53 protein-coding genes and 2 tRNA genes (1 of these 55 cut by a window edge) are annotated in these 56413 nt (G+C 61.6%); 21 read left to right on the forward strand and 34 right to left on the reverse strand.

Features of this window, described 5'->3' with window-relative positions; translation table 11 throughout:
• Window positions 1–177: 177 nt before the first annotated feature.
• The 3 genes from N8H74_RS27580 to N8H74_RS27590 are packed head-to-tail and all read left to right on the forward strand — an operon-like array spanning window position 178 to window position 3743.
• Window positions 178–837, forward strand: coding sequence for a paraquat-inducible protein A (locus N8H74_RS27580; RefSeq protein ID WP_217833905.1), 660 nt, complete (start codon window positions 178–180; stop codon window positions 835–837).
• Window positions 824–1447, forward strand: coding sequence for a paraquat-inducible protein A (locus N8H74_RS27585; protein WP_217833804.1), 624 nt, complete (start codon window positions 824–826; stop codon window positions 1445–1447). The genes N8H74_RS27580 and N8H74_RS27585 overlap by 14 nt, the downstream gene beginning before the upstream one ends.
• On the forward strand, window positions 1440–3743 hold the full coding sequence (locus tag N8H74_RS27590; RefSeq protein ID WP_262151799.1) for an MlaD family protein: 2304 nt from the start codon (window positions 1440–1442) through the stop codon (window positions 3741–3743). Before N8H74_RS27585 ends, N8H74_RS27590 begins: the two co-directional genes overlap by 8 nt.
• Window positions 3744–3930: 187 nt before the next feature.
• On the opposite strand, the gene mksF is transcribed toward N8H74_RS27590, so the two are convergent.
• Genes mksF through mksB form a run of 3 tightly spaced genes read right to left on the reverse strand, consistent with a single transcriptional unit; the run spans window position 3931 to window position 8739 of the window.
• Complete coding sequence (gene mksF / locus N8H74_RS27595; RefSeq protein ID WP_217833806.1) at window positions 3931–6771, reverse strand: Mks condensin complex protein MksF; 2841 nt, start codon at window positions 6769–6771, stop codon at window positions 3931–3933.
• Window positions 6768–7469: an Mks condensin complex protein MksE gene (mksE, locus tag N8H74_RS27600; protein WP_262151802.1), complete on the reverse strand. Its 702-nt coding sequence runs from the start codon at window positions 7467–7469 to the stop codon at window positions 6768–6770. Before mksE ends, mksF begins: the two co-directional genes overlap by 4 nt.
• A complete protein-coding gene (gene mksB / locus N8H74_RS27605; protein WP_217833808.1) occupies window positions 7459–8739 on the reverse strand; it encodes an Mks condensin complex protein MksB in 1281 nt (426 codons plus the stop codon). The genes mksE and mksB overlap by 11 nt, the downstream gene beginning before the upstream one ends.
• A gap of 219 nt (window positions 8740–8958) precedes the next feature.
• Between mksB and N8H74_RS27610 the strand changes: the two genes are divergently transcribed.
• Together N8H74_RS27610 and rimI are read left to right on the forward strand one after the other, a co-directional pair.
• Window positions 8959–9705: an energy transducer TonB gene (locus N8H74_RS27610; RefSeq protein WP_262151875.1), complete on the forward strand. Its 747-nt coding sequence runs from the start codon at window positions 8959–8961 to the stop codon at window positions 9703–9705.
• Window positions 9698–10150, forward strand: a complete 453-nt coding sequence (gene rimI / locus N8H74_RS27615; RefSeq protein WP_217833809.1) for a ribosomal protein S18-alanine N-acetyltransferase — start codon at window positions 9698–9700, stop codon at window positions 10148–10150. Before N8H74_RS27610 ends, rimI begins: the two co-directional genes overlap by 8 nt.
• A gap of 103 nt (window positions 10151–10253) precedes the next feature.
• On the opposite strand, the gene N8H74_RS27620 is transcribed toward rimI, so the two are convergent.
• On the reverse strand, window positions 10254–10658 hold the full coding sequence (locus N8H74_RS27620; protein WP_217833810.1) for a serine kinase/phosphatase: 405 nt from the start codon (window positions 10656–10658) through the stop codon (window positions 10254–10256).
• 141 nt (window positions 10659–10799) lie between these two features.
• Here N8H74_RS27620 and can point away from each other — a divergent pair, with 141 nt between their 5' ends.
• Window positions 10800–11444, forward strand: coding sequence for a carbonate dehydratase (gene can, locus N8H74_RS27625; protein WP_217833811.1), 645 nt, complete (start codon window positions 10800–10802; stop codon window positions 11442–11444).
• An 8-nt stretch (window positions 11445–11452) separates the two neighbouring features.
• Here can and N8H74_RS27630 read toward each other — a convergent pair whose 3' ends face one another.
• The 4 genes from N8H74_RS27630 to N8H74_RS27645 all read right to left on the reverse strand — a co-directional run bounded on the left by N8H74_RS27630 (window position 11453) and on the right by N8H74_RS27645 (window position 16782).
• Window positions 11453–11977 (reverse strand): lysine methyltransferase, encoded by a 525-nt coding sequence (locus N8H74_RS27630; protein ID WP_217833812.1) that lies wholly within the window; start codon window positions 11975–11977, stop codon window positions 11453–11455.
• A 179-nt stretch (window positions 11978–12156) separates the two neighbouring features.
• Window positions 12157–13329 (reverse strand): hypothetical protein, encoded by a 1173-nt coding sequence (locus N8H74_RS27635; protein WP_217833813.1) that lies wholly within the window; start codon window positions 13327–13329, stop codon window positions 12157–12159.
• A 117-nt stretch (window positions 13330–13446) separates the two neighbouring features.
• A complete protein-coding gene (gene acpA, locus N8H74_RS27640; RefSeq protein WP_262151806.1) occupies window positions 13447–15147 on the reverse strand; it encodes an acid phosphatase in 1701 nt (566 codons plus the stop codon).
• Window positions 15148–15363: 216 nt separating this feature from the next.
• A complete protein-coding gene (locus tag N8H74_RS27645) occupies window positions 15364–16782 on the reverse strand; it encodes a TIGR00366 family protein (protein WP_262151808.1) in 1419 nt (472 codons plus the stop codon).
• 229 nt (window positions 16783–17011) lie between these two features.
• Here N8H74_RS27645 and N8H74_RS27650 point away from each other — a divergent pair, with 229 nt between their 5' ends.
• The 3 genes from N8H74_RS27650 (at window position 17012) to N8H74_RS27665 (ending at window position 20456) form a co-directional block, all read left to right on the forward strand.
• Window positions 17012–18325, forward strand: coding sequence for an MFS transporter (locus tag N8H74_RS27650; RefSeq protein WP_262151810.1), 1314 nt, complete (start codon window positions 17012–17014; stop codon window positions 18323–18325).
• Between the two features lie 116 nt (window positions 18326–18441).
• Entirely contained in the window at window positions 18442–19758 is a 1317-nt protein-coding gene (locus N8H74_RS29300; RefSeq protein WP_217833817.1) for a PAS domain-containing methyl-accepting chemotaxis protein, read from the forward strand.
• 104 nt (window positions 19759–19862) lie between these two features.
• Complete coding sequence (locus N8H74_RS27665) at window positions 19863–20456, forward strand: flavin reductase family protein (RefSeq protein WP_262151811.1); 594 nt, start codon at window positions 19863–19865, stop codon at window positions 20454–20456.
• Between the two features lie 197 nt (window positions 20457–20653).
• Here the strand turns inward: N8H74_RS27665 and N8H74_RS27670 are convergent, their stop codons facing one another.
• The 3 genes from N8H74_RS27670 to ggt all read right to left on the reverse strand — a co-directional run bounded on the left by N8H74_RS27670 (window position 20654) and on the right by ggt (window position 23429).
• Window positions 20654–21025 carry a transcriptional regulator gene (locus tag N8H74_RS27670; RefSeq protein ID WP_217833819.1) on the reverse strand — a complete coding sequence of 124 codons (372 nt, stop codon included), beginning with the start codon at window positions 21023–21025 and terminating at the stop codon, window positions 20654–20656.
• A 3-nt stretch (window positions 21026–21028) separates the two neighbouring features.
• A complete protein-coding gene (locus N8H74_RS27675; protein ID WP_217833820.1) occupies window positions 21029–21331 on the reverse strand; it encodes a type II toxin-antitoxin system HigB family toxin in 303 nt (100 codons plus the stop codon).
• Window positions 21332–21596: 265 nt separating this feature from the next.
• Entirely contained in the window at window positions 21597–23429 is a 1833-nt protein-coding gene (gene ggt, locus N8H74_RS27680; protein WP_262151813.1) for a gamma-glutamyltransferase, read from the reverse strand.
• Between the two features lie 155 nt (window positions 23430–23584).
• On the opposite strand from ggt, the gene N8H74_RS27685 reads away from it, so the two are divergent.
• On the forward strand, window positions 23585–24685 hold the full coding sequence (locus N8H74_RS27685) for a M14 family metallopeptidase (RefSeq protein ID WP_262151815.1): 1101 nt from the start codon (window positions 23585–23587) through the stop codon (window positions 24683–24685).
• A gap of 86 nt (window positions 24686–24771) precedes the next feature.
• Here the strand turns inward: N8H74_RS27685 and N8H74_RS27690 are convergent.
• Window positions 24772–24848: transfer RNA gene (locus N8H74_RS27690), tRNA-Met, on the reverse strand.
• A gap of 115 nt (window positions 24849–24963) precedes the next feature.
• Window positions 24964–27021 (reverse strand): methyl-accepting chemotaxis protein, encoded by a 2058-nt coding sequence (locus tag N8H74_RS27695; RefSeq protein WP_262151817.1) that lies wholly within the window; start codon window positions 27019–27021, stop codon window positions 24964–24966.
• A 333-nt stretch (window positions 27022–27354) separates the two neighbouring features.
• Between N8H74_RS27695 and N8H74_RS27700 the strand changes: the two genes are divergently transcribed.
• Entirely contained in the window at window positions 27355–28572 is a 1218-nt protein-coding gene (locus N8H74_RS27700; protein ID WP_262151819.1) for an MFS transporter, read from the forward strand.
• Between the two features lie 66 nt (window positions 28573–28638).
• Here N8H74_RS27700 and ychF read toward each other — a convergent pair whose 3' ends face one another.
• The 8 genes from ychF to N8H74_RS27740 form a co-directional block, all read right to left on the reverse strand.
• Window positions 28639–29739: a redox-regulated ATPase YchF gene (gene ychF / locus N8H74_RS27705; protein WP_262151821.1), complete on the reverse strand. Its 1101-nt coding sequence runs from the start codon at window positions 29737–29739 to the stop codon at window positions 28639–28641.
• 22 nt (window positions 29740–29761) lie between these two features.
• The gene (pth, locus tag N8H74_RS27710) at window positions 29762–30346 is read right to left on the reverse strand and encodes an aminoacyl-tRNA hydrolase (protein WP_217833826.1); all 585 of its coding nucleotides are present in this window, start codon (window positions 30344–30346) and stop codon (window positions 29762–29764) included.
• A 170-nt stretch (window positions 30347–30516) separates the two neighbouring features.
• The gene (locus N8H74_RS27715; RefSeq protein ID WP_217833827.1) at window positions 30517–31113 is read right to left on the reverse strand and encodes a 50S ribosomal protein L25/general stress protein Ctc; all 597 of its coding nucleotides are present in this window, start codon (window positions 31111–31113) and stop codon (window positions 30517–30519) included.
• 142 nt (window positions 31114–31255) lie between these two features.
• Window positions 31256–32197 carry a ribose-phosphate pyrophosphokinase gene (locus tag N8H74_RS27720; protein WP_003171603.1) on the reverse strand — a complete coding sequence of 314 codons (942 nt, stop codon included), beginning with the start codon at window positions 32195–32197 and terminating at the stop codon, window positions 31256–31258.
• Window positions 32198–32244: 47 nt separating this feature from the next.
• Window positions 32245–32319, reverse strand: a tRNA-Gln gene (locus tag N8H74_RS27725).
• A gap of 36 nt (window positions 32320–32355) precedes the next feature.
• Window positions 32356–33207, reverse strand: coding sequence for a 4-(cytidine 5'-diphospho)-2-C-methyl-D-erythritol kinase (ispE, locus tag N8H74_RS27730; RefSeq protein WP_217833828.1), 852 nt, complete (start codon window positions 33205–33207; stop codon window positions 32356–32358).
• A gap of 2 nt (window positions 33208–33209) precedes the next feature.
• Entirely contained in the window at window positions 33210–33827 is a 618-nt protein-coding gene (gene lolB / locus N8H74_RS27735) for a lipoprotein insertase outer membrane protein LolB (RefSeq protein WP_217833829.1), read from the reverse strand.
• Window positions 33828–33830: 3 nt separating this feature from the next.
• Window positions 33831–35555 (reverse strand): tetratricopeptide repeat protein, encoded by a 1725-nt coding sequence (locus N8H74_RS27740; RefSeq protein ID WP_217833830.1) that lies wholly within the window; start codon window positions 35553–35555, stop codon window positions 33831–33833.
• Window positions 35556–35739: 184 nt separating this feature from the next.
• On the opposite strand from N8H74_RS27740, the gene hemA reads away from it, so the two are divergent.
• The 6 genes from hemA (at window position 35740) to N8H74_RS27770 (ending at window position 41096) form a co-directional block, all read left to right on the forward strand.
• Entirely contained in the window at window positions 35740–37026 is a 1287-nt protein-coding gene (hemA, locus tag N8H74_RS27745; protein ID WP_262151824.1) for a glutamyl-tRNA reductase, read from the forward strand.
• Window positions 37023–38105, forward strand: coding sequence for a peptide chain release factor 1 (prfA, locus tag N8H74_RS27750; RefSeq protein WP_217833832.1), 1083 nt, complete (start codon window positions 37023–37025; stop codon window positions 38103–38105). Before hemA ends, prfA begins: the two co-directional genes overlap by 4 nt.
• Window positions 38106–38936 (forward strand): peptide chain release factor N(5)-glutamine methyltransferase, encoded by an 831-nt coding sequence (gene prmC / locus N8H74_RS27755; RefSeq protein WP_262151826.1) that lies wholly within the window; start codon window positions 38106–38108, stop codon window positions 38934–38936.
• A complete protein-coding gene (locus N8H74_RS27760) occupies window positions 38930–39685 on the forward strand; it encodes a molybdopterin-synthase adenylyltransferase MoeB (protein ID WP_217833834.1) in 756 nt (251 codons plus the stop codon). The genes prmC and N8H74_RS27760 overlap by 7 nt, the downstream gene beginning before the upstream one ends.
• Window positions 39678–40469, forward strand: coding sequence for a glutamate racemase (murI, locus tag N8H74_RS27765; RefSeq protein WP_217833835.1), 792 nt, complete (start codon window positions 39678–39680; stop codon window positions 40467–40469). The genes N8H74_RS27760 and murI overlap by 8 nt, the downstream gene beginning before the upstream one ends.
• 108 nt (window positions 40470–40577) lie before the next feature.
• Complete coding sequence (locus N8H74_RS27770; protein WP_217833836.1) at window positions 40578–41096, forward strand: acyloxyacyl hydrolase; 519 nt, start codon at window positions 40578–40580, stop codon at window positions 41094–41096.
• Window positions 41097–41149: 53 nt separating this feature from the next.
• On the opposite strand, the gene N8H74_RS27775 is transcribed toward N8H74_RS27770, so the two are convergent.
• The 11 genes from N8H74_RS27775 to N8H74_RS27825 all read right to left on the reverse strand — a co-directional run bounded on the left by N8H74_RS27775 (window position 41150) and on the right by N8H74_RS27825 (window position 51020).
• Window positions 41150–41455 carry a YkgJ family cysteine cluster protein gene (locus N8H74_RS27775; RefSeq protein ID WP_262151830.1) on the reverse strand — a complete coding sequence of 102 codons (306 nt, stop codon included), beginning with the start codon at window positions 41453–41455 and terminating at the stop codon, window positions 41150–41152.
• A gap of 53 nt (window positions 41456–41508) precedes the next feature.
• A complete protein-coding gene (locus tag N8H74_RS27780) occupies window positions 41509–42003 on the reverse strand; it encodes a DUF2878 domain-containing protein (protein ID WP_217833838.1) in 495 nt (164 codons plus the stop codon).
• On the reverse strand, window positions 41996–43267 hold the full coding sequence (locus N8H74_RS27785) for a cyclopropane-fatty-acyl-phospholipid synthase family protein (protein WP_217833839.1): 1272 nt from the start codon (window positions 43265–43267) through the stop codon (window positions 41996–41998). Before N8H74_RS27785 ends, N8H74_RS27780 begins: the two co-directional genes overlap by 8 nt.
• Window positions 43254–44069 carry a DUF1365 domain-containing protein gene (locus N8H74_RS27790; RefSeq protein WP_262151832.1) on the reverse strand — a complete coding sequence of 272 codons (816 nt, stop codon included), beginning with the start codon at window positions 44067–44069 and terminating at the stop codon, window positions 43254–43256. The genes N8H74_RS27785 and N8H74_RS27790 overlap by 14 nt, the downstream gene beginning before the upstream one ends.
• Window positions 44066–45313, reverse strand: coding sequence for an FAD-dependent oxidoreductase (locus tag N8H74_RS27795; RefSeq protein WP_262151834.1), 1248 nt, complete (start codon window positions 45311–45313; stop codon window positions 44066–44068). Before N8H74_RS27795 ends, N8H74_RS27790 begins: the two co-directional genes overlap by 4 nt.
• Complete coding sequence (locus N8H74_RS27800; RefSeq protein WP_262151836.1) at window positions 45310–46092, reverse strand: SDR family NAD(P)-dependent oxidoreductase; 783 nt, start codon at window positions 46090–46092, stop codon at window positions 45310–45312. Before N8H74_RS27800 ends, N8H74_RS27795 begins: the two co-directional genes overlap by 4 nt.
• Window positions 46089–46511, reverse strand: a complete 423-nt coding sequence (locus tag N8H74_RS27805) for a nuclear transport factor 2 family protein (protein WP_217833843.1) — start codon at window positions 46509–46511, stop codon at window positions 46089–46091. The genes N8H74_RS27800 and N8H74_RS27805 overlap by 4 nt, the downstream gene beginning before the upstream one ends.
• Window positions 46504–47949, reverse strand: coding sequence for a deoxyribodipyrimidine photo-lyase (gene phrB / locus N8H74_RS27810; RefSeq protein ID WP_262151879.1), 1446 nt, complete (start codon window positions 47947–47949; stop codon window positions 46504–46506). Before phrB ends, N8H74_RS27805 begins: the two co-directional genes overlap by 8 nt.
• Window positions 47950–47969: 20 nt before the next feature.
• Entirely contained in the window at window positions 47970–48911 is a 942-nt protein-coding gene (locus N8H74_RS27815) for a MerR family transcriptional regulator (RefSeq protein WP_262151839.1), read from the reverse strand.
• Window positions 48911–49870 (reverse strand): DUF523 and DUF1722 domain-containing protein, encoded by a 960-nt coding sequence (locus tag N8H74_RS27820; RefSeq protein ID WP_262151841.1) that lies wholly within the window; start codon window positions 49868–49870, stop codon window positions 48911–48913. Before N8H74_RS27820 ends, N8H74_RS27815 begins: the two co-directional genes overlap by 1 nt.
• Window positions 49871–50033: 163 nt before the next feature.
• A complete protein-coding gene (locus N8H74_RS27825; protein WP_217833846.1) occupies window positions 50034–51020 on the reverse strand; it encodes an FAD-dependent oxidoreductase in 987 nt (328 codons plus the stop codon).
• Window positions 51021–51217: 197 nt separating this feature from the next.
• Here N8H74_RS27825 and N8H74_RS27830 point away from each other — a divergent pair, with 197 nt between their 5' ends.
• On the forward strand, window positions 51218–52120 hold the full coding sequence (locus N8H74_RS27830) for a TIGR01777 family oxidoreductase (protein ID WP_262151844.1): 903 nt from the start codon (window positions 51218–51220) through the stop codon (window positions 52118–52120).
• 13 nt (window positions 52121–52133) lie between these two features.
• Window positions 52134–53156 (forward strand): ferrochelatase, encoded by a 1023-nt coding sequence (gene hemH, locus N8H74_RS27835; protein ID WP_262151846.1) that lies wholly within the window; start codon window positions 52134–52136, stop codon window positions 53154–53156.
• A 99-nt stretch (window positions 53157–53255) separates the two neighbouring features.
• Here hemH and N8H74_RS27840 read toward each other — a convergent pair whose 3' ends face one another.
• Both N8H74_RS27840 and upp read right to left on the reverse strand, forming a co-directional pair.
• Window positions 53256–54530 carry a uracil-xanthine permease family protein gene (locus N8H74_RS27840; RefSeq protein ID WP_217833849.1) on the reverse strand — a complete coding sequence of 425 codons (1275 nt, stop codon included), beginning with the start codon at window positions 54528–54530 and terminating at the stop codon, window positions 53256–53258.
• A 2-nt stretch (window positions 54531–54532) separates the two neighbouring features.
• Window positions 54533–55171 (reverse strand): uracil phosphoribosyltransferase, encoded by a 639-nt coding sequence (gene upp, locus N8H74_RS27845; protein ID WP_262151848.1) that lies wholly within the window; start codon window positions 55169–55171, stop codon window positions 54533–54535.
• Between the two features lie 166 nt (window positions 55172–55337).
• On the opposite strand from upp, the gene N8H74_RS27850 reads away from it, so the two are divergent.
• Window positions 55338–55895: a hypoxanthine-guanine phosphoribosyltransferase gene (locus tag N8H74_RS27850; RefSeq protein WP_217833851.1), complete on the forward strand. Its 558-nt coding sequence runs from the start codon at window positions 55338–55340 to the stop codon at window positions 55893–55895.
• 191 nt (window positions 55896–56086) lie between these two features.
• On the forward strand, window positions 56087–56413 hold the 5' portion of the coding sequence (locus N8H74_RS27855) for a hypothetical protein (protein ID WP_262151850.1). Its footprint extends 153 nt past the window's final position; 327 of the gene's 480 nt are visible here — the first part of the coding sequence; its start codon is at window positions 56087–56089; its stop codon lies beyond the right edge, outside the window.

A 56413-nucleotide genomic window follows, 5' to 3' on the forward strand; every position in this document is an offset into this window, starting at 1 on the left:
CCCATGTGAGAGTAGGTCATCGTCAAGATTAAATTCCGAAACCCCAATTGCGAAAGCAGTTGGGGTTTTGTTTTGCCCGCAGGAAAGTTTTTACTCGCGCGAGCGAACAAATTTGCACAGTTATTTTCGAATCAGAACACTAGAATAGATCCCTTCTTTTTCGGAGCCAGAGCCCTTATGTCCGATTCGGTTGACGCCCCCGGGCTGTCAGATTTACCGCTGGATGACTTGGTGGCCTGCCATGAGTGCGACTTGTTGATGCGCAAGCCGCAACTTGCCCATGGCGAGAAAGCCCTCTGCCCACGCTGCGGTTACGAGCTTTATGCTCATCGCCATAATGTGGTGCAGCGCAGTCTCGCGCTGGTGATTGCAGCGCTGCTGCTCTACGTGCCGGCGAACTTTTTACCCATCATGCAGCTCAATCTACTCGGGCAGTCGTCGCAGGACACGGTCTGGAGCGGCGTCGTGGGGCTATTCAATACTGACATGCGTGGCGTTTCCGTCATCGTGTTCCTGTGCAGCATGGCTATTCCGCTGCTCAAACTGCTGTGCCAGTTGATGGTTCTGCTGACGATCCGTTTTGATGTCGGCCGCAGTTATGGCCTGCTGCTCTACCGCATTTATCACCACCTGCGGGATTGGGGAATGCTTGAGGTCTACCTCATGGGCGTGCTGGTGGCGATCGTCAAACTTGCGGACATGGCAGCCCTCAATGTCGGCCTCGGGCTGGTGTGTTTTATCGGTCTGCTGTTGGTCCAGGTCTGGCTTGAGGTGGTGATGTCGCCCCATCAGATCTGGCAGGCGTTGTCAGGAGAGGACGCTCATGCGGGCGATTGATGCAGGCATTCTGATTTGCGCCGAATGCCATGAGTTGAACCGGCAGCAAGCCGACACCGACGAGCAAACCTGCACCCGCTGCGGTGCGCTGGTTCACGCTCGCCGTCCCAACAGCCTTGCACGAACCTGGGCGTTGTTGATTACGGCGGCCATTCTCTACATTCCGGCCAACGTGCTGCCGATCATGACTGTCAGTTCTCTGGGGCAGGGTGATCCGAGCACGATCATGTCCGGTGTGGTTCAGTTGGTGCAACACGGGATGATCCCGATCGCGGCGGTGGTGTTCATCGCCAGCATTCTGGTGCCGACGTTCAAGCTGGTGGGGATTGCCCTGCTGCTGTTTTCGGTCCAGCGGCGCCAGCCATTGTCCGCGCGCCAACGGATCTGGATGTATCGCTTCATCGAGTTCATCGGCCGCTGGTCGATGCTGGATATTTTCGTGATCGCCATTCTGGTGGCGGTCGTCAACTTCGGCCGGCTTGCCAGTGTCGAAGCCAATCTTGGCGCCATCGCTTTCGCCAGTGTGGTGATTCTGACGATGCTCGCCGCAGTAACTTTCGATCCCCGACTGATTTGGGATAACACGGAGTCGGACGCCGACCATGACTGATTTGCCTGTAGCGAAAACCCGACCAGCCTCGAACTGGTCTGCCGTTTGGGTGCTGCCACTGATCGCCCTGATTATTGGCGGCTGGCTCGGCTGGCGTGCCTATTCCGAAACTGGGATCGAAATCCAGGTGCGCTTCGAAAGTGGCGAAGGCATTCAGGCCAACAAGACTGAAGTGGTCTACAAAGGCATGCCGGTCGGCAAGGTGAAAGGCCTCAAGCTCGATGACGAAGGCAACTCCAAAGGCGTGATCGCTACGGTCGAGATGAACAAGGACGTCGAGCAATACCTCAAGACCAGCACGCGCTTCTGGCTGGTCAAGCCGAGCGTGTCCCTGGCCGGCATCACCGGTCTGGAAACCCTGGTATCGGGTAACTACGTAGCCATCAGCCCCGGCGAGGGCGAGCCGACCCGCAAGTTCAAGGCCTTGGCCGAAGAGCCGCCGCTGTCGGACTCCACTCCCGGGCTGCACCTGACCATCAAGGCTGATCGCCTCGGCTCTCTGAACCGTGGCAGCCCGGTGTTCTACAAGCAGATTCAGGTCGGTCAGATAAAAAACTACGTGCTGTCGGAAGACCAGAGCACCGTCGAGCTCAAGGTCTTCATCGAGCCGGCGTACGCCAAACTGGTGCGCAAACACACGCGATTCTGGAATGCCAGCGGCATCAGCATCGACGCCAACCTGTCCGGGGTGAAAGTGCGTAGCGAGTCCCTGGCGAGCATTGTCGCCGGCGGCATCGCTTTCGCCACGCCGGAGAACCGCAAGGACAGTCCGCCCACCGATCCAAGCCTGCCGTTTCGTCTGTATGAAGACTTCGATGCCGCTGCGGCCGGTATCCGGGTGAAAGTTAAACTAAGCGACTTCGAAGGTTTGCAGGCCGGTCGCACGCCGGTGATGTACAAGGGCATTCAGGTCGGTAACCTGAAAGCGCTGAAGATCGATCCGGATCTGTCGAGCGCCACTGCCGAGCTGACCCTTGATCCACTCGCCGAAGAGTACCTGGTGGCGGGTACGCAATTCTGGGTGGTCAAACCGTCGATTTCCCTGGCCGGTATCACCGGTCTGGAAGCGCTGGTGAAAGGTAACTACATTGCCGTGCGCCCCGGAGAGAAGGGCGGTGCGCCGCAGCGTGAGTTCGAAGCACGGCCGAAAGCCCCACCGCTGGATCTGCGCTCGCCGGGTCTGCATCTGGTGCTGTTCACCGATACCCTCGGCTCACTGGATGTCGGCAGTCCGATTCTCTACAAGCAGGTCAAGGTCGGCTCGGTACAGAGCTACCAGTTCTCCAAGACCAAAAAGCAGCTGATCATCGGCGTACACATCGAGAAGGAATACGAAAACCTGGTCAATGCCTCGACGCGCTTCTGGAACGCCAGCGGTGTCACCCTGACCGGGGGACTGACCGGCGGCATCCAGGTCAAAAGCGAATCCCTGCAAAGCCTGATGGCCGGCGGCATCGCCTTCGAAACCCCGGAAGCCAAGGCGCCGTTGCAGAAACGCATTCCGCGCTTCCGCCTGTTCGCCAATCATGACGAGGCGAACCAGAAGGGTGCGGTGGTGACGATCAAGGTTGATCGCGCCGATGGCCTGCGCAGCGGCACGCCGATCCGCTTCAAGGGGCTGGATGTCGGCAAGATCGAAAGCGTCGATCTGACCGACGACCTGCAATCGGTGATCCTGACTGCGCGCATCACCGAAGTGCCGGAGCGCATCGCCCGGGTCGGCAGTCAGTTCTGGGTGGTCAAACCGGAATTGGGCCTGATCAAGACGTCGAACCTGGAAACCCTGGTGACGGGGCAATACATCGAAGTGCAGCCGGCCGCCAAGAGCCTTGGCCCGCAGAAAAACTTCGTGGCCCTGGCCAATCCACCGGAGATCAACAAACAAGAGGCCGGCCTGAGTCTGGTGTTGAGTGCTGCCCGTCGCGGCTCGCTGAAACCGGGTGTGCCGGTGACCTACCGCGAGATCACCGTCGGCAAGGTCACCGGTTATGAACTGGGGCAGACGGCGGACCGGGTATTGGTACACATTCTGATCGAGCCGAAGTACGCGCCACTGGTGCGCAGTGGCAGCCGCTTCTGGAACACCAGCGGCGTGGGCTTCGATTACGGTTTGTTCAAGGGCGTGACGGTGCGTACCGAGTCGCTGGAAACCCTGATTCAGGGCGGCATCGCCTTCGCCACGCCGGACGGCGAGCGTATGGGCAATCCGGCGCGTGCGGAGCAGACGTTCCCGCTGTTCGACAAGTTCGAGGATGAATGGCTGACCTGGGCACCGAAGATTCCGCTCGGCAAGTAACCCAAGTAATCGGGCGTCTGTCAGGCCGCCTTCGCGGGCAAACCCGTTCCCACATGAGTCATGTAGAACCCTGTGGGAGCGGGTTTGCCCGCGAAGAGGCCTTGGAATTCACAACAAATTCCAAACCATGAAAAAGGGCCGCGATCCATTGGATCGCGGCCCTTTTTTTGTCCTCAGCTAAAGCCGATCAAACCGCATCCAGCTCCGGCTCATCGGCTTCGACGTTCAGGGTGGCCTTCACCACATCGTGGCGACGGATGAACTTCCAGTCCGCCTCGTCGATGTAGATGCCCGCCGGGCCGCTGCCGCCTTCCAGGTCGATGGCGACACTGGCGCAGACCTGCGGCTTGACGCTCGCCAGAATCGGTACGAAGCCCAGTTGCAGGCTGGTTTCCAGCAGGGCGGCCTGGTTCTTCTCGTCGATGTCCGCTGCCTCGTCGAGGTAGTACGGCAGGCGGACGCGTCCGGCGAGATCGCGATCCATCAAGTGCAGCAACAGGTACATGTTGGTCAGCGCCTTGATGGTCATGGTGGTGCCGTTGGACGCCGCGCCGTCGATGTCGGTGTGAATCACCGGCTGACCGTTGACCTTGGTGATCTCGAACGCCAGTTCGAACAGGTCCTTGAGACCGAGCTGGTTGTGGTTCGCCGCCACCAGCCGTGCCAGGTATTCCTTGGCCTCTTCGTTCTTGTTGTCCTGCTCGGCGCTCTGGCTCAGGTCGAACACCGACAGGGTTTCGCCTTCTTCGTACTGACCGGCGCTGTGGATGATCTGATCGATGTGCTTGAGCGCTTCCTTGTTCGGCGCCAGGACGATGCGGAAGCTCTGCAGGTTGGACACCTGACGCTTGTTGATCTCGCGGTTGAACAGCGCCAACTGGTGCTCGAGGCTGTCGTAGTCGCTGCGGATGTTGCGCAGGGTCCGGGCGATGTCGGTGACCGCCGCGCGGCGCGCCTTGCCCAGCGTCAGGGCTTCGTCGGTGCGGTGCGCATAGGCGTTGATCAACAGTTGCAGACGGCGCTCCATGTCGTCTTCGCTGTCGAACTTGGCCACGCCCTTGAGGCGCACTTGCGCGTACAGCGCTTCGATCTGGCCGTCAGCGCGCAACAAGCCCTGCCAGCTGTCCTGATAGTCGTTGAGCAGTGGCAGCAGGTTGTCCATCGAGTCGTCGACCGGATCCATGAACGGCGTACCGAACGGCAGATCCGCCGGCAGCAACTGACGGCGCCGCAGGGCGTCGTCGAGGGTGCGCTGCTTGGCTTCCATGTCGGCGATCTGCCGGCCGACCAGTTGCAGCTTGGCCGACAGTTGCTGGACGCGCTCGGTGAATGCGTCGCTGGAGCGCTTGAGTTCGTCCTGCGCAGCTTCCATTTGCGCCAGTTGCTCGAGCTTGTCGCCTTCCTCGGCGCTCAGGGTCTGGGTGCGGCGGAAATCTTCCAGCGCCTTCTGCGCATCCAGCACCTGCTGATACAGCGCTTCGGTCTGGGTCTTGCTCGCGGCGCGGTCGGCGGCCACGGCCTGCTGGGTTTTCAGTTGCTTGAGCTCTTTTTCCAGACGCTCTTTCTGATCGCGCAGCGCGGCGCGGTCGGCCAGGGCTTGCAGGGCCGGCGGCTCGATGTGCGAGATGTCGATCGACAGGCCCGGCACTTCGAAGCGCTCACCCTTGAAGCCGTCGAGGATCAGTTCCACAGACTTCACCCAATCGCCGTTCTCGTCGAGGGTGATGCCGTGCTCGCCCAGCGGCAGGCTGAACAGCGCGCTGTTGAACAGACGCATCAGGCGCTCGACGTCCTGTTGCGAGAACTCTTCGCGCAGGCGGGCGTAGCTGTTGTTGTCGGCGTGATCGAGTTGCTGCTTCACCGACTTCAGGCGTTTTTCCAGATCGCGCAGACGTTCTTCGAGATCCTCGGCACTGAACTGCCGGGACTGTGCCAATGCACCGGCCAGTTCGTCGTGGGCGTCTTTGGCGGCCAGCAGTTGCTGCTCCAGCACTTTGACGTCATCGACCAGGGCAAAGCGGTTCTTCAGTACCGAGAGTTCGCCGAGCCAGCGCTGGATGCCGGAGATTTCCCGTTCCAGACGCATCAGCTCCTGGGTGCCGCCGCGTTGATCGTTTTGCAGGTCGTCCTGCTCGCGACGGTAGTGCTCGGCCTGGATGGTCAGCTCTTCCTTGCGCGCCGTGGCGTAGTCCGACCAGGTGCCGAGCAACGAGTCGAGCAGCGGTGACAGGCGATGCAGTTTGCCGCGCAGCACGTCACGCTGTTTGACGCCGTTGGACAGCGCCTCGACCAGCGGACCGGCGGCGACCAGCGAGTTGTAGTCCTGTTCCATGCGTCGTACATCGCGGAACGCTTCTTCGCACGCCGCAATGTAATCGACGCTGCCGGAACGCAGGCTGTGCTCGAAGGCATCGAGGAACAGTTGCTTGAGCTTGGCGGCGGTGATTTCGCGCATGTGCAGCAGGTTGATGAACAGCGCGCGGAAGGTCTTCAGGCTCTGCTCGCTGGTGGAGCGCAGCGGGATCAGGGTCAGGTCCAGTGGGATCGACGTGTGTCCGCCGACCAGCAGACGGCGCAGTTCATCGGGCTTGAGTTCGTAGGCTTTCAGGCCTTCTTTCTCAAGGTTGCTGAACAGCTCTTTCTGGCGCAGGCAGGTGTCGTTCTTCTGGTAGTGCGCCAGATCGAGTTTGCCGGCGTAGGCGAAGAACTGGTGGCCGAAACCGCCCCCCGGGCCGCGACCGACCACGCCGATCACGTGCGGGCCGTGGGGCAGGTTGACTTCGACGAGGATGTAACTGGTGTCGGACGCGAAGTAGAAGCGCCGCGATTGTTCCAGGCTGTACTTGCCGAAACTCATGTCCGACATGCGCGCCAGAATCGGGAACTGCAAGGCGTTGATCGACGCGGATTTACCGAGGTTGTTCGCGCCGTAGACCGACAGCGGCTCTTCCAGCGGGAACAGACCGAGGCTGTAACCGGCGGTGTTCAAAAGGGCAAAGCGGCGGATGCCGTAGCGTTCCTGGCTCATGCGTCGGACTCCTGTTCTTCGGCAATGGCGCGTGCCAGTGCGTCTTCTTCGCTTTCTACCTCAAATTCAGACAAATCAAGCGGATCGTCGGTTGCAAGGAAGCGGGCTTCGGCTTCTTCGTCGATCAGCACCGGTGCCGGCAACGGCAGAACGCTGTGGACGCTGGCCGCCAGATCGCGGTCCTGCTGGACCGACAGGCACACGTCGAGGAAACGGTGCATCGGCGGCAGGAAACGGTACACGCCGTTTTCCTCGCTGGCGAAACCGAGCTGGGTCATGCGGCGCATGATCTTTTCTTCCAGCTCTTCCACGGTCTGCACTTCGGCCTGAATGAACAGGTCGCGGTACTTGTCCAGCAGCGATGGCAGCTCTTCACGACCGAGGCTACCGCCGTCGAGCACGGCGATCGGATCGCGGCCCTGGTCGGCCAGGTACTCGACGAGGATGAACGTGAACAGCGCCAGACGCTGGGCAGTCTTGTTCACAGCCGCTGCAGCCAGGTCCGGCACGAAGTAATAGAAGCCACGGGTGTCGCAGACCAGTTCGAACCCCAGCGCCTTGAAAAGCGTGCGGTACTGATCCTGAAAGTTCGACAGCTGTGCATACAGCTCCGGGTCGCGGCGGCTGACGTGGTAGCCCTTGAACAGCTCGCGAAAGATCGGCGCCAGCTGGGACAGTTCGGATAGATCAAGATGCATTGGGGATGCTCGCAGAATTCTCGGCGGCATCAGGGCCGGCCGAGAGCAGGGCGAAGGAGCGCAGGCTGACCTGATGCTCGTGAGTGTGGTATTCGCGGCGTTCCAGACGCTCGCGCTTGAAGCGTTTTTCCCGCGACAGGCGCGAGAACCAGTAGAGCAATTCGTCGGTGGCGCCGTCCGGCTCCTGCTCCAGCAGCCAGGTCATCAGATCCGGCATCGGCAGGGACTCTTCGCAACGGTCGACCATTTCCCGCACGGTACGCGGCGCACGTGGCGCGTCGCCGGATTTCGGCGATTTGTGCGCCTTGGGGAAGCGGGCCGGTTTCGGTTCGAAACGGGCCAGCGCATAGACGTAGGCTTCGACCTGACTGGCGCTGCCGAGGAAGGTGCTTTGCGGCCGGGTGAACAGCGGCAGCGCGGCTTGCGGCACGGCATCGATGCCTTTACGGCGGATGGCGGCCAGTGCGAGCGCGGCGCCACGGGTCACGGCGTTGTGCCGGCGGGCCTCTTCACGCAGCGGCAGCAGCAGCTCGCGGGCATGACGCAGGGTCAATTGGGCGCTGGTCTGCATTTCGAGGATGCGCGCGTGGGTGCGCAACAGCATGTCGTCATCGACCAGGTGGCCGAGGCGCTGCTGCTCCGAGAGCATTTTCAACAGCACCGTCTCGACCTTGCGCACGCCTTGTTCGAAGGCGCCATCGGCGTTCACCAGCTCGATCATCGGCTCGACGTATTCGTCCCAGGTCGCCAGCACTTCGGCGTAGCGCTGACGCAACGGAATCTGCCGGTCGCTGGTCTTGGCCCGTTCGGCCACGGCCACCAGCGCCTGTTCGTCGTTGTCGAGCTTCTTCAGCACGTCACGCACGCGCATGTCGAGCAGGCGCAACTGGCGGGCGAGGTCATTGCCGTCGCGGATCTCGAAAGCATCCTGGATATACCCGGCCAGACGCTCGAGGTGACGCAGGTAGGCTTCGATCTCCAGGCACAGGCCCAGACGGTGTTCGCGGCGCAGGTAGGCGAGGAAGTCGTGAATCTGCGCGTTGAGCTCGAAACGGTTCGGGCTTTTCGCCACGGGCACCAGAATGTCGAGGCGAATCCACACGTCGAGCAGGCTGGTGATGTCCTGCGGCGTGCTGTCCAGTTGTTGGGCGGCCAGTTGCGTGCGCAGTTCGTTGAGGCTCAGGGTGCCCTGGTCGAAGTGCTCGCACAGTGGCTCCAGAAGTGCCCAGTGTTCAGCGAGGGCGCGCAAGACGCGCTTGGGTTCGATCATCGGAATGGCCGGCTGGTTGGCGATTAAAAGCCGCGATTGTACTGCATCGCGAAGGATGCGATTCACTCTCGGGACGGGCTGTCGTCTTTATTGAGACTAAAACTATCGATCAACTGCGGGCGATCTTGAGGGAACGGCGGTAGAATCAGCGCACTTCAGTTATCCACAAGTGGCCGCCCCTTGCTAATCGAGTCCCGCCGCCGCGCCTATTTGAACGCCATGCAGGTGGTCAACTGGCTGCCGCGTACCGAATTGCCCTTTGCCGCGCCGTCGCGGCCCGAGCTGCTGGACATGCCCGAGCCCGAGGTCGAGCTGGCAATCGCACCTGCACCACAGGCCGAGGCCCCGGTGCAGCCTGCCGCTCGTCCGGTCGAGCGACCGAAAGTCGAAGTGCCGCGCCCGACGGCGGTAATTGCCCGTGCGGCGGTCAAGCCGGTTGAGGACGCCGAGGAAGCACCGGTGGCCGCCAAACCGGCACCGCTGCCACCGCCGCGTTTTGCCCTGCAATTGCTGCGCGCCGGCCGGTGCCTGTTGCTGGTGGAGTTACCCACAGGCGAATCCTTCCAGAGCCGCGATCCGGCGTATCTGCTGCTCAAGGACATGCTGCGCGCCGCCGGTCTGCCGGATGCACCGCAAATCATCGGTGAGCCGGTGCGTTGGCCGCTGCTGGTGCGCGGCACCATGGACCAAGGCCCGGAAGCGGCCCGGGACTTCGTTCAGGGTTTCCTTTCGGTGCGTATGGAAGAAGCGCCGTGCGCCTGCTTGTGGCTGATCGGCCTGCCAGCCGTGCGGTTTGCCGGCGAGGCGGATGCCGAAGCGTTCAATAGTGAGTTGCAGATCGAAGGCCTTGGCCTGGCATGGGCCATCCCGGGGCTGGAATTGTTGATGGAAGAGCCCCGGCGCAAGGCCGCCGTGTGGCAAGCCATGCGTCGGCTGATGGCGCGCTGGAAAGAATCGAATGAGTGACGCTGTATCGTTCCGCCCGATGACCGAGGCGGATCTCGACGCTGTACTGAAGATTGAATTCGCCGCGTACAGCCATCCGTGGACGCGCGGGATCTTTCTCGATGGCCTGGGCAAATACCAGATCTGGCTGATGTTCGAAGGCCAGCAACAGGTGGGGCACGGGGTGGTGCAGATCATTCTCGATGAGGCGCATCTGCTGAACATCACGGTCAAGCCGGAAAACCAGGGGCGCGGCCTGGGGCTGGCGCTCCTTGAGTACCTGATGTCCCGCGCTTACGCCGCCGATGCCCGCGAATGCTTCCTGGAAGTGCGCGACAGCAACGCCGCCGCATTCCGTCTGTATGAGCGCTACGGTTTCAATGAAGTCGGCCGGCGACGGGATTACTACCCGGCGGTCGGTGGGCGTGAAGATGCGGTGGTGATGGCCTGCACGCTGGTCGACTGATTGCAATAATCGCTGCGCGGGCAAGCCTGGCACCTACAGGGACAGTGGATAACCTGTGAGAGCCGGGCTTGTCCGCGAAGGCGTCTGGACAGACGCCGCCCCATTACCGCTTGCGGTCCAGCGGATCGCGCCGCGCCAGTTCCGCCTCATCCAGTCCGTCGCCCCCGCCAATGTCGTCTTCATCGACAATGCTCAGATCCCAATCGGCCCGATCGTCTTGACCGAACTCTTCGGCATCACGGGCGCCGTCCTCGCGGATCAGGGTTTCCGGGCTCAGGTCATCGTCGGTCGGTTCATGGTCGGCCACTGAGGCCCCGGTCATGCCCGCTTCACGCACCCGCGCGCGCGGCATCAACTGCTCGCGCTCCCGTTCGGGCAGTTCATCGCCGATCTTCGCGCTGGGCTGTTCGTCGTCGAAATCCAGCTCATGCACCGAACCCATGCGGTCTTCGTTATCATCAATCGATGGCGGCTGCATCGCATCATAGGGGCGTCGTGAATCAGTCATGGCAAATCCTCATACTGTGGGCCTTACTAGGGTGGACTCACCCGGCTCACGAGAATTCCAACGAAAACACTTGCGGTGCCGGCGTGACCCCGACGGAGGGTTGTCTGTCAAAGCAGCAAATCTTTCTTGAGGCCTTACAGCATGCACGACTTACAAGATCTGATTGATAACAACGAGCGTTGGGCTGACGCGATCACCAAGGAAGACCCGGACTTCTTCGCCAAGCTGGCCCGTCAGCAGACTCCGGAATACCTGTGGATCGGCTGCTCCGACGCGCGCGTGCCGGCCAACGAAATCGTCGGCATGCTGCCCGGCGATCTGTTCGTTCACCGTAACGTTGCCAACGTGGTGCTGCACACCGACCTCAACTGCCTGTCGGTGATCCAGTACGCGGTGGATGTGCTCAAGGTGAAGCACATTCTGGTGACCGGCCACTACGGTTGCGGCGGTGTGCGGGCGTCGATGCAGGATCGCCAGTTCGGCCTGATCGACGGCTGGCTGCGTTCGATCCGTGACCTGTACTACGAAAAACGTGAAGAACTCGCCAAATTGCCGACCGAAGAAGAGCAGGTCGACCGTCTGTGCGAGCTTAACGTGATTCAGCAAGTGGCCAACGTCGCCCACACCAGCATCATCCAGAACGCCTGGCACCGTGGGCAGAACCTGTCGATCCACGGCTGCATCTACGGCATCAAGGACGGTCGCTGGAAGAGTCTGAACACCACCATCAGCGGTTTCGAACAACTGCCGCCGCAATATCGCCTGCGTCCGGTCGGCGCGCCGTAACCCGCCGCTCAGCGCCCGATCCGCCGGTGCCAGCCCTGCAAATAGCGCTGGCCTTCGAGATTGGGCGCTTCGTCATGACCGGTGATCCAGCCGCGACACCGTGGCGCGCCGCAACCGCAGGCGAACTGGCGCAGCAGTTTGTCTTCGGTGGCGGTGAAATCCATGGTCAGCCGCTGGCCGGCCTGAATGTCCTGCAGCGCCCACAGCCATAACTCGCTCATGTCGAGAAACACGTTCGGTTCGCAAGCGTGCTCGATCAATCCACAGAAGCGTGGATCGTAGAGATGAATCCCGGCCAGCAATTGCCGGGTCTGTCGGCAGCGGTAGGGCAGCAATTGCCCCGAAACCCTGCACATCCGGCTGATACGCAGAAACTCCCGCCGCGCCGCTACCGCTATCGGCATTCCGTGGGCATCGCAGATGATTTCAAAATCATTCCTGGACGGAAATCCAAGGCGTACAGGCAGACCGATAAAAGGGTAGATACCTTCCGTGTCTCGGGAGGAGCGGTTGCGTAGCACATGCATGTTCATAACGTTCCCTGTCGGACAGTGCTGCGACTGCACCAGGCTGAAGTCCTTTCAGCTCTGCAACACGAGATTGGATCCAATGGTCACGTATATGAAACGCTCGGTCTACTGTCAGATCTGACAGGCGTAAAAGGCGCTTTTCCGTGTCAGCCAGGGCTGACACGGAAAAGCCATGTCCCCGGTCAGATATGGGGAGCGGGAACGTCAGCGGCTGGCAACGGACTCTGCAATTGCTGCAACTGAGTCTTGATCGGCGTGGTGGCGCACTTGGCGGCCGCGTCGGCGGGCGTCAGGTTGCGAATCGAGGTGTAGAACAGCTCGCAGGTTTTGACTTTTTGCGTCACTTGCCAGGTCTGGGTACAGCTGTCCAGCAAGGCTTTGGCGTTGCTGCCCGGTTTACTGCCCATGCCGGCCTGCCAGCAGGCGGCGCTCAAGTCCTGGCCCATCACCTTCAGGCCTGCCGCGTCGGCCTTGGCCTGGGCATCGTCGCCGGTGTAGCTCTCGGGATCGGCGGCATACCAGATGTAGCTTGGGTGGTTGGAGCCCAGCACCGGCACGTTGACCCCCGCGCTCGGGCTGATGGTGGCCAGGCCCAGCACGTTCACGGTCGGCCCGTATTGCTGCTTGATCCAGTTACGCACCGGCGCACCGAACGCGACCATCGGCAGTGCCGCGCCGCTGGCGTTCTGGCTGACCTGCTTGACCATCGTGGTCTGGTAATCCTTGAAGTAGCCGTAGACGCCTTCCAGGGTGCTGCCGGCGCTGGCCGGTGCGGCGATTGGCGCGATGTCGACGATGGTCTGATAGGCCGGTGTCTTGTCCGCCGGGATTCCGTTGTCGGTCAGCAGCGCGGCCCAGCGGTCGGTGGTATTCGAACGCAGATAATCCTGCGCCTGGGTCAGCGAGTAATCCGGCGGGAAGTGCAGCAGCTCGACGCTTTTGCGGTTTTCCAGCGCCATGCCCAGCGGCAGGAACAGATACCAGCTGTAGGCCCACTTGCCATCGGCATTGAGCTTGCTGGCGCCGTTGTAGGCCAGGTCACCGGCATCCAGCAGCGCTTTCAGCGGTTTGTCATAGCCCTTGGGCACGCCGCTGATTTCGGTGTAGAGCTGACCGTTGTCAGTCTTCACCCGAACCTTGGCGCTGGTATAGCCATCGCGTTGTACGCTTTGAGTCAGGTAGTGCTCGACGGTCTGCTCCAGCGTCCAGTTGCGAAAGCAGATCACGTTGCAGTTGTTGGGATAAGCGAAGAGGCGGGTGACGCGTTCGGTGCTGCCCAGTTTCAGATCGACATCGGCGTGGGCCGCTGCGCTCAGGGTGAGCGCAGCAAGGGTGAGTCCTGCGAGTTTGAACATGCTCAGATCCTTTTCAGCGTGGGTTCCCCGTTGTTGGGGCTGCTCATATTGGATCAGCCGTGTGGCGCAGAAAAGCCGTCCATCAGAGTTTTTTCAGTACCATCGCAGGACTCGCCGTCAGGCCGGAAAATGCAGGGCGTTGGTCAGGTCTCCCATGGGCTTCTGGCCCCGCGCGGTCATGGCGTCATCGCGCTGCTTGAGGCCGTCAAGTTTCTCCAGCTGGAACACCCGGGTGATCAGGCGCAGGATCGAGGCGGTGTCGTAGACCGTGTGGTCCACCGTGCCCTTGCGGGCAAACGGCGACACCACCAGCGCCGGCACGCGCGAGCCCGGTCCCCAGCGATCGCCCTTGGGCGGCGCGACGTGATCCCACCAGCCGCCGTTCTCATCGACGGTGACGATGACCACCATGTTTTTCCACTGTGGACTCTCGCGCAGCACCTTCAGCGCACGGACGATATGGCGATCACCGGAGGCCACGTCGGCGTAACCGGCGTGCATGTTCAAGTTGCCCTGAGGCTTGTAGAACGTGACGGCTGGCAGCTTGCCGGCCTCGGCATCGGCGAAGAATCTGTTGCTGCTCGACTCGTCCCCGAGGCCCGCGTCGCGCAGGCGTTTGTTGCGCTCTTCGGGATGCTCCGGCCCTTGTTGCTGGAAGTAGTTGAACGGCTGGTGGTGATACTGGAAGTTGGGGATCTTCGGGATGCCGCCGGAATCCTTGTACTGATCCAGCGTCGCCTGCCAGGCACCGGCGTACCAGGCCCAGTCGATGTTCTTTTTCGACAGCTTGTCGCCGATGTGTTCGTGAGTTTGCGGCACCAGCACATTCGGCAGATCGGCTTTGGAGTACGCCGGGCGCTCGGGATCGCGAATCCAGGTCGGCCAGTAGGGCGGCGCGAGGGTGTTCACGCCGAACCCGTCCGGGGTCAACACGCTCGGGCCGAACTGCGGCGGGCCGCTCATGGCGCTGGCCGGCGATTGCTCCAGCGGCTTGAGGCGAGGGTCGGCCGGATCGTCGCTTTGCAGGGCGGCAATCTGACTCTTGGCGACCGAGGTGGCCGCGTTCGGGTAGTACGGCGCAGTGGCGCTGATCAGGTATTGATGGTTGAGGAACGAGCCACCGAAGGCACCCTGGAAGAAGTTGTCGCAGAGTACGAATTCCCGGGCCACGTCCCACAAACGCAATGAGTAACGGCTTTGGGCGTAGTGGCCCATGGTCAGGCCGCCGGAGTCGGCCCAGGCGACAAAACAGTCGTTCTTGCCGCCATTGATCTGCATCTGGTTCTGATAGAACACATGCCACAAATCGCGGGTCACCAGACCGAACGGCAAATCTTCAGCGTTCGGGCCTTTGAGGGCGAAAGGTGCGTTGGGCAGGTTTTCCTGAAACTGGACACCGCTGGGATAGGTCACGCCATCGAGGGTCTGCGGGCCGACCTGCAACACACCGCCCCAGGCGGGCGGTAGGGTTTGCAGCAGACTGCCGTCGCGGTCGCGCTGCTGATAGTCGCCCGGCTTGAGCGCGGACAACGGCTTCTCGACACCGGGGAAGTCACCGAACAGGTTGTTGAAACTGCGGTTCTCGGCGTAGATCACCACCACGGTTTTCACCTGGTCATGCAGCGCCTTGTCCAGTTCCGCCGGGGTCAGCGGACGCTCGCCCGGTTTGCCCGGCTCATCACCCGACTTGGCGCAGGCCCCCAGCGTCGCGCCGACGCCGAGTACCGCAACACCGCCGAGAAAGCGCCGGCGGCTGGTATCGGTGGGATTGTCGGAGTCAGGCGTGGGGAGGTCGGTGCCGTTCGTTTCGTCGCTCATGTCTCAGCCCGCTTTGCTTAATTGTTTCAGTATGTTTCCGGCGGACGCTAGCAAGGGAATGTGACGGTTGGGTGACGATTCGAGGTGCAGGCTGAAACAAATGTGGGAGTGGGCTTGCTCGAGAAGGGGGGGCAGTCAATAGCGCGTCGACTGATCCACCGTCTTCGTGAGCAAGTCCACTCCCACAGACGAACGATGTTGTTCGCAATGCCGGGTTTACGGCATCACTGGCGGCACATACGCCAATGTCGTCCCCAGCGCCCACAGCAACAGCAGCACCAGCGGCGTGTGGACCAGCAGTTGCACGAACGAGAAGCCGATCAGATCCCGCGCCTTGAGTCCCAGCACGCCCAGCAGCGGCAGCATGTAGAACGGGTTGATCAGGTTCGGCAGGGCTTCGGCGGCGTTGTAGATCTGCACGGCCCAGCCCAGGTGGTACTTGAGATCGTTGGCGACCTGCATCACGTAAGGCGCTTCGATGATCCACTTGCCGCCGCCGGACGGAATGAAGAAGCCGAGGATCGCCGAGTACACGCCCATCAGCAGCGCATAGGTGTCGTGGGAGGCGATGCTGACGAAGAAGGTCGAGATGTGATGGGCGAGGGTCTGGGCGTCGGCGCCTTTGACCGTGGTCATCAGGGCGGCGATCGAGCCGTACAGCGGAAACTGGATCAACACCCCGGTGGTGGTCGGCACCGCGCGGGCCACCGCGTCGAGGAAGCTGCGCGGACGCCAGTGCAGCAGCGCGCCGGTCATGATGAACAGGAAGTTGTAGGTGTTGAGCCCGGAAATCGCGGTGATCGCCGGTTTGGTCGAGAACTCGTGGAACAGCCAGCCAGCGGCCAGCAGTACCAGCACGATAATCAGCAGCGGGCTGTGTTCCAGCCACTCGCCGGGGCGGGTGCGGGGTTGCAGCGGCGGCAGGTTGAAGCTCGGGTCGACGCCGCAGGCCTTGGCATCACGCGCCGAATTCGGACCGGGCGCGGTGGCGTAGGCGATGATCAGCGAGATCACGATCAGCGCCAGCAGCATCACTCCCGATTGCCAGAGGAAGATGGTCTGGGTGAACGGAATCACGCCGGTGATCGACAGGATCGACGGCGGCAGGCTGGCGGGGTTGGCCTGCAATTGCGCGGCCGACGACGACAGGCCCAGCGCCCATACCGCGCCAAGCCCCAGGTAAGCGGCGGCACCGGCGGCGCGGTAGTCCATTTTCAGATCGGTGCGGCGGGCGAGGGCGCGCACCAGCAAGCCACCGAACACCAGCGACAGACCCCAGTTCAGCAGCGACGCGACCATCGAAATCAGTGCGACCCAGGCTACGGCGGAACGGCCGTTTTTCGGGATCCGCGCCAGGCGGTCGATGAGCTTCACGGCCGGTGGCGAACTGGCGACCACGTAGCCACCGATCACCACGAAGGCCATCTGCATGGTGAACGGTATCAGGCTCCAGAACCCGTCACCGAAGGCCATGGCGGCATCGGTCGGTTTGGCGCCCATCGCCAGGGTGGCGAGCGCGACGATAATCACCGCCAGTGCGGCGAACACCCAGGAGTCGGGGAACCAGCGTTCGGCAAAATTTGAACAGCGCAAGGCAAAGCGCGCAGAGCGGCTATCTTCGATATCAACGGCCACGGGAGTACCTCGGATTTTATGTTTTATTGTGGTCCGCAAGATTGCCCAGGCCCCTGTGGGAGAGGGCTCTGCGGTGGTGTCTGCGGACAGGCGCCCACAGTAAATCAAGCGCCGGTATTTTGTGAGCGGGTTTTGCAAAAACCGGGACCATGGTCTAACGGGTTGTCCCTCGGCGCATTTGCGTAGACCATGGGCGCCTTGGTTTTTGCCTGTGCCAGAGTTCTTTGCCATGACTGCCCACTCCGTTGCCCGACCGGCGCCATTCAGCCGTTCCGACTACAAGACCCTCGGCCTTGCGGCCCTTGGCGGGGCGCTGGAGATTTACGATTTCATCATTTTCGTATTCTTCGCCCTGACCCTCAGCCAATTGTTCTTCCCGCCGGAAATGCCCGAGTGGCTGCGTCTGCTGCAAAGTTTCGGGATTTTCGTCACCGGTTATCTGGCGCGGCCCCTGGGCGGGATTCTGATGGCGCATTTCGCCGATCGCCTGGGCCGTAAAAAGGTATTCAGCCTGAGCATCCTGATGATGGCGCTGCCGTGCCTGCTGATCGGGATCATGCCGACTTATGCGCAGATCGGTTATTTCGCGCCCTTGCTGCTGTTGGCCCTGCGCATCCTGCAAGGCGCAGCGGTAGGCGGCGAAGTGCCGAGCGCCTGGGTGTTCGTCGCCGAGCATGCGCCAGCCGGGCATCGGGGCTACGCCCTGGGCTTTTTGCAGGCCGGGCTGACGTTCGGTTATCTGATCGGCGCCCTGACCGCGACGTTCCTGGCGCAGATGTTCACGCCGGCGGAAATTCTCGATTACGCCTGGCGCTACCCGTTCCTGCTCGGCGGTGTGTTCGGCGTGATCGGCGTCTGGCTGCGCCGCTGGCTGAGTGAAACCCCGGTGTTTCTGGCGATGGAAGCGCAGCGCGAGGCGCGGGTCGAACTGCCACTGCGCACGGTATTGCGCGAGCATCGACTGGCGATGTTGCCGGCCGTGTTGCTGACCTGCGTATTGACCTCGGCCGTGGTGGTGTTCGTGGTCATCACTCCGACCGTGATGCAGAAAACCTTCGGCATGACCGCCAGCCATACGTTTGCCCTCAGCGCATTGGGCATCGTGTTTCTGAACATCGGCTGCGTGATTGCCGGTCTGCTGGTCGACCGCATCGGGGCGTGGCGTACGGTCATGCTGTATAGCCTGCTGCTGCCGCTGGGGATCGGTGTGCTTTACGCCTGTCTGATGGCCGGTGCCGGATGGATCGGCCTGGCCTATGCCGTCGCCGGACTTGGCTGCGGTGTGGTCGGTGCGGTGCCCTCGGTGATGGTCGGTCTGTTTCCGGCGCGGATTCGCGTATCCGGCATTTCCTTCACCTACAACATTGCCTACGCCGCGTGGGCGAGTATCACACCGCTGCTGCTGATCGGTCTGATGCCGTGGAGTCCATGGATCTGCGTGATCTTCTGTGCCGCGATGGGCGCAGTGGGGATCTTCAGCGCGGCGTATTTCGGCGCGCGGATGCCGCGCCAGGGGCAGTGTCAGGTGGCCGGAACCGCCTGACACTGTGCGGCCCGACTATTTTTGTAGGACAGGCTGCGCGCGCTCTTCAGAAAAGATTTTCAAGGCCGATGGTTAGGAGACATACCGCTCTCTACCTGGTCCATCGGTGCTCTCCCATGTTCAATAAACGCCTGAAGCAAGAGCTGGCGGCTCTTCGTGAAGAACTCTCCAGCCTTCTGCAAGTGAAGGAAAGTCTGGAAAGCGAGATGCTGGTGCTGACGCTGGAGCCGGACGGGCGGATTCAGTCGGTCAATCAGAATTTTCTTACCGAAATGCTCTACAAGAGCCACGACCTGATCGGCCGCGCCATCGAAGACATCGTGCCGGCCCACGTGAAGTCCGACGAGTTTCACCACCGCTTCCGCGCGGCCCTGAGCCGTGGCGAGCACTTTGCCGGCGCCGTGCGCCTTTCCCGTGGCAATGGCGAGGAAGCGTGGCTGCGCTCGATCGTGCAACCCGTGCGCTCCTCGGACGGGCGGATCAGGCATTTCTCGATTTTCTCCAGCGACCTGACGCGGACCATCGAAGCCTCCCGTGAGCACGAAAACCTGATCGGCGCGCTGGTGCGTTCCACCGCCGTGATCGAGTTCGACCTCAACGGCAACGTGCTGAACGCCAACGAGCGCTTTCTCAGCGGCATGGGCTACAGCCTGGCGCAGATCAAGGGCAAGCATCACCGCATGTTCTGCCTGCCGGAAGAGTCGGGCAGCGCCGAATACCAGAACTTCTGGCGTCGTTTGAACAACGGCGAGTTTGTCGCCGATCGTTTCAAGCGGGTCGACAGCCATGGTCGGGTGGTCTGGCTGGAGGCGTCTTACAACCCGGTGCTCGACGCCAACGAAAAACTCTACAAGGTGGTGAAGTTCGCCACGGTGATCACCGATCAGGTGAACCGCGAACAAGCGGTTGCCGAGGCGGCCAGCATCGCCTACAGCACCTCGCAGCAGACCGACAGCACCGCGCAGCGCGGTACGACCGTCGTGACCGAAGCGGTCAATGTGATGCGCGACCTGTCGCGTCATATGCAGAGTGCGGGTGAAGGCATCGAGGCGCTGAACGAGCAGTCGCTGGTGATCGGCACCATCGTCAAGACGATCAGCGGCATCGCTGAACAGACCAACCTGCTGGCGCTCAACGCAGCGATTGAGGCGGCCCGTGCCGGCGAGCAGGGTCGGGGCTTTGCGGTGGTGGCTGACGAAGTGCGGCAACTGGCGTCGCGCACCAGCCAGGCCACCGACGAGATTGTCGGCGTGGTGCGGCAGAACCAGGAAATGGCGCGCAACGCCGTGGCCCTGATGACCGACGGCAAGCTCCAGGCCGAGCAGGGGCTGGCGCTGGCGGCGGAGGCGGGCACGGTGATCGTCGAGATCCAGGACGGCGCGCAGAAAGTGGTGAATGCCGTAGGGCAGTTCGCCAATCAACTGACGACCTGATCGGCGGTAAATCCGTGGGAGCAATCGTGCTCCCATGGTTTGTGCAGGCAGTTCTTTCTTCTGCCTGCCGCTACAATCGGCTCTTTTTCCTGGAGCAGATTTTCATGAGCGCTTCTCACCGCCGCCCGGTGCCCTTGAACAAAGCCTACCGGTTGCTCAATCACGGCCCGACCGTGTTGGTCAGCGCCGCCCATGACCGTCAGCGCAACATCATGGCGGCAGCCTGGGCCATGCCGCTGGACTTCGAACCGCCGAAAGTCGCGGTGGTGCTCGACAAGTCGACCTGGACACGGCAATTGCTTGAAGCCTGCGGCACCTTCGTCCTCAACGTGCCTTGCGTGGCCCAGGCCGATATTGCACAGACCGTCGGCACGACCTCGGGCCTAGAGATCAATCGCGATCAGGGCCGCGACAAGTTTCAGGCCTATGGCTTGCAGACCTTTGCCGGCGAACAGGTCGACGCGCCGATGCTCGAAGGCTGCGTGGCGTGGCTCGAATGTCGGCTGCTGCCGGAACCGTACAACCATCAGCAATACGACCTGTTCCTCGCCGAAGTCATCGCGGCGCAGGCTGATGAGCGGGTGTTCAGCGACGGACGCTGGCATTTCGAAGGGCACGATGCGTTGCGTACGCTGCATCACGTCGCGGGCGGGCACTTTCTGACGATTGGTGATCCGGTGGATGGCAAGGCGCTATAAACCGCTCTGGAGGCCGCATTGGGCCAGAAGGTTGCCCGTGGCAACGCCGCATGCAGTCTGCCAACACCTCGATTGTCAGTTGGGCGCCGAATGAGACGACCGGGGCCTGAGGGAGCGTGCAGGTGTTTTTTGGGGGGCTGCAGGCCCCCTCCGAACTCTTTCTCAGTCTCGCAGCAAGTAGCGTGGCTGTCTTCGGATCAGATTGGTTTTACCGGTTTGATCAGGCTTTCCGCAGGAATTCCGAACAGGTCATGAAGCTTCCAGATCATGGGGAGCGTCAATGCCCGCTTGCCGTTCAGGACTTCATAGACGCGATTCGTGCGGCCGATTGCTGGCACGAGATCGGCTGCCGACAGACCAGACTGCTCCATTCGAAACCTTATGGCATCGATCGGGTTCGGCAAGTCGAGAGGAAACTGCTTGGCTTCGTAGGCCTCGATAAGCGTGATCATGATGTCGAAGTAGTCACCTTCTGGAGTGCCAGGTTCAGGCTCATTTTCAAACAGCGGGGATATGTCCCTGAGTGCGGCGCGGTAGTCTTCTTCGGTATGAATCGGACGTATGTTCATGGGTTACTCCATTTCGACGGTATCAGCGTCGACTGCATCGTACTGCTTGTGAGTACCGATAAATTTTATGTAAACAGCCCCGAAGCGGTAGGCCACTGCGGCGATCAGGCGAAAGTCATTGCCCTTGATGTTGAATACGACCCTGCGGCTCTTCAAGATGCTGGCCGAAGCGAAATGGGCCTTTATGTCAGCAGGTGTTGTCCAGTTCGCTTTTCTGGCCTCGTCTATCCAGGCCAGCAATGGTTGCTCTGTCTCGGGATATCGCTCCCAAAAAACTTTTAGCTGATTGATGGCGATGATTCGCATGGCGTGATCCTAGTCCCGCTATGGGACTGATGCAAGTCTATGGAAGCGCAATGGTTGTACGGTTTGAGCGCTGGTTCGATGTCGGCGCTTTCGCAAATGGCAACAGGTTAAAAGCCCAATCTGATGGCGCTGAGCAGATAGCAAATCTACCTTCTGCGGTTTTTTTCCGGGGTAGGAATAAGCAACGCAGTACGACTGAACTGGATCTGTCGGCATCAAAAAAGGCCTACCTCGCAGTAAGCCTTTTCCGTTTGCCATGTACGCCTCAATCCCCCAACGCTTCCCCCTCACGCCGTGGATCCGCGCCACCGGCCAGTGTCGTTTTGCCCTGGGCATCCTTGATCCGCACGATGGCCTGGGTGCCGCTGGTCATGTCGATTTCGTTCACCGTATGGCCTTTGTCCTTCAGGGCCTGGATCAGGGCCGGGCTGAACTGGCCTTGTTCCAGTTCGGTCGGGCCGTTGCGGCTGCCGAAGTTGGGCAGGCTGATGGCGCTTTGCGGGTCGAGGTTCCAGTCGAGCAGGCCGATGGTGGATTTTGCGACGTACTCGATGATCTGCGAACCGCCGGGTGAACCGACAGTGGCGACGAACTCACCGCTGTTGCGATCAAAGATCAAGGTCGGTGCCATCGATGAGCGCGGGCGCTTGCCGGGTTCGACGCGGTTGGCGACTTTCTGTCCGTTTTCTTCGGGTATGAACGAAAAGTCGGTCATCTGGTTGTTCAGCAGGAAGCCCTGAACCATCAGGTGAGAGCCGAACGCTGCCTCGATGGTCGTGGTCATCGACACCGCGCCGCCAAAGTCATCCACCGCCACCACTTGCGAGGTGGAGATGCGCAGCGGCGAGCGATCCGGCGCGTAGGCGACCTGAACGCCCGGTGGCGTGCCGGGTCTGGCGCTGCCCATGCTGCGTTCGCCGATCAGGCTGGCGCGGCTGGCCAGATAACCGGGATCGACCAGGCCTTTGACCGGCACGGGTACGAAGTCGGTATCGGCCACGTATTGCGCGCGGTCGGCGTAGGCCAGGCGCTCGGCCTCGGCGATCAGGTGTACCGCTTCGGGCGCCGGTTCGAGGCCGGCGGGCTTATCGGTTTTCACGGGTTTGAGCGGTGCCAGTGCCAGGCGCGGGTCGCGGGCTTCCAGCGCCTGCAGGGTGCCGAGAATCTGCGCCACGGCGATCCCGCCCGAGGACGGCGGCGGCATGCCACACACCTGCCAGCGCTTGTAGTCGGTACACAGCGGCGCGCGCTCCTTGGCCCGATAGTGCTGGAGATCGCTCAGCGACAGGCTGCCAGGATTGGCGTGGCCCTGGACCTTGGCGACGATCTCTTCGGCAATCGGGCCTTTGTACAAGGCGTCGGCGCCTTCGTTGGCAATCCGTTTGAGCACGGCGGCCAGGGCCGGGTTCTGCAAGCGGGTGCCGACGGCTTTGACGCTGCCGTCGCTGTTGAGGAAGTACCTGGCCATGTCCGGCGAGCGGCGTATCACCGGGTCGGACGCGAGCAATGAATGCAGGCGAGGGGAAATGGCGAACCCCTGTTCCGCCAGTTTGATCGCCGGTGTGAACAGGCTGGCCCAGGGCAGGCGGCCCTGTTGTTTATGCGCCAGTTCCAGTGCCCGCAACACCCCCGGCGTGCCGACCGAGCGTCCGCCGATCTGCGCCTCAGGGAACGGCATCGGTTTGCCATCAGCTTGCAGGAACAGCTTTTCGCTAGCCCCGGCCGGCGCGGTTTCGCGACCGTCGAAGGTGCGCACCTGTTTACCGTCCCACAGCACAATCATCGCGCCGCCGCCGATCCCGGAGGATTGCGGTTCGACCAGGGTCAGCACCGCCTGCATCGCAATGGCGGCATCGATGGCCGAGCCACCCTGGCGCAGCATCTCGCGCCCGGCTTCGGCGGCCAGCGGATTCGCGGCGGCGGCCATGTGCTGGCTGGCGTGACGGGTTTGCAGGTCGGTGCGGTAACCGGAGGCGGCTTCCGGTGCCAGTGGCAGCGTGGAGGAGGGCGGAGCGTTACAGGCGGCGAGGGTCAGGGCGCTGACGATCAGGGTCAGGGCCGGCAGGCGAAAGCGGTTCAAGGATAGGGCTGGAAACACGCGGGACTCTCCATCCGTGGGATAAAAGTCTGAGGGACTTTATCGGCCGACCGGGCAGGACGCAAACCGCCGGGTACTTTCTCCTTCATGCCCTGGCGGATTTTCTGTAGGGTCAGGGGCAAACGTGAAGCCGGAAAAACCAACAAGAGGCCGCCATGGATAACGCGTTTCCGACACAGCCCAGTTACCGTCATCAGCGCGAGCGGTTTCTTGCCGCCGCGAGCGTTGCGGGTGCCAGCCTTTCCTCCTACGCGCATCCGCTCAAGGGGCCGTTTGGCGAGCCGTTGAGTAGCGAAGTCGCGGTGTTAGGCAATCCCCTGGCCAGGCGGCGTCTGGTGGCGCTCAGCGGCACCCATGGCGTGGAGGGGTATTACGGCTCCGAATGCCAGATCGACTGGCTGAAACAGTTCACGCCCGACAGGCTGCCCGAGGATGTCGCGGTGGTGATGATTCACCTGATCAACCCGTGGGGCACTGCGTGGCTGCGGCGGGTCAACGAAGACAACATTGACCTCAACCGCAATCATCTGGATTTCAGCCACACGTTGCCCGACAACCGGGCCTACGCCGCGCTGCATGAGATCTACGCGTGCAGCCAACTGCGCGGGCCGCAGCGACAGCGCGCCGATGCGTTGCTCGATGCGCAGATCGCCGAACATGGCTGGCCGGCGGTGATGTCGATTGTCGAGGGCGGTCAGCACAGTCATCCCGACGGATTGTTTTACGGTGGGCTGGAACCGAGCTGGTCGAACCGCACGTTGCAGCGGATCGTCCAGCAGCACTTGGCCGGCGCTGAAACCGTGATGTGTTTCGATCTGCATACCGGGGCGGGCGAATACGGCCACCCGATGCTGCTGACCATCACCGAGGCACCTTATCCGGCGCTGGCGCAGGCCCAGTCGATATACGGCCCATGGCTGTATACCTTGCACACGGGGGCCGCGACCGTGAGCGAAACCGGCGTCGCGGCGACGGCCACCGGCTACACCTCCCAGGCGTTGCTCAATGCATTGCCGGGTGTGCGCTTGATGCCGTTCGTGATCGAGTGCGGAACCTATCCCGGTGCCGAGGTGCATCGGCATCTGCGCGATGATCATTGGCTGCACTTGCATGGCGATCCGCTGAGTGCGGCGGGGCACGAGATCAAACTGAATCTGCTGGAGCAGTTCTATCCGGCCGATCCGGACTGGCGCGCGATGGTCGGTCTGCGTACCCGGCAGATCTGGTCCAAGGGACTGGCTGCATTGGCCGGGTGAAACAGCGATGGCCGGCCGGTGACGGTCGGCACTTTTCTCGGGGCATAAAAAAACGGCCTACCTTTCGGTAAGCCGTTTTTAGTACTTGGTGGCTACACAGGGACTTGAACCCCGGACCCCAGCATTATGAATGCTATGCTCTAACCAACTGAGCTATGTAGCCAAGTGGCGCGCATTATTCACCCGTAATGCAGATGCGTCAAGCGCGAATTCAAAATATTTCTTCTTATTTTCAACCGCTTAACCTCCCGCACCGAAAAACGGGGCGGGGAGGGGCCTCAACGCAGCTGAAATCTCCCGGTATTGGCACTCAAGGCATGACTGCCCTGGCTCAGGGTGTCGGCCGCCAGGTTCACCGCCCGGGCACCTTCGAGCAAACGCACGGCGGCCTGATCGACCTGCTGGATATTGCCGCTGACCTCATCGGCGGTACTCGCCTGTTCTTCAACAGCGGTGGCGATTTGCGCAAGAGTATCGGTGACGCTCTGCACGGCGCTGGCGATCTCTCCCAGGCGTTCGCCCAGGCCGGTGACGGCCTCGGCGTCCGATTGCGCCTGGCCGCAGGCCGCTTCCATCAGGCTCACGGCCTCGTTGACTGTCGCGCGCAGGCTGTCGACGGTGCCGGCGATCTGCGCGGTGGAGGACTGAGTGCGTTGCGACAGGCTGCGCACCTCGTCGGCCACCACCGCGAAACCCCGTCCCTGCTCACCGGCGCGGGCGGCCTCGATGGCGGCGTTGAGCGCCAGCAGGTTGGTTTGTTCGGCGACGCCGCGAATGGTGTCGACCACCAGTTGAATCTGCTGCCCTTGCTCGCTGACCCGGCCCAGCGCCGCTGCGGTGTCGTTGAGGCGCTGATTGAGCTGCTGAATGCTCGCGGTAGTGCGCTGGCTGTCGCGGCTGCTGTCAGCGGCGATGCGTCGGGTGTGCTGGGCGCTACCGGAGGCCTGTTCGCAGCTCTGCGCGACGCCCTGGGAAGTCGCCGCCAGTTGCGTGGCAGCGGCCGCGATCTGGCTGATCTGCGATTGCTGCGCCTCGACCTCGCTCAGCGCGCCGCTGGAGTGATCGTTGAGGCTGCGTACCGCGTTGCTCAGTTGCGAGGTTTCATGATCGACCCCCAACAGGCTGGTGCGCAGTTGCACCACGGCGACGTTCAGCGCGGTGCTGATCGACGCCAGTTCATCGCGGCCCACCACCGGCACTTGCAGGCTCAGGTTGCCGTCACGCAGGGCTTCGGCGAGCACCGTGATGCCGCTGGCGCTGCGGCGGATCGAGGCTTGCAGGCAGATGAACAAGTACAGCGCCGCCAGCAGCAGGCAACCGAAGATCACCGCGACGACGATGAACTGACGGATCGCCGAGTTGTGATTGTCATTCAGGCGTTGATCCAGCGACACCAAGGACTGCTGGCGCAGCGTGGCCAGATTGCCCAGCAGGCTGTCGAGGCTGCGCTCGAAGTCTTCCGGCTTGAGATTGATGCTGCCGCCGAACACCCCGTCATCCAGCACTTTCAAGCCGGCATCGAGCTGCTTGAGGCTGTCGTGGTATTGCCCGGCCCAGCCTTGCAGGGCGCTGGGCAGGCGCGCTTCGAGCAGGCCGGCCGTTTTGACAAGCTGCTCGCGGGCATCGCCGATGCGGCTGCGCAGATCACGCAGTTGCAGGCGACTTTGCAGGGTGAACTGGCCGGACACCACGGAGGCCTGACCGACCGCTGCCAGACGCCCGACCCGCTCGATCAGGTCCGGCGCGTGCTGGGTGGAAATCTGCGTCAGCAGGTAGGTGTCGAGCCAAGGCGCGAGGATCAGGCGATTGTCCATGGCGATCTGCTCGCGTAACGCTTGCAGCGCGCTGAGGGCGTTGGTGAAGCGGTCATAACCGTCCGGCCACCAGCCGACGCTGCTCAGGCTTTTCGAGTCCAGACCGTTGAGCGCGGTTTGCAGGGCCTGATAGCGGCTCAGGGTTTCATCTTCCGCACCTTCGGCTTTCAACGCCGTGCCCAAGTCCACTGTCGCTTGGGTGACGGCCGGTTGTACCGCATCGAATGCGGCCATCGCGGCGAGCGTCGCCGGTGTCGGTTGACGGTTGGTTTCCGTGGCTCGCCAGCGGGCGGCGCGGTCACGTTGGGCGGCGAGCAGGTTGTCCAGCGCATCCAGGGCGAGCAATTGGCGCACGCCCGCACGCTCCCCGGAAATCAGATTGAGTTTGTCGCGATAATCCTGACCGATCATCAACAGACTGCCGGCCAGGGGCAGGATGAACAGCAGAAACAACAACTGGAATTTACGCGCGAAGCCAAACCGCCCCAGCAATTTGATCCCCGGTGATAAAAAAGCCTGCATGCCCCATGACTCCTCTGGACACCCACGCACCATCGGCGTGCATCGCGGTCGTTGCGACCTTGATCAGTGCCCTGCTAAAAGGCCTCGAAAGTTCACTCTCGCCCGCTCTGTGGGCCGGCTCTGTAGCGAAACTTCCCATTCTCGATCCCCTTTGTAAGGGGCCGCGTTCAAGCGGAGAAACAAGGCAAGATTCAGACCATGGCTTTGCGCTATCACTGCTTTGGCGATGAACAACTCGTTCGTTAGCTGGCTAAGGGGATGGCGCGGTCGCACCGAAAAATGGCACATTGACGCACCTGCCTGTGTGCACCCATCTGCTGTTCGGAAATCCCCATGGCTATCAGCAACGCTCAGACCGCCGCCAGCGTGGCGTCCGCTCCTTCACAAAGCAGCCCGTTGGTGATGCGTATCATCGGCGCGGTGGCGCTGGCGCATTTGATCAATGACTTGATTCAATCGGTGCTGCCGTCGATCTATCCGATGCTCAAGGCCAACTACGGGCTGAGTTTCACCCAGGTCGGCCTGATCACCTTGACCTTCCAGTTGACTGCTTCGCTGTTGCAGCCGTGGGTCGGCTATCACACGGATCGCCATCCGAAAGCATGGCTGTTGCCGGCCGGCTCGGTGTGTACGCTGATCGGCATCCTGATGATGTCGGTGGTCGGCAGCTTCCCGATGATTCTGCTGGCGGCGGCGTTGATCGGTATCGGCTCTTCGACCTTCCACCCGGAGGCCTCGCGCGTGGCGCGACTGGCGTCGGGCGGGCGTTTCGGTCTGGCGCAATCGACGTTCCAGGTCGGTGGCAACGCGGGCTCGGCATTCGGCCCGTTGCTGGCGGCGGCGATCATCATTCCGTTCGGACAGGGACACGTGGCCTGGTTTGGATTGTTCGCGGTGTTTGCGTTGTTCGTGCTGTACCGCATCAGCCGTTGGTACGCCAATCACCTGAACCTGTTCAAGCTCAAGCAAGGCCAGGCGGCGACCCACGGCTTATCGAAGGGCAGGGTGGTCAGTGCGCTGGTGGTGCTGGGGCTGCTGGTGTTTTCCAAGTATTTCTACATGGCCAGCCTGACCAGTTACTTTACTTTTTACCTGATCGAGAAGTTCGATCTGTCGGTGGCCAGTTCGCAACTGCACCTGTTCCTGTTCCTCGGAGCGGTGGCGGCGGGGACGTTCTTTGGCGGGCCGATCGGCGACAAGATCGGGCGTAAGGCGGTGATCTGGTTCTCGATCCTCGGCGTGGCACCGTTCACCCTGTTGATGCCTCACGTCGATCTGTTCTGGACCAGCGTGCTGAGCGTGGTGATCGGCTTCATTCTCGCTTCGGCGTTCTCGGCGATCGTGGTGTACGCGCAGGAACTGGTGCCGGGCAACGTCGGGATGATCGCCGGGGTGTTCTTCGGTCTGATGTTCGGCTTCGGCGGGATCGGCGCGGCGCTGCTCGGGCATCTGGCGGATGTTCACGGCATCGAGTACGTGTACTTCCTGTGCTCGTTCCTGCCATTGTTCGGGGTGTTGGCGATCTTCCTGCCACGGACGAAAAAGGCCTGATATCCGGATATTTCGGGCACAAAAAAAGCCGCGTATCAAACGCGGCTTTTTTCTTGGGCGTGAGGCTTATACGTTGAAGCGGAAGTGCATCACGTCGCCGTCTTTCACGATGTAGTCCTTGCCTTCCAGGCGCCATTTACCGGCTTCCTTGGTGCCGGCTTCGCCCTTGTACTGGATGAAGTCGTTGTAGGCGATGACTTCGGCGCGGATGAAGCCTTTTTCGAAGTCGGTGTGGATCACGCCGGCGGCTTGTGGTGCGGTGGCACCGACGCGGACGGTCCAGGCGCGGACTTCTTCGACACCGGCGGTGAAGTAGGTCTGCAGGTGCAGCATTTCGTAACCGGCGCGGATCACGCGGTTCAGGCCAGGCTCTTCCAGGCCCAGGGCCTCAAGGAACATGTCCTTTTCTTCGCCGTCATCGAGCTCGGCGATTTCCGCTTCGATCTTGTTGCAGACCGGAACCACCACAGCGCCTTCTTCTTCGGCGATGGCCTTGACCACGTCCAGGTGCGGGTTGTTCTCGAAACCGTCTTCCGCCACGTTGGCGATGTACATGACCGGTTTGGTGGTCAGCAGGTGGAAGCCCTTGATCACTGCTTTTTCGTCAGTGCTCATGTTCTTCATCAGGCTGCGTGCCGGCTTGCCTTCGGTGAAGTGCGGGATCAGTTGTTCCAGCAGCGCTTTCTGCGCGACGGCGTCCTTGTCACCACCCTTGGCGTTGCGCGCGACTTTCTGCAGTTGCTTCTCGCAGCTGTCGAGGTCTGCGAAGATCAGTTCCAGGTCGATGATCTCGATGTCGCGTTTCGGATCGACGCTGTTGGAAACGTGGATCACGTTCTCGTCTTCGAAGCAGCGCACGACGTGGGCGATGGCGTCGGTTTCGCGGATGTTGGCCAGGAATTTGTTGCCCAGGCCTTCACCTTTCGATGCACCGGCAACGAGGCCTGCGATGTCGACGAACTCCATGGTGGTCGGCAGGATGCGCTTTGGATTGACGATTTCCGCCAGGGCGTTCAGACGCGGATCCGGCATCGGCACGATGCCGCTGTTCGGCTCGATGGTGCAGAAGGGGAAGTTTTCCGCCGCGATACCGGACTTGGTCAGGGCGTTGAACAGGGTGGACTTGCCGACGTTAGGCAGGCCGACGATGCCGCAATTGAATCCCATGGTGTTTCCCCTCGGGTAAGAGTCAGGCCTTCTGGCTGTGCAGGTTTTTCATCGCGCGGTTCCATTCACCGGCGAGGATATCCGGCAGCACGCCGAGGGCAAAGTCGATGCTGGCATCGAGTTTTTCCTGTTCGGCGCGTGGCGCACGACCCAGGACGAAATTTGAAACCATACTGGCGACGCCCGGGTGGCCGATGCCAAGCCGCAGGCGGTGGAACGTATTCTGATTGCCCAGTTGCGCAATGATGTCGCGCAACCCGTTGTGACCGCCATGGCCGCCGCCCTGCTTGAGCTTGGCGACGCCCGGAGGCAGATCGAGTTCGTCGTGTGCCACCAGGATTTCTTCAGGCGTGATGCGGAAGAACCCGGCGAGTGCCGCCACGGCCTGGCCGCTGCGGTTCATGTAGGTGGTGGGAATCAGCAGACGAACATCCTGACCCTGATGCGAATAGCGCCCGGTCAGGCCGAAATACTTGCGATCGGCCACAAGGCTGATGCCTTGTTTATCGGCGATGCGCTCAACAAAAAGGGCCCCTGCGTTATGCCGGGTCTGTTCGTATTCGGCGCCTGGATTACCCAGGCCAACGATCAGTTTGATGGCAGTCACGATAGGGGCCCTTCCTTGGAGTGGTGGATAACATCGCCGCGATCAGGGACAGCGGCGAAAGTGGACGAAAAATGCTCATTTACCATGGATGTAAACTCCGCGTTCTCGCCCGCTTTCTCGCTACGCTCTAGTCCGCGATGTTTCCGCTCACTCCGGCGAACAGAGTGAAATTACTCTGCTGCGCCTTCTGCAGCTTCTGGAGCAACACGTGGAGCGTGGACGTTGGCAACAGCCTTGTCATCGCCGTGTGCCAGAGCAACGAACTCAACACCTTTAGGAGCCTTGAGGTCCGACAGGTGAATGATGGTGCCGATTTCAGCTTTAGCCAGGTCGACTTCGATGAACTCAGGCAGGTCTTTCGCTTCGCAGGAAACTTCGATTTCAGCAACAACGTGCGAGATCTCGCCGCCTTTCTTGACCGGAGCGTCTTCGTTGATGAAGTGAACCGGTACTTTAGCGGTCAGTTTCTGGCCAGCAACAACGCGCACGAAGTCAGCGTGCATGATGAATTGCTTGGCTGGGTGACGCTGCATCGCTTTAACAACGACGTTTTGCTTTTTGCCGTCGATGTTCAGCTCGATCACGTGGCTGTAGGCAGCTTCGTTTTCGAACAGCTTGGCGATTTCCTTGGCCAGGATGGTCACGGATTCAGCAGGCTTGTCACCACCGTATACAACGGCCGGGATGTTCAGAGCGTGACGCAGGCGGCGGCTCGCACCTTTCCCCAGGTCAGTACGCGCTTGAGCGTTCAGGATGAAATCAGTCATTTTGTATCTCCAAAATAGCCATCACCGAGTGGCGTTTGCGACCAGCGCCAAACACGGTATGGCCAAAAAACCCCCCCCCCCGGCTGGGGGGCGGGGGCGGGGCGCTTTTCGTCAACAGGACATTTCGAGAAGGGCAGGGCCCTTAACGGAACATCGCGCTGATCGATTCTTCATTGCTGATGCGGCGAACCGCTTCGGCAACAACCGGTGCGATATCCAGTTGGCGGATACGTGCACAGGCTTGTGCTGCTGCGGACAGCGGGATGGTGTTAGTGACCACCAGCTCGTCCAGCACGGAATTTTCGATATTCTCGATGGCCCGGCCCGACAGCACAGGGTGTGTGCAGTAGGCAAAGACCTTGGCTGCGCCATGCTCTTTCAGGGCCTTGGCCGCGTGGCACAGAGTGCCGGCGGTATCGACCATGTCATCGACGAGAATACAGGTACGCCCTTCGACATCACCGATGATATGCATCACTTCAGAGTGATTGGCTTTCTCACGGCGTTTGTCGATGATCCCGAGATCCACGCCCAGGGATTTGGCAACAGCCCGTGCACGCACGACGCCACCAATGTCCGGGGACACGATCATCAGGTTTTCGAAGCGCTGATCTTCGATGTCATCCACCAGAACCGGGGAGCCGTAGATGTTATCTACCGGAATATCGAAGAAACCCTGAATCTGGTCAGCATGCAGATCAACCGTGAGAACACGGTCGATGCCGACTACGGTGAGCATGTCAGCAACGACTTTCGCGCTGATAGCCACACGTGCGGAACGCGGACGGCGATCCTGACGGGCATAACCAAAATAAGGAATAACAGCAGTGATACGAGTAGCCGAGGAGCGGCGGAAGGCATCAGCCATCACTACCAGTTCCATCAGGTTATCGTTGGTCGGAGCGCAAGTCGGCTGAATAATGAAAACGTCTTTACCGCGAACGTTTTCATTGATCTCGGCAGTAATTTCGCCGTCGGAGAATTTACCGACAGAGATGTCACCGAGAGGGATATGCAGCTGACGTACGACACGCCGAGCCAGATCGGGGTTAGCGTTCCCCGTAAAGACCATCATCTTGGACACGCGCAGTACCTGAAGGCTGAGGGTATACCTGGATGAGTATAGGAAAATGGCAGGGGCGGCTGGATTCGAACCAACGCATGGCAGGATCAAAACCTGCTGCCTTACCGCTTGGCGACGCCCCTGTATCTGTTGCATCAAGTGCCGTGCACTTGGTTCCTTTAGAGCAGACTTTGCAGCTTGCGGTGCAACATTGAAATGTTGCTTCCTTTCGCTACAAACCCTGTAAGGGTCTCTGTCAGAAGGGCCGAGACTTTATCAGCTTCAGCTTTGCTTGGGAAGCCCCCAAACACACAACTTCCAGTTCCGGTGAGTTTTGCTTCGGTAAATTTACCTAACAAATCCAATGCGTTACGTACTTCCGGATAACGCCTTGCTACCACCGGCAAGCAGTCATTTCGACTGTTTCCCTCGGGAACGGGGCGCACTTTAATGGGCGGCGTGTTACGTGTCAACAATGGATCTGAAAAAATTTCTGCCGTACTTACAGAGACTTGCGGCACCAGCACCAGATACCACGGTTCTGCCGGTTCGACCGGGGTCAGTTTCTCGCCGACGCCTTCGGCAAATGCCGCATGCCCACGGACGAAAACCGGAACGTCGGCACCGAGGGTCAGGCCCAGCGTCGCCAGTCGATCCAGATCCCAGCCCAGTTGCCACAGATGATTGAGGCCCAGCAGGGTGGTCGCCGCGTTCGAGCTGCCGCCCCCGATTCCGCCGCCCATGGGCAGCACCTTGTCGATCCAGATGTCGATGCCTTGCGAACAGCCGGATTGTTCCTGGAGTTTTTTCGCCGCACGAACGATCAGGTTGCTGTCGTGGGGTACGCCGTCGAACTCGGTGTGCAGGCAAATCACCCCATCGTCACGGACGGCGAAGGTGATTTCATCGCCGTAATCGACAAACTGAAAAATCGTCTGCAACTCGTGATAGCCGTCTTCGCGACGACCGAGAATGTGCAGCATCAGGTTGAGTTTCGCCGGTGAGGGCAGGGTCAGGCGCGCAGCGGTCATGCTTATTGCCCCAGTTTGCGCGGTTGCCAGGTCTTGATCACCAGCGTCACGTCCAGATCGGTGCCGTGCAGTTTGATCCGCTCGGGCAGCCAGTAGCCGTTCTGTTCGGCATAACCCAGGTATTCGACTTGCCAGCCGTCCTGGTCCAGATTGGCCAGGCGACTGTCGGCATCGAGGGTCAGGCGGCTTTTGCTTTTCGGTGCCGGCAGGCCGCGTACCCACCAGGCCAGGTTCGAGACCGGCAGTTTCCAGCCCAGCTGTTCTTCCAGCAGGACTTCCGGGGACTCGGCGTCATAGCGGCCCTGATTGGCGACTTCCAGCGAGACTTTGCCGGGACGGCCGGTCAGGCGTGCCGCGCCGCGCCCCAGCGGGCCGGACAGGCGAATGTCGTAGTAATCCTGGCGTTGCAGCCAGAACAGCGTGCCGCTGCCGGAGTCTTTCGGGGCGCGGATGCCGATCTTGCCGTCGATCTGCCAGCCGTCCAGGCCAGTCAACTGCTGCTTGTGCGTGTTCCACTGGGCCGGATTGCCGTGGCCTTCGACCGACTCGCGAGCGCCAAAACCCGCGCAACCGGCGAGCAGGGCGATGAAGCTGAAAACAATGACGTGGCGCAAAAACATGAGTTATAGAGTCTCGGATCCGGTCAGGCGCTTGATGGTGCTGCGCAGAATGGTGCTGTCGGGCTGATCCTTGAGGAACTTGCCCCAGATTTGCCGGGCTTCGCGCTGATTGCCCTTGATCCACAGCACTTCGCCCAGGTGTGCGGCGACTTCATGGTCGGGGAAACGCTCCAGGGCCTGGCGCAGATACTTCTCGGCGTCATCGAGGTTGCCCATGCGGAAATTCACCCAGCCGAGGCTGTCGAGGACCGCCGGATCTTCCGGGTTGAGCTGGTGGGCCTGTTCGATCAGTGCCTTGGCTTCGGCGTAGCGGGTGGTGCGGTCGGACAGCGTGTAGCCGAGGGCGTTGAGGGCCATGGCGTTGTCCGGGTCGCGCTTGATGATCAGGCGCAGGTCTTTTTCCATTTGCGCCAGGTCATTGCGTTTTTCAGCCTGCATGGCCCGGGTGTAGAGCAGATTCAGATCGTCCGGGTATTGCTGCAAGGCGGTTTGCAGGGTTTTCCAGGCCTTGTCTTCCTGTTTGTTGGCGGACAGGGTTTCGGCTTCGATCAGATACAGCTGGATCGCGTAGTCCGGCTGCGCATCACGCTCGGCGGCCAGTTTGCTCTGGGCTTCGGCGGTCTTGCCGTTGTTCATCAGAATGTCGGCCTGCCGCAGTTGCGCCGGCAGATAATCGTTGCCGGGGCCGACCTGGGCGTACTCGATGAGCGCGCCCTGCGGGTCATTGCGTTCCTCGGCGATGCGCCCCAGGTTCAGGTGCGCCGAGTCGACATGGCTTTCCCGGGCAATCAGGTCTTCCAGATAGCCCTTGGCCTCGTCCCAGGCCTTGGCTTCCAGGCAAACCAGCGCCAGCGAATAACGCAACTCGTCGTCTTCCGGGTATTGCTGCACCAGGGTAGAGAACTCGACCTTGGCGTCGTCCATCCGGTCCTGTTCCACCAGCATCCGCGCGTAAGTCAGGCGCAGGCGCTTGTCGTCCGGATATTTCCGGATGCTTTTTTGCAGCAGCGGCAGCGCTTCGTCGCCACGGTTCAGCCCTTGCAGCAGGCGGGCGCGCAGCAGGATCGGGGCGATTTCGCCGTCTTCCGGCGGGTTGTCTTCGAGCAGGGTCAGCGCACCTTTGGTGTCGCCATCCTGCTGCATCAGCAGGGCCTTGCCGAAAATCAGCTGATTGTTGTTCGGGTGACGCTGCAACAAACGGTCAAAACTTTTCATCAGACCGTTACGGGTTTCCTGATCGGTGTCGGCCGCCGACAGCGCGAGGAAGTCGAAATGGGTGTCGCCCTTGCCCTGCAGGACTTTCTCCATGTAGACCATCGAGTCGTCATAACGCCCGGCGCGCGCCAGTTGCACGGCAGCGGCACGTTGCGCTTCGAGATCGTCCGGAGCGTTTTTTGCCCAGATCAGCGCGGTATCGAGCGCCGGCTGATCCGCGCCGAGGTACTCGGCAATGCGGAATGCGCGCTCGGAGATGCCCGGATCCTGGGTGTTGATGGCCTGGGTCACGTAGTTGTCCAGGGCAATGTCGAAGCGATTGCGCTGGCCGGCGAGTTCGGCGCTCAACAGGCTGTAGACGGTTTCCTCGCTGAACGAGCTGTAAACCTTGGGCTTTTCAGGCGCGGGGGTGCTGTCTTCAGCCGGCGACGTGCCGTCCGGCGAAACGGGGGCCAAGGCCTGGCAGCCGCTGAGGAAGACAAAAGCGAGGAGCAACGCGGAAGATCTATTCATATAGGAAGAAGGACGACTAACCTGCGGTGCGGATCATCATGACACAAGCCTTCGGCCAAACATAACCGAGTCTCGATTGTGGCCATTATAGGGACCAACGATTGGGACAATAGTCAGCGGTAGTTGTTCTGAATCTTTCGAAGTAGGACAATTGCCGGCTTCACGTCACCATCAGCGACCTTGAATGGCCTTCCTCGCACTCGGTATTAACCACAAGACTGCTTCAGTAGACGTCCGCGAGCGCGTGGCCTTTACCCCTGAGCAGCTGGTTGAGGCCTTGCAGCAGCTCTGCCGACTCACCGACAGCCGCGAAGCTGCGATCCTCTCCACCTGCAATCGCAGTGAACTGTATATAGAACAGGATCACCTGTCGGCGGATATCGTGCTGCGCTGGCTGGCCGAATACCATCAATTGAGCCTCGAAGAGCTGCGCGCGAGCGCATATGTCCATGAGGATGATGCGGCAGTTCGTCACATGATGCGGGTCGCCTCCGGGCTCGATTCCCTCGTCTTGGGCGAACCGCAGATTCTCGGCCAGATGAAATCGGCCTACGCCGTGGCGCGCGAGGCAGGCACCATCGGGCCGATGCTGGGGCGTCTGTTCCAGGCAACGTTCAATGCCGCCAAGCAGGTGCGCACCGACACCGCCATCGGTGAAAACCCGGTGTCCGTGGCGTTTGCCGCCGTCAGCCTGGCCAAACAGATCTTCAGCGACCTGCAACGCAGCCAGGCCCTGCTGATCGGCGCCGGCGAGACCATCACCCTGGTCGCCCGCCATCTGCATGAGCTGGGGGTCAAGCGCATCGTGGTCGCCAACCGTACCCTGGAGCGCGCGAGTCTTCTCGCCGAACAGTTCGGCGCACACGCGGTATTGCTGTCGGACATCCCGGCCGAACTGGTGCGCAGCGACATCGTCATCAGCTCCACCGCCAGCCAGTTGCCGATCCTCGGCAAGGGCGCGGTGGAAAGCGCATTGAAGCAGCGCAAGCACAAGCCGATCTTCATGGTCGACATCGCCGTTCCCCGGGATATCGAGCCGGAAGTCGGCGAACTTGACGACGTTTACCTCTATAGCGTCGACGATCTGCACGAAGTGGTCGCCGAAAACCTCAAGAGCCGTCAGGGCGCTGCGCAAGCGGCGGAAGAGATGGTTTCGGTCGGCGCCGATGATTTCATGCTGCGCCTGCGCGAACTGGCGGCGGTCGATGTGCTCAAGGCCTATCGTCAACAGAGCGAACGGCTGCGTGACGAAGAACTGCAAAAAGCCCTGCGTCTGCTGGCCAACGGCGGAAACGCCGAAGACGTACTGGGGCAACTGGCCCGTGGCCTGACCAATAAACTGCTGCACGCACCAAGCGTTCAGTTGAAAAAGCTTTCTGCCGAAGGCCGCCTCGATGCGCTGGCCATGGCTCAGGAACTCTTTGCCCTCGAGGGCTCACCGGATAGCTTTTCGGATAAAAAACCGCAATGAAAGCGTCACTGCTCAATAAGCTGGAGATCCTCCAGGACCGTTTCGAGGAACTGACCGCGCTGCTAGGCGACGCCGAAGTCATTTCCGACCAGACCAAATTCCGCGCCTACTCCAAGGAATATGCCGAAGTCGAACCGGTCGTCGAAGCCTATAAACAGTTGCTCAAGGCCCAGAGCGATCTTGAGGGTGCCCAGGCGCTGCTCAAGGACGGCGACCCCGACATGCGCGAAATGGCCGTGGAGGAAGTCCGCGAGACCAAGGAGCAACTGGTCGAACTGGAAGCCAACCTGCAACGCATGCTGCTGCCCAAAGATCCCAACGACGGGCGCAACGTGTTCCTCGAAATCCGCGCCGGCACCGGTGGCGACGAGGCGGCGATCTTCTCCGGCGACCTGTTCCGCATGTATTCGCGTTACGCCGAGCGGCGTGGCTGGCGGGTGGAAATCCTCTCGGAAAACGAGGGCGAGCACGGCGGCTATAAAGAAGTCATCGCCCGGGTCGAAGGCGAGAATGTCTACGGCAAACTGAAGTTCGAGTCCGGTGCGCACCGCGTGCAGCGGGTTCCGGCCACCGAATCCCAAGGCCGTATCCACACATCGGCCTGCACCGTGGCGGTGTTGCCGGAGCCGGACGAGCAGGAAGCGATCGAAATCAACCCGGCGGATCTGCGCGTCGACACCTACCGTTCCTCCGGGGCCGGTGGTCAGCACGTCAACAAGACCGACTCGGCGATCCGCATCACTCACTTGCCGACCGGCATCGTGGTCGAGTGCCAGGAGGAGCGTTCCCAGCACAAGAACCGCGCACGGGCGATGGCGTGGCTGTCGGCCAAGCTCAACGATCAGCAGACCGCCGCGGCGGCCAACGCGATTGCCAGCGAGCGCAAATTGCTGGTCGGCTCCGGCGACCGTTCCGAGCGGATTCGTACCTACAACTTTGCCCAGGGCCGGGTCACCGACCACCGCGTCAACCTGACCCTGTACTCGCTGGATGAAATCCTCGCCGGTGGCGTGGAAGCGGTGATCGAGCCGTTGCTGGCCGAATACCAGGCCGACCAACTTGCTGCGATAGGTGAGTAAATGACCATCATCGCCAGCCTGTTGCGCGCCGCCGAACTGCCGGACTCGCCCACCGCGCGTCTGGACGCCGAATTGCTCCTGGCCGCCGCGCTGGGCAAGTCCCGCAGTTTTCTCCACACCTGGCCCGAGCGCATCGTGCCCAGTGACGCCGCACTGACCTTTGCCGAGTACCTGCAACGTCGCCGCAGCGGTGAACCGGTGGCCTACATTCTCGGCCAGCAGGGTTTCTGGAAGCTCGATCTGGAAGTGGCGCCGCACACGCTGATCCCGCGCCCGGACACCGAATTGCTGGTGGAAGCCGCACTGGAATTGCTGCCGGCAACCCCGGCCCGCGTCCTCGACCTCGGCACCGGCAGCGGGGCGATTGCCCTGGCCCTGGCCAGCGAGCGTCCGGCATGGAACGTCACCGCCGTGGATCGCGTGCTGGAGGCCGTGGCCCTGGCCGAGCGCAACCGCCAGCGTCTGCAACTGAACAACGCCACCGTGCTGAGCAGTCACTGGTTCAGTGCGCTCGAAGGCAAGCGTTTCCAACTCATCATCAGCAACCCGCCGTATATTCGTGCCGCCGATCCGCATCTGGTCGAAGGCGATGTGCGTTTCGAGCCTGCCAGCGCGCTGGTGGCCGGCGAAGACGGGCTTGACGATCTGCGCCTGATTGTCGCCCAGGCACCGGATCATCTGGACGCCGGTGGCTGGCTGATGCTCGAACACGGCTATGATCAAGCCGAAGCCGTGCGCGATCTGCTGTTGACCCGAGGTTTCGAAGAAGTCCACAGCCGCATCGATCTGGGCGGTCATCAACGCATCAGTCTGGGACGCCTGCCGTGCTGAATGATCAGGAATTGTTGCGCTACAGCCGGCAGATCCTGCTGCAACACGTCGATATCGACGGCCAGTTGCGGCTCAAGGACAGCCGGGTTCTGATCGTCGGCCTCGGTGGTCTCGGCGCACCGGTGGCGCTGTATCTGGCGGCTGCCGGTGTTGGTGAGCTGCATCTGGCGGATTTTGACACGGTCGACCTGACCAACCTGCAACGCCAGATCATCCACGACACCGACAGCGTCGGTCTGACCAAGGTCGACTCGGCGCTCAAGCGCCTGGGCGCGATCAATCCTGAAATCCGTCTGGTGCCCCATCGTCAGGCGCTGGACGAAGATTCTCTCGCCGCCGCCGTGGCGGCGGTGGATCTGGTGCTCGACTGTTCCGACAACTTCTCCACCCGCGAGGCGGTCAATGCCGCGTGTGTGGCGGCGCGCAAGCCGCTGGTCAGCGGCGCGGCAATCCGCCTGGAAGGGCAACTGTCGGTCTTCGATCCACGGCGTGCCGAAAGTCCGTGCTACCACTGTCTGTACGGGCACGGCAGCGAAGCCGAATTGACCTGCAGCGAGGCCGGCGTGGTCGGGCCGCTGGTGGGGCTGGTCGGCAGTCTCCAGGCGCTGGAAGCTTTGAAGATGCTGGTCGGGTTCGGCGAGCCGCTGGTGGGGCGCCTGCTGTTGATCGATGCGCTGGGTTCGCGCTTTCGTGAACTGCGGGTCAAGCGTGATCCGAAATGCAGCGTCTGTGGTTCGCACCATGCGTGAGGCGCCGATCGGCGTCTTCGACTCCGGTGTCGGCGGCTTGTCGGTATTGGCGGAAATCCAGCGACTGCTGCCCAACGAGTCGTTGTTGTATTTTGCCGATTGCGGACACATTCCCTACGGCGAGAAGACGCCGGAATTCATCCGTCAGCGTTGCAGCATCATGGCCGGCTTCTTTCGCGAGCAGGGCGCCAAGGCGTTGGTGCTGGCCTGCAACACCGCGACCGTGGCCGGCGTCGCCGATCTGCGCCGGGACTTCCCCGAGTGGCCGATCGTCGGCATGGAGCCGGCGGTCAAACCGGCGGCGGCCGCGACCCGCAGCGGCGTGGTCGGCGTGCTCGCCACCACCGGTACTTTGCAGAGCGCCAAGTTCGCGGCCTTGCTCGATCGCTTTGCCACCGATGTGCGGGTGATCACCCAGCCTTGTCCGGGCCTGGTCGAGCTGATCGAAAGTGGTGATCTGCACAGCGCCGAACTGCGCCAGATGCTGCACGGTTACGTCGAGCCGCTGCTGGCCGCCGGTTGTGACACGATCATTCTCGGCTGCACGCACTACCCGTTTCTCAAGCCGATGCTCAAGACCATGATCCCCGAAGCGATCAGCCTGATCGACACCGGCGCGGCCGTGGCGCGGCAACTTCAGCGCCTGCTGGCCGAGCGCGAACTGCTGGCCGAGGGGCCGAATCGTGCCGTGCAATTCTGGACCAGCGCCGATCCGCACTACTTTAAAAATATCCTGCCATTGCTGGGACAGGCACCAGGCGACGTCCACCGCTTCAGTTTGTAAATAAACCGTGACATAAACGGAAAAATTAGCTGAACTTCTGGTGGGGCAGAGACTTCTTAGCGATAAGTAACAAAAAACCATACGACCGTTCGGAAAAGGATGTTTCAAGTGAAGCGACTATTCTGCTTGGCCGCGATTGCGGCTGCACTGATGGGGCAAAGTCTTACCGCACAAGCTGCAGGCGTCGAGTTCGGGGTAGGGGCCACGAGCGACTCGACCATGACTTATCGTCTGGGGATGAACTTCGACTGGGACAAGAGTTGGCTGCAAAGCGATGTCGGTCGCCTGACCGGCTACTGGAGCGGCGCCTACACCTATTGGGAAGGTGACAAGACTTCCAGCAACAACAGCCTGTCGTTCTCGCCGGTACTGGTTTACGAATTCGCCGGTCAGTCGGTCAAGCCGTATGTCGAGGCGGGCATCGGTGTGGCGCTGTTCTCCAACACGCAATACGAAGACAACAAACTGGGCGGGGCCTTCCAGTTCGAGGATCGCTTCGGGTTCGGTCTGCGTTTCAACGGCGGGCATGAAGTCGGGATTCGCGCGACCCACTATTCCAACGCGGGTCTTTCCAGCAACAACGATGGCGTAGAAAGTTACTCGCTGCATTACACCATGCCGCTGTAAGCACGCCTTGTGGGGGCAAACCCGCTCCCACATTTTGTTTGTGTGCCGGGGAATCAGCGATACGCAGTGGCGATCCCCTGGCGCTCTTCGATGCATTCCGGCGCGCCCATTTCGAACTCGCGGCAAATCAGTGGGCGCTTTTCGTAGATCGTGCACATCATGCTGTTGCGATCCAGCGCCGCGCACCAGCCGTCATCCAGGCGCAGCATCACTTCGCCGCCCCACTCATCGGTATCGATGAAGCGCTCGGGCACGCCCGTGTCGGTGATCAACATCACTTCGAGCTGGCAGCAGCAGGCCGCGCAGGTCGAGCATGTGACCACAGGTTCGGCGATTTGCTGGTGGGGAATGGTTTTCATGGCCGGCAGTGTAAGGCAGTGGTCGATGACTGTGTGAAAGGCCTGACAGACGTTCAGCGCCTGGTCAGCCTCGCCGCCATGTAGTGCAGCAACGGAAACAGCATGGCCCACAGCAGGCCGATGCCGATCAGAGTGGGCAGCTCGCCATGGGGAAAACGCACCCCGGCCAGTTGCCCGCCGGCGTAATAGGACAGCGCGCCGCCGAGCGCACCGAGCAGGCTTGCCAGCCATATCGGGCGCGCACTCCATTGCAGACAATGGCGCAGCGTGGTGGCGAGCAAGGCCCATAGCAGCATCAGCCACAGCGGGATCAGGGGCGACAGATCCTTGAACTCAAACACGCCCACTGTCCGCAAGACGCTGTCCACCGCCGTGCCGACAATCACCACGCTGAGAATCAGCCGGCCTTCCACCGCCCAGCCGCTGATCCAGCGCAAATGAATCACCAGCACCGCCAGCGCCAGCAGCAGCCAGAGACTGTTGCCACCGAGCACGCAGGCCAGCCAGCCGACCTGGAACAACACCGCGTTGGCCAGTCGCTCAAGCATCGAAGCGCCCCAGCAACGGCGCGGTGATCGCCGCCGGTTTGGCCAGCAGCAGTTGCGCGGTGCCGATGGTGCGCTCGAGGAATCCGCCCTCGCAGTAACACAGGTAAAACTCCCACAGACGCAAGAAACCGTCGTCGTAGCCCAACTCGTGCAAGCGGCCATGGGCGCGGCGAAAGTTCTCGTGCCACAGGCGCAAGGTCCGGGCGTAGTGCAGGCCGAAGTCCTCCATGTGCAGCAGGTTCATGTCGGTGTCGCGGCTGACAATTTCGAGCATTTTCTGCATACAGGGCAGGGCGCCACCGGGAAAGATGTAGCGCTGGATGAAATCCACGCCGCGTCGCGCCTGTTCGTAGCGCTGGTCACGGATGGTGATCGCTTGCAACAGCATCAGGCCGTTGTCCTTGAGCAACTGTGCGCACTGCTTGAAGTAGGTCGGCAGGAAGCGATGGCCGACCGCTTCGATCATCTCGATCGATACCAGCTTGTCGTACTGACCGGTGAGGTCGCGATAATCCTTGAGCAGCAGCGTCACTTGATCCTGCAGGCCGAGACGTTCGATGCGCGCGGCGGTGAAGGCGAACTGCTCTTTGGACAGCGTCGTGGTGGTGACTTTGCAGCCATAGTGTTGCGCGGCATAGAGCGCCATGCTGCCCCAGCCGGTGCCGATTTCCAGCAAGTGATCGCCGGGCTTGAGCGCGAGTTTGCGGCAGATCCGCTCCAGTTTGTTCAGTTGTGCCTGTTCCAGGCTGTCATCGGCGCTGAGGAACTGAGCCGCCGAATACATCATGGTCGGATCGAGAAACTGTTCGAACAGCTCATTGCCCAGGTCGTAATGGGCGGCGATGTTTTTTCGCGATCCCTTGTGCGTGTTGCGATTGAGCCAGTGCAGGCCGCGCACCAGTGGCCGCCCGAGCTTCGCCAGACCGCCCTCCATCGCATCGAGCACGTCGAGGTTGCTGACGAAGACCCGCACCACCGCCGTCAGGTCAGGCGAACTCCAGTAGCCCTGGATAAAGGCTTCACCGGCGCCGATCGACCCGTTGCTGGCGACCATTCCCCAGGCGGCCGCGTCGAGTACCTGGATTTCACCGACCAGCGGACTGCCAGACGCGCCGAAGACCTGGCGTTCTCCGTCCTCGATCAACACCAGTTGCCCGTGCTTGAGTTGCGCCAGTTGGCGCAGCACGCCACGGCGCAGCAGCGACCCGCTCAGGCCATGGAGGCTGAACAGGGCGGCTTTGGGCAAAACGCTAGAGGTCTTCATGGCGGCGCTCCCTGGGGGGCACGGTGGCGGTTCGAAAGCTGCCGTCGGCAGGCTGATGGGCAAACAACGGGGTGCGTTTGAGCAGCAGGCGCAGAGCCTGCCAATAGATCGCCACGGCGGTCTTGGCGCTCATCCACGGAAAACGTCGCAGGTAACGGTGCAGACTGTGGCGGTCCAGAGGTTCGCGGTGCAGGTCGAGGGTCGCGTCGAACAGTTTGCGTTCGCCCTGCCAGTCGGCCATGTGGATGCCCAGGGTTTGCGCGGCGGGGCTGAAGCTCATGCGGTATTCCAGATCCCGAGGCAGAAACGGCGAAACGTGAAAGGCCTTGGCTACCGCGAAATGCTGATGAAAATCCTCCAGGCTCTGCGCCACCCGCGCCGGCAGCACGTAGTGGTAACGCTCGCGCCATGGCGTGTTGCTGACTTCGCAGAGAATCGCCGCCAGTTGCCCGTCGGCTTCGTGGCAGTAAAAGAAACTCACCGGGTTGAACGCCAGACCCCAACTGCGAGGTTGCGTCAGCAGGCAGATCGAACCCTGCGGGGCATGGCCCAGAGCGCTGGCGACTTGTTGGCGCACCGCGTCGATCAAGGAAATGCCCTGGCCGGTAAAAGTTTTCAGGTAATCGGTTTCGCGAAACGAGAACGGTGCAAAGCGGCGGGTGCCGGCCAGCGCGGACAGATTCAGCACTGCGTCCAACTCGCTCAGGTCGAGATACAGCAGACCGATCCGGTAGCGGAATTCATGGCGGCGCGGAGCGAATCGCCGGTGGGCGATCCAGCCGCTGTAGAGGGCGCTGTTCACAGGCTTTCCCCAAACGACGCGGCTACCTGCAAGGCACTGACCACGCCGTCTTCGTGAAACCCGTTGGCCCAATAGGCGCCGCAGTAGTGGGTGTGACGCAGGCCGTCGATTTCGCCCCGGCGATTCTGCGCCGCCAGCGCCGCGAGACTGAATTGCGGATGGGCGTAGGTGAGGCGCGCGAGGACCTTCGACGGACTGATGCCGGCGTTCTGGTTGAGGCTGACACAGAACGTGGTGTCGCTCTGAATGCCCTGCAGGATGTTCATGTTGTAGGTGACAGCAGCGTGGGTGTGGCCGGCGCCGTTGAGGCGATAGTTCCAGCTGGCCCAGGCCCGCTGGCGCGTGGGCAACAGGCGGGTGTCGGTGTGCAGCACCACCTGATTGTCGGCGTAGGGCAGGGCGCCGAGGATTTCCCGTTCGGCTTTGTCGGGATCGCCCAGCAACTGCAGCGCCTGATCGCTGTGGCAGGCGAGCACCACCTTGTCGAAACGCTCGATACCGGCCGGGCTGTGGACAACCACCCCGTGCGGGTCTCGATCAATCCGGGCCACCGCACAGTTCAGGCGAATCCGGTCGCGAAACCCTGCGCACAGCGGCTCGATGTACGCGCTGGAACCGCCCTCGATCACCCGCCATTGCGGACGATCATTCACCGACAGCAGGCCATGGTTGTCGAAAAAACGCAGAAACAACCGCAGCGGAAAATTCAGCATTTCGGCCATGGGCATCGACCAGATGGCCGACCCCATGGGCACGATGTAATGCAGGATGAAACGCTCGCCGTAACCGCCGGCCTTGAGGTAGTCGTCGAGGGTGCTGTCAGCAGCGATCCGCTGTTCGGCGAGATCGCGTCGGGCTTCCTTGTTGAAGCGCAGAATGTCACGCAGCATGCTCCAGAATCCTGGCGAGAGCAGATTGCTGCGCTGGGCGAACAGGCTGTTCAGATTGTGGCCGTTGTACTCCACGCCGGTGTCCGGGTCGCTCACCGAAAAGCTCATTTCGGTGGGCTTGAAAGGCACGCCCAACTGGCCGAGCAGACGAATGAAGTTCGGATAGGTCCGGTCATTGAACACAATGAACCCGGTATCCACCGCGTATTCACGCCCCTGCACGGCCACTCGCATCGTGTGCGTATGGCCGCCGATCCAGGCGCCGGCCTCGAACACCGTGACGTCATGTCGGCGTGCAAGCAGGTACGCGCAGGTCAACCCTGCGATCCCGCTGCCGACAATGGCGATTTTCACGTGGCGTCCTTGAGCGGCGGATTACTGCGCACCATGCGCTTGCCGATTGCCAGCTGGACCCGCGCCGGCATTTTCGACAGCGGCCACAGCATCGCCATGAACAGCGCCGGGAAGGCGATTTCCAGCGGCCGACTCTTGAGTTCGGTGAAAATGTGCCGCGCGGCCTTTTCCACGGGCCAGCTCAATGGCATCGCAAAATCGTTCTTCGCGGTCAGCGGTGTGTCGACGAAACCGGGGCTGATCACGGTGACTTCGATACCCTCGTCCGCCAGGTCGATGCGCAGGGATTCGAACAGATAACGCAGCCCGGCCTTCGACGCGCCATAGGCTTCGGCCCGAGGCAGCGGCACGTAGGTGACGGAGCTGGCCATGCCCACCAGATGCGGGGCGATGCCCTTGCGCAACAGGGGCAGGGCGGCCTCGATGCAATAGCTGCTGGCGAGCAGGTTGGTACGCACCACATGCTCGACGATCGACGCGTCGAACTGCCGGGCATCGACGTATTCGCAGGTGCCGGCATTGAGGATCACGCTGTCCAGCGTCCCCCAGTCCGCCGTGATCTGCTCGCCGATTTCACGCACGGTCTGGCTGTTGGTCAGGTCTCCGGGCACTACCAGCACTTGCCCTGGATAACGTTGCGACAACACTTTCAACGGCGCGATCTGGCGGGAGCTGACCGCCAGGTGCGCGCCGCTTTTCAGAATCTCTTCCGCCAGGGCTGCACCGATGCCACTGCTGGCGCCGGTCAGCCAATAACGACGTGGAGTTGTACGACTCATCCCAATCTCCTTTTCAGCCAGGCGATCACCCGGCCCAACACTGGTAAATGCTCATACAGCATGGCCCCGGCATCGAAGTAGTCCCGGTGCCGATAAACCTTGTCGCGCCACAGCAGGTGCGAGCAGCCGGCGACCCGGATCAAGCGGCCGCCCGCCAGGCGCGGGTGGCGATAGCTCATGACCCAGCGCAGGTAGCCTTCGCAGTCTCCGATCTGGTCGAAGCCGTGGAAATCGAAACGCAGTTCACTGACGTTGGCGTACAGCTCGCTGAAATAGCCGCGCAGTTGTGTCAGTCCCTGTACCTCGTGCAGCGGGTCGGTGAAATGAATGTCATCGCTGTAAAGCTGCTCGAGGCTGTGCAGATTGTCTTTGTTCAACTGCGCAAACTGCCGCGCGAAGCGACGCAGAAACTCACTCATCGCCATCTCCATAAGACGCTCGGGCCGGCAGATTCTTGAACGTGGCCAGCGCGCGCTCCCGCGAGGTACTCAGGTTTACGATCGGCGCCGGGTAGTCGGCGACGCCGAACAGCCCGCCGGCACTGGCGGGGTTGTGGACTTCTTTCTTGTTCAGCCCGGACAGTTCCGGCAGCCAGTGCTTGATGAACAGGCCTTCGCTGTCGAATTTTTCCGACTGACTCAGCGGGTTGAAGATCCGGAAGTACGGCGCCGAATCGGTGCCGGTCGACGAACTCCACTGCCAACCGCCGTTATTGGCCGCAAGGTCGCCATCGATCAGGTGACGCATGAAAAAACGCTCGCCTTCACGCCAGTCGATCAGCAGGTTCTTGGTCAGGAACATCGCCACCACCATCCGCAGGCGGTTGTGCATCCAGCCGGTTTCGAGGAGTTGGCGCATGGCCGCGTCGATGATCGGCAGACCGGTGCGCGCCTGCTGCCACGCTGCGAGATCGTCCGGGGCGTCACGCCAGGCGAGGGCTTCGGTTTCCGGGCGGAAGGCGCGATGGCGCGAGACCCGTGGATAACCGACCAGAATGTGTTTGTAGAACTCGCGCCACAGCAATTCATTGATCCAGGTGACCGCACCGACCTTGCCGCTTTCGAATTCGCCCTGATTGCTTTGCAGCGCGGCATGCAGACATTGGCGGGGCGACACCACTCCTGCGGCCAGATAAGCCGAGAGTTGGCTGGTGCCGGGTTTGGCCGGGAAATCGCGCTCGCTTTTGTAGTAGTCGATCTGCGCATCGACAAAGGTGTCGAGACGTCGCCGGGCTTCGGTTTCGCCAGCGGGCCAGAGGGCGCGCAGGGATTCGCCGGGCGTGGGGAAGCCGTCGATGGCAGCAGGAATCGGGTCGCATTTGATCGACAACGGCCGCTGTGCCGGCGGCGTCTTCACCCGCTTGGGCAACGAGCGGTGCAGGCGTTCGTAGCAGACTTTGCGGAACTGGCTGAACACCTGAAAGTAAGTCCCGGTTTTGGTCAGCACGCTGCCCGGCTGAAACAGCAACTGGTCAAGGTAACGGTGAAAGCCGATGCCTGCGTCTTGCAGCGCCTTGGCGACCGCGTCATCGCGGCGGCTTTCGTGGACGCCGTATTCCTCGTTGACGTGTACGGCGTCGATATCCAGTTGCCGGCACAGTTCGAGCAATACCGCCGGTGCCTGATCCCAGCGAGCAGCGGTACGAATCAGCAACGGAATGTGCAGTTCGCCGAGGCTTGCGCTCAGTTCCCGCAGGTTGCGCAGCCAGAAGTCGATCTTGCACGGGGCGTCGTCATGTTCCAGCCATTGATCGGGACTCAACAGGTAGACAGCCACGGTCGGGCCGCGCTCGGCGGCGGCCGCAAGGGCGGTGTTGTCGTGTTGGCGCAGGTCGCTGCGCAGCCAGAGCAACTGCATGGTGTTCTGTGCATCCTTCATCAAATCAACCCACACTCAACCAGTACCCGATGGGCCGACAGGGGATCTTCGGCCAGGTACAGATCAGTGATTTCGGTGGTTCTGGCAGACAACTCGGCGTGGTGAATGCACACCGTTGGTCCGGCAATCATTTTTGGGCAACCGACGCCGTGCAGAAGTTTCGGCAGCAACGAAAGGTTCATGGCTTTGCTGGAATACAGCAGTACGCCGCGTGCTTGCAGGTGGTCGACGGTCAACGCGAGTTCGCCGGCCGGCAGCGGCCAGTCGAACACTTGCACCGGGCAATCGGCGCTGCTGACCAGCCACGCGCTGAGCCATAGGTCGGGCTCCAGTGGTCTGTCCGAATGGTTGATCAACAACAGCGGCGCACCGCGCAATTGACGGTTGTTATGGTAGATGCGCGCGCCGAATTTGCTGCGCAGCCAGGAATAAAAAAAGCTCTGCTCCATCTGTGCGCCGAATTGCCCCTGCCAGCGTTGCTCGAGTTCCGCGAGCAGCGGCATCAGCAGTTGTTCGCACAAAGTCCGGGGTGGATACAGCGCCATGGCCTGATTGACGCTGTCGTCGAGGCCGCGTTCGTTCAATTGCGCGACAGCCGTCAGTGCGGTCTGGCGCAGGGCGTACCAGTCGTTTTCCACCGTTTCGCTGAAGGCTTGCGGGGTTTCCAGCAGCGGCTTGACCTGACCGACCGCCACGCCACGGTTGAGCCAGGTGAGGATGGTCAGGATGCGTTGCACATGATCGGCCGAGTACAGCCGATGGCCCTTGGGCGTGCGTTGCGGCACCACCAGGCCGTAGCGGCGCTCCCAGGCACGCAGGGTGACGGCGTTGACGCCGGTCTGCCGCGCCACTTCGCGGATCGGCAACCAACCCGCGTCGAGGGCTTTCTTGAAGTCGGCGCCGAGGTCTTCACGGGCGCTGGTGTCAGGAGTGTCGTTCATCAAATGGCGTTTCGCAGGCTGAGGTTTTCCGGGTGTGGTTGCAGGTAAACCTGTTGCGCGATGTACGGGTCCGGGTGTTGCCGGAAGTGGTGCTTGAGCAAGGTCAGCGGCACCACCAGCGGCACGATGCCGTGACGGTATTGGCCGATGACATGCTGCATTTCCTGTTTGTCTTCGGCACTGATGGCGCGCTTCAGGTAGCCACTGATGTGTTGCAGGACATTGGTGTGGGTACGGCGGGTGGCGCAGGTGGACAGCGCTTGCATCAACTGGCTGAAATAGCGCGGGCCGAGTTCGACCGGATCGTCCTGCCCCATGCTGCCCAACAGATTGCCCAGCACTTTGTATTGCACCGGGTTGTGGGCCATCAGCAAGTACTTGTAGCGCGAATGAAACTCGGTGAGCGCTCGACGGCTCAGGCCTTGCCGGAGCAGCCGCTGCCAGTCGCTGTAGGCGAACACCCGGCTGATGAAGTTTTCCCGCAGGACCGGATCATTGAGGCGCCCGGCTTCTTCCACCGGCAGATCCGGATGCCCGGCGCAGAACGCCTGGGCATAGATCCCGCGGCCATTGCCGTGGGGGGCGCCGTTGCTGTGATAGACCTTGACCCGCTCCAGTCCGCAGGACGGCGACTGCTGCATGAAGATGTAGCCGCAGATGTCATCAAGTTCACCGACCATTTTCTGACCGTAGTCGGCTAACGGCCGGGTGACGTTGACTGCGCTGTCGACCGTACCGACGGCTTCGGGATGGTCCGGATGACCGACCAGGCGGATCGGCTCGCGGGGAATGCCCAGACCAATCGCGACTTCCGGGCACACCGCGACGAATTCGAAGTATTCAGCGAGGGTGCGGGTACACAGCCGCGACTCCTTGTGTCCGCCGTTGTAGCGCACCTCGGCGCCCATCAGGCAGGCGCTGATGGCGATTTTCGGAGGGAATGCGGATGAGTCGGACACCGTGAACCTCGAACCTATGTCTGCATAGAAACCTGTACAGAATTAATTTTCTGTACAGCATTCATCTCAGCATAGGTTTAAGGCTGTACAAGTCAAATGGTTTGTACAAGATTTCTGTAGGAGCGGCCGGGGCGACTCCTACAGGTTTGTGGCGGGTATCGTGTTATTGCAGGTGTTCGTGCAGCCGCCGTGCGGCTTCCTGACCGCTGAGCCAGGCGCCTTCGACACGCCCGGACAGGCACCAGTCGCCGCAGGCATACAGGCCCAGATCGGCATCGGCCAGGGTGCCCCATTCATGGGCGCTGGCAGGACGGGCGTAGAGCCAGCGGTGGGCGAGGGTGAACGTCGGGGCGGGCATCACGGTGTGCAGCAATTCGGCGAAGGCGCCGTGCAACTGCTCGATCACCGCTTCCTTGGGCAGGTCGATGTGTTGCCGGCTCCAGGTGCTGCTGGCGTGCAGCACCCAGGTGTCACAGGTGGTATCGCGTCCTGGTTTGCTGCGATTGCGCGCCAGCCAGTCGAGAGGGCTGTCCTGCACGAAGCAGCCTTCGATCGGCGTGTCCAAAGGCTTGTCGAAGGCGAGGGCGACGGCCCAGGTCGGATCCATCTTCACCCCGGCGGCGGCCCCCGCGAGTTTCGGCGCGGCAGCCAGTAGCGCCGTGGCTTGCGGCGCGGGAGTGGCGATGACGACATGGCTGAACGGGCCGTGGGTGAAGCCCTCGGCGTCCTGTAAATGCCAATGTTCTTCGCCGCGATAGACCTCGGTGATCCGGCAGGCGAAATGCACTTCCAGGCCATCGAGCAGGCCACGGGTGATGGCGCTCATGCGCGGCGTGCCGACCCAGCGGGTCTGTTCGTCCGGAGAAAGATTCAACTGTCCGCCATGGAAGGTGTAGAGCTGCGGATCCCACTCCGCGACCCAGCCGTTGGTTTGCCAGCGCTGAACCTCGGTGACGAAGCGCCGGTCGCGGGCGGTGAAGTATTGCGCGCCCATGTCCAGTGAACCGGCATCGCTACGCTTGCTCGACATGCGCCCGCCGCTGCCGCGACTTTTATCGAACAATTGCACGGTATGCCCGGTGTCCGTCAGGGCCTGGGCGGCGGAGAGTCCGGCGATGCCGGTGCCGATGATTGCGATAGGTACAGTCATAGGGGCCTCGTTTGCCTTTCTGTACAGACTACGCCGTGCTTGAAACCTGTACAATTTTGTTTTTTGGTATAACTTCTTGCGTTCTCGTTCTGACAGCTTGGCCTATTGTTAAACAATAGAGCCTGCCCGATAGAAAAGATCCCTGCTTATAAAAATAGACTAGTGATCCGGGTAAAACGCCACGCGAGGAAGATGTCATGCACATATTGCTGACCGGCGGTACTGGTTTGATAGGACGTCAGCTCTGTCGGCACTGGCTGGCGCAGGGGTATCGGTTGACCGTGTGGAGTCGGCGCCCGGAAAAAGTCGGAAAAATCTGCGGTGCGTCCGTGCGGGGCATCGCTCGCCTGGAAGACTTCGGCGACGAGCCGGTGGATGTGATCGTCAATCTGGCTGGCGCGCCGATTGCCGATCGGCCGTGGACGCATCGGCGCAAGGCGCTGTTGTGGAGCAGCCGCATCACCCTCACCGAACGCGTGCTGGCGTGGCTGGAAACCCGTTCGCAGAAGCCTGATTTGTTGATTTCCGGCTCGGCGATCGGTTGGTACGGCGACGGCGGTGAGCGCGAGCTGACGGAGGCGTCACCCCCGGTGATCGATGATTTCGCCAGCCAGTTGTGCATCGCCTGGGAAGAAACCGCGCAACGCGCCGAAGCCTTGGGGATTCGCGTGGTGCTGGTGCGAACCGGGCTGGTGCTGTCGGCCGAGGGCGGCTTTTTGTCGCGGCTGCTGTTGCCCTTCAAACTCGGGCTGGGCGGGCCTTTGGGCAATGGCCGGCAGTGGATGCCGTGGATTCATATCGATGACCAAATCGCCCTGATTGATTTTCTTCTGCACCGCAATCAGGCGAGCGGTCCTTATAATGCGTGCGCGCCGAAACCGGTGCGCAACCGCGAATTCGCCAAGACCCTGGGCAGTGTGCTGCATCGCCCGGCGTTCATGCCGATGCCGACCCTCGCGTTGAAGGTCGGGCTCGGCGAAATGTCATTGTTGTTGCTGGGCGGCCAACGGGCCGCGCCGGCACGCTTGCTGGAAGCCGGTTTCACTTTCCGGTTCACGGATTTACGCGCGGCCCTGGACGATCTCTCCAGCCGCCTCTGAAATAGGACGTTGCATGACCGATCACGCCTTGCTTCTGGTCAACCTGGGTTCGCCGGCCTCCACTTCGGTGGCCGACGTGCGCAGCTACCTCAATCAATTCCTGATGGACCCGTACGTGATCGACCTGCCGTGGCCGGTGCGCCGCCTGCTGGTTTCGCTGATCCTGATCAAACGCCCCGAACAATCGGCCCATGCCTATGCCTCGATCTGGTGGGACGAGGGTTCGCCGCTGGTGGTCCTCAGCCGCCGCCTGCAACAGCAGATGGCTGCGCAATGGACCCACGGCCCGGTGGAACTGGCGATGCGTTACGGCCAGCCTTCGATCGAGTCGGCCCTGCTGAAACTGGTTGCGGCGGGGCACAAACGCATCACGCTGGCGCCGCTTTATCCACAGTTCGCCGACAGCACCACCACTACGGTGATCGAAGAAGCCAGGCGCGTGCTGCGGGCGCACAAGCTCGACGTACAGCTCTCGGTGTTGCAGCCGTTCTACGATCAACCGGAATACCTCGATGCCCTGGTGGAAAGCGCCAGGCCGCATTTGCAGCAGGATTACGATCACCTGTTGCTGAGCTTCCATGGCTTGCCGGAACGGCACCTGAAAAAGCTCAATCCGGGGCACAGTTTCGAGGGCGGTGGGGATTGCTGCGCCGGTGAGCCACCGGAGGTGGTTGCCACCTGCTATCGCGGCCAGTGCCTGCGTACGGCGGCGGAGTTCGCCAAGCGCATGGGCATCCCGGACGGCAAATGGTCGGTGTCGTTTCAGTCGCGGCTGGGCCGGGCCAAATGGATCGAACCCTACACCGAAGCGCGGCTGGATGAGCTGGCGAAAAGCGGCGTGAAGAAAATTCTGGTGATGTGCCCAGCGTTTGTCGCCGATTGCATCGAGACTCTGGAAGAGATTGGTGATCGCGGCAAGGAGCAGTTCCGCGAGGCGGGAGGGGAGGAACTGGTGTTGGTGCCGTGCCTGAATGATGACGTGCAGTGGGCCAAGGCTTTGGCGACTTTGTGTGAGCGAGCGCCGTTGGCGCTTTGACACCTTCGCGAGCGAGCCCGCTTCCACAGGTTTACCTTTATCTGTGGGAGCGGGCTTGCTCGCGAAAGCGGTCTGTCAGGCAATGAAGCACCAAAGCCTTCAGATCAGCGGTTCATCCGCCTTCTTTTCTTTCCAGCCGTCATTGCCCGGCAGGATCAGGTTCAGCGCAATCGCCACCACCGCGCACAGCGCGATGCCTTTGAGACCGAAGTCGTCAGGGCCGGTGCCGGTGCCGACCAGCACACCGCCGATACCGAACACCAGCGTCACCGAAACGATCACCAGATTACGCGCCTCGCCCAGGTCGATCTTGTGACGGATCAGGGTGTTCATCCCCACCGCCGCGATCGAACCGAACAGCAGGCACAGAATCCCGCCCATCACCGGCACCGGAATGCTTTGCAGCAGGGCGCCGAACTTGCCGATGAATGCCAGGGAGATAGCGAAGATCGCCGCCCAGGTCATGATTTTCGGGTTGTAGTTCTTGGTCAGCATCACCGCACCGGTCACTTCGGCGTAGGTGGTGTTCGGTGGACCGCCGAACAGGCCGGCCGCCGTGGTGGCGATGCCGTCACCCAGCAGGGTGCGATGCAGGCCTGGCTTCTTCAGGTAGTCGCGACCGGTCACGCTGCCGACCGCAATCACGCCGCCGATGTGCTCGATGGCCGGGGCCAGCGCCACCGGGACGATGAACAGGATCGCCTGCCAGTTGAATTCCGGTGCGGTGAAGTTCGGCAGGGCGAACCAGGGTGCGGCGGCGATCTTCGCGGTGTCGACCACGCCGAAGTAGAACGACAGGGCAAACCCCACCAGCACGCCGGAAATGATCGGCACCAGACGGAAGATGCCTTTGCCGAACACCGCCACGATCAACGTGGTCAGCAGTGCCGGCATCGAGATCATCATCGCGGTCTGGTAATGGATCAGCTCGGAACCGTCGCCGGCCTTGCCCATCGCCATGTTCGCGGCAATCGGCGCCATGGCCAGGCCGATGGAGATGATGACGGGGCCAATCACCACCGGCGGCAGCAGGCGGTCGATGAAGCCGGTGCCTTTGATCTTCACGGCCAGGCCGAGGAAGGTGTAGACGAAACCGGCGGCCATCACGCCGCCCATGGTCGCGGCGAGGCCGAACTGGCCCTTGGCGAGGATGATCGGGGTGATGAAGGCGAAGCTCGATGCGAGGAACACCGGCACCTGGCGTCCGGTGACGATCTGGAACAGGATCGTGCCCAGACCGGCGGTGAACAGTGCCACGTTCGGGTCAAGGCCCGTGATCAGCGGCATCAGCACCAGGGCGCCGAAAGCCACGAACAGCATCTGCGCGCCGGACAGCACCGTGCGCCAGAGCGGATCGTTGAACTCTTGCTGCATGCTTACGCGTCCTTCTGCTTGGTGCCGAAGATCTTGTCACCGGCATCGCCAAGCCCTGGGATGATGTAACCGTGTTCGTTCAGTTTCTGATCAATGGAAGCGGTGTAGATGGTCACGTCCGGGTGAGCCTGCTCGACGGCGGCGATGCCTTCCGGCGCGGCCACCAGCACCATCGCGCGGATATCCTTGCAGCCGGCCTTTTTCAGCAGGTCGATGGTCGCGACCATGGAGCTGCCGGTGGCCAGCATCGGGTCGATGATCATTGCCAGGCGTTCGTCGATTTCCGGAACCAGTTTTTCCAGATAGGTGTGGGCTTGCAGGGTTTCTTCGTTGCGGGCAACGCCCACGGCGGAAACCTTGGCACCCGGGATCAGGCTCAGCACGCCTTCGAGCATGCCGATGCCGGCGCGCAGGATCGGCACGACGGTGATTTTCTTGCCGGCGATTTTCTCGACCGACACGGTGCCGCACCAGCCTGGAATCTCGTAGCTTTCCAGGGGCAGGTCTTTGGTGGCTTCATAGGTCAACAGGGCGCCGACTTCCTGAGCGAGCTCGCGGAAATTCTTGGTGCTGATGTCTGCGCGGCGCATAAGGCCGAGTTTGTGACGGATCAGCGGATGGCGGATCTCGAGGATGGGCATGGGAAAGGCTCCGGCGGCGGGCAAAAAAACCGGCCTAGATTAATCTATCCGAGGGTGATGTCCTATAGGACATACAGTACGTTAGTCCATAAAGGCTTGATTCGGCCTCTTGGGATGCGTACCTTTGCCCGCTTTTCCGAAACCGACCCCCCTCCTGGAGAGCGCCATGTCCGCTGATCTCGAGCATATCCGTCAAATCATGCGAGAGGCTGACTGCCTGTACACCGAAGCTGAAGTCGAGGCGGCCATCGCCCGCGTCGGTGCACAAATCAACGAACAACTGGCAGAGAGCAACCCGGTGGTGTTCTGTGTGATGAACGGCGGCCTGATCTTCTCCGGCAAACTGCTGACCCATCTGCACTTCCCGCTGGAAGCGTCCTACCTGCACGCGACCCGTTATCGCAACGAAACCAGCGGCGGCGACCTGTTCTGGAAAGCCAAGCCGGAAGTGTCGTTCATCGACCGCGACGTGCTGATCATCGACGACATCCTCGACGAGGGGCACACCCTGGGCGCGATCATCGACTTCTGCAAACACGCCGGCGCCCGTGCGGTACACACCGCCGTGCTGATCGACAAGGATCACGACCGCAAGGCACGTCCTGACCTGAAAGCCGATTTCGTCGGCCTGCCGTGCGTCGACCGTTACATCTTCGGTTACGGCATGGACTACAAAGGCTACTGGCGCAACGCCAACGGGATCTTTGCCGTCAAGGGCATGTAAGAACCCCGTATTAGCTGCTCCCACAGGCGTGTGTTGTTCCTGTGGGAGTGGGCTTGCCCCACGAAGTCGATGTATCAGTCGACCTCTCTTTTTGCATGTCAGACCGCTTTCGCGAGCACGCCCGGCCCCACAAAAGCCTAAGCTCCCGCGCGCTCATGCTAGAGTGCCCGGCCCCGCCCCCGGAGCCTGTCATGAGCTTGTTGATCCGTTGCTGCGCCGCCCTGTTGCTGTCTCTCAGCCTGCCCCTGGCTGCCGCCCCGATGCACAGTCAATTCCTGCCGCCGGACGACCTGACCCTGCGCGACGCAGAGCCCGAGCAACAGCAACTGATGCAGGTCACCGACTATTCGGTGGTGATCGGCGCCCAGCGCCAGTCCAACCAGCAGCCGATTCCGGTCACTTCGCCGCTGATGATTCGTCTCAAGGGCAAATCCCTGAGCAAGGGCGCGACGATCAATCAGGTGCTGGTCAATTTCGATGGCGAAAGCAAAAGCCTGAAAAAACCGGTGTTCGACGAC

The sequence above is a fragment of the Pseudomonas sp. B2M1-30 genome (assembly GCF_025447575.1).
GTDB lineage: Bacteria > Pseudomonadota > Gammaproteobacteria > Pseudomonadales > Pseudomonadaceae > Aquipseudomonas > Aquipseudomonas botevensis.

What these genes read in the sequence shown, in the direction of transcription:
- mksB (WP_217833808.1), bottom strand. Translation starts at nt 8,739, where the DNA reads ATGATCGAACCCAAGCGCGTCTTGCGCGCCCTCGCTGAACACTGGGCA.
- N8H74_RS27670 (WP_217833819.1), bottom strand. Translation starts at nt 21,025, where the DNA reads ATGAACATACGTCCGATTCATACCGAAGAAGACTACCGCGCCGCACTC.
- N8H74_RS27800 (WP_262151836.1), bottom strand. Translation starts at nt 46,092, where the DNA reads ATGAGTCGTACAACTCCACGTCGTTATTGGCTGACCGGCGCCAGCAGT.
- N8H74_RS27805 (WP_217833843.1), bottom strand. Translation starts at nt 46,511, where the DNA reads ATGAGTGAGTTTCTGCGTCGCTTCGCGCGGCAGTTTGCGCAGTTGAAC.
- mksE (WP_262151802.1), bottom strand. Translation starts at nt 7,469, where the DNA reads ATGCATCTTGATCTATCCGAACTGTCCCAGCTGGCGCCGATCTTTCGC.
- N8H74_RS27715 (WP_217833827.1), bottom strand. Translation starts at nt 31,113, where the DNA reads ATGACTGATTTCATCCTGAACGCTCAAGCGCGTACTGACCTGGGGAAA.
- hemH (WP_262151846.1), top strand. Translation starts at nt 52,134, where the DNA reads ATGACCGATCACGCCTTGCTTCTGGTCAACCTGGGTTCGCCGGCCTCC.
- N8H74_RS29300 (WP_217833817.1), top strand. Translation starts at nt 18,442, where the DNA reads ATGTTCAATAAACGCCTGAAGCAAGAGCTGGCGGCTCTTCGTGAAGAA.
- N8H74_RS27650 (WP_262151810.1), top strand. Translation starts at nt 17,012, where the DNA reads ATGACTGCCCACTCCGTTGCCCGACCGGCGCCATTCAGCCGTTCCGAC.
- N8H74_RS27775 (WP_262151830.1), bottom strand. Translation starts at nt 41,455, where the DNA reads ATGAAAACCATTCCCCACCAGCAAATCGCCGAACCTGTGGTCACATGC.
- mksF (WP_217833806.1), bottom strand. Translation starts at nt 6,771, where the DNA reads ATGAGCCAGGAACGCTACGGCATCCGCCGCTTTGCCCTTTTGAACACC.
- N8H74_RS27610 (WP_262151875.1), top strand. Translation starts at nt 8,959, where the DNA reads ATGCAGGTGGTCAACTGGCTGCCGCGTACCGAATTGCCCTTTGCCGCG.
- N8H74_RS27740 (WP_217833830.1), bottom strand. Translation starts at nt 35,555, where the DNA reads ATGAATAGATCTTCCGCGTTGCTCCTCGCTTTTGTCTTCCTCAGCGGC.
- acpA (WP_262151806.1), bottom strand. Translation starts at nt 15,147, where the DNA reads ATGAGCGACGAAACGAACGGCACCGACCTCCCCACGCCTGACTCCGAC.
- rimI (WP_217833809.1), top strand. Translation starts at nt 9,698, where the DNA reads ATGAGTGACGCTGTATCGTTCCGCCCGATGACCGAGGCGGATCTCGAC.
- N8H74_RS27780 (WP_217833838.1), bottom strand. Translation starts at nt 42,003, where the DNA reads ATGCTTGAGCGACTGGCCAACGCGGTGTTGTTCCAGGTCGGCTGGCTG.
- N8H74_RS27825 (WP_217833846.1), bottom strand. Translation starts at nt 51,020, where the DNA reads ATGACTGTACCTATCGCAATCATCGGCACCGGCATCGCCGGACTCTCC.
- prfA (WP_217833832.1), top strand. Translation starts at nt 37,023, where the DNA reads ATGAAAGCGTCACTGCTCAATAAGCTGGAGATCCTCCAGGACCGTTTC.
- phrB (WP_262151879.1), bottom strand. Translation starts at nt 47,949, where the DNA reads ATGCAGTTGCTCTGGCTGCGCAGCGACCTGCGCCAACACGACAACACC.
- N8H74_RS27830 (WP_262151844.1), top strand. Translation starts at nt 51,218, where the DNA reads ATGCACATATTGCTGACCGGCGGTACTGGTTTGATAGGACGTCAGCTC.
- N8H74_RS27840 (WP_217833849.1), bottom strand. Translation starts at nt 54,530, where the DNA reads ATGCAGCAAGAGTTCAACGATCCGCTCTGGCGCACGGTGCTGTCCGGC.
- murI (WP_217833835.1), top strand. Translation starts at nt 39,678, where the DNA reads ATGCGTGAGGCGCCGATCGGCGTCTTCGACTCCGGTGTCGGCGGCTTG.
- N8H74_RS27590 (WP_262151799.1), top strand. Translation starts at nt 1,440, where the DNA reads ATGACTGATTTGCCTGTAGCGAAAACCCGACCAGCCTCGAACTGGTCT.
- hemA (WP_262151824.1), top strand. Translation starts at nt 35,740, where the DNA reads ATGGCCTTCCTCGCACTCGGTATTAACCACAAGACTGCTTCAGTAGAC.
- N8H74_RS27785 (WP_217833839.1), bottom strand. Translation starts at nt 43,267, where the DNA reads ATGAAGACCTCTAGCGTTTTGCCCAAAGCCGCCCTGTTCAGCCTCCAT.
- N8H74_RS27580 (WP_217833905.1), top strand. Translation starts at nt 178, where the DNA reads ATGTCCGATTCGGTTGACGCCCCCGGGCTGTCAGATTTACCGCTGGAT.
- can (WP_217833811.1), top strand. Translation starts at nt 10,800, where the DNA reads ATGCACGACTTACAAGATCTGATTGATAACAACGAGCGTTGGGCTGAC.
- lolB (WP_217833829.1), bottom strand. Translation starts at nt 33,827, where the DNA reads ATGTTTTTGCGCCACGTCATTGTTTTCAGCTTCATCGCCCTGCTCGCC.
- N8H74_RS27695 (WP_262151817.1), bottom strand. Translation starts at nt 27,021, where the DNA reads ATGCAGGCTTTTTTATCACCGGGGATCAAATTGCTGGGGCGGTTTGGC.
- upp (WP_262151848.1), bottom strand. Translation starts at nt 55,171, where the DNA reads ATGCCCATCCTCGAGATCCGCCATCCGCTGATCCGTCACAAACTCGGC.
- ychF (WP_262151821.1), bottom strand. Translation starts at nt 29,739, where the DNA reads ATGGGATTCAATTGCGGCATCGTCGGCCTGCCTAACGTCGGCAAGTCC.
- N8H74_RS27675 (WP_217833820.1), bottom strand. Translation starts at nt 21,331, where the DNA reads ATGCGAATCATCGCCATCAATCAGCTAAAAGTTTTTTGGGAGCGATAT.
- N8H74_RS27850 (WP_217833851.1), top strand. Translation starts at nt 55,338, where the DNA reads ATGTCCGCTGATCTCGAGCATATCCGTCAAATCATGCGAGAGGCTGAC.
- N8H74_RS27620 (WP_217833810.1), bottom strand. Translation starts at nt 10,658, where the DNA reads ATGACTGATTCACGACGCCCCTATGATGCGATGCAGCCGCCATCGATT.
- N8H74_RS27815 (WP_262151839.1), bottom strand. Translation starts at nt 48,911, where the DNA reads ATGAACGACACTCCTGACACCAGCGCCCGTGAAGACCTCGGCGCCGAC.
- ispE (WP_217833828.1), bottom strand. Translation starts at nt 33,207, where the DNA reads ATGACCGCTGCGCGCCTGACCCTGCCCTCACCGGCGAAACTCAACCTG.
- N8H74_RS27700 (WP_262151819.1), top strand. Translation starts at nt 27,355, where the DNA reads ATGGCTATCAGCAACGCTCAGACCGCCGCCAGCGTGGCGTCCGCTCCT.
- N8H74_RS27685 (WP_262151815.1), top strand. Translation starts at nt 23,585, where the DNA reads ATGGATAACGCGTTTCCGACACAGCCCAGTTACCGTCATCAGCGCGAG.
- N8H74_RS27635 (WP_217833813.1), bottom strand. Translation starts at nt 13,329, where the DNA reads ATGTTCAAACTCGCAGGACTCACCCTTGCTGCGCTCACCCTGAGCGCA.
- N8H74_RS27585 (WP_217833804.1), top strand. Translation starts at nt 824, where the DNA reads ATGCGGGCGATTGATGCAGGCATTCTGATTTGCGCCGAATGCCATGAG.
- prmC (WP_262151826.1), top strand. Translation starts at nt 38,106, where the DNA reads ATGACCATCATCGCCAGCCTGTTGCGCGCCGCCGAACTGCCGGACTCG.
- N8H74_RS27665 (WP_262151811.1), top strand. Translation starts at nt 19,863, where the DNA reads ATGAGCGCTTCTCACCGCCGCCCGGTGCCCTTGAACAAAGCCTACCGG.
- N8H74_RS27630 (WP_217833812.1), bottom strand. Translation starts at nt 11,977, where the DNA reads ATGAACATGCATGTGCTACGCAACCGCTCCTCCCGAGACACGGAAGGT.